This window comes from Streptomyces sp. NPDC046557 (assembly GCF_040645975.1).
Classification (GTDB): Bacteria; Actinomycetota; Actinomycetes; order Streptomycetales; family Streptomycetaceae; genus Streptomyces.
In genome coordinates this window covers 1-54575 of record NZ_JBEYZH010000012.1, presented here as the reverse complement: position 1 = coordinate 54575, position 54575 = coordinate 1, and the positions used below count along the sequence as shown (strand labels likewise).

The window sequence follows — 54575 nt, the reverse complement described above, 5'->3', positions numbered from 1 at the left end:
GCGCACGCGGGCGACGGCAACACCCACCCGGTGGTCTGCTTCGACCCGGCCGACGAGGACGAGACGCGCCGGGCCCGCGCGTCCTTCGACGCGATCATGGCGCTCGGGCTGTCGCTGGGCGGCACGATCACCGGTGAGCACGGGGTCGGCGTCCTGAAGAAGGACTGGCTCGCCCGCGAGCTGGGACCGGTGGGGCTGGAGGTGCAGCGCAATGTGAAGCGCGCCTTCGACCCGCTGGGCCTGCTGAACCCCGGCAAGCTGTTCTGACCCCGGTCGCCAAGACCCTCGCGGCCCCGACCCCGGCTGTTCCGGTCCTCACGAGTCCCCGTCCGGGGACTCGTCCGAGGGCCACGGGTCCCGCAGCCACAGGTCGTCCGCCGGGGTCGGGGTGAGCAGCTCCGCCAGCGCGGCGTCCAGGCCCAGTCGCTCCGCCTCCGTCCCCGGCGGCACCGCGCGCAGGGTCCGCTCCAGCCACGCCGACACACAGGCGGACGGGGCCTCCAGCAGGGCGTCGCCGTCGGGAGAGCTGAGGGCCATGGACAGCACCGACCTGTTGTCGATCTTCGTGGGCCAGATCCGGACGTCTCCGTGACCGCACGGGCGGAACACCCCCTCCACCAGCAGCTCGCGCGCGAACGTCCAGTGCACGGGGGCGCTGGAACCGGTGTGGAAGGTGATGTGCACGGCGTACGGGTCGTCCGTCAGGTAGAGCAGCCTGGCGGGTACGGGGATGCTGCGCTCGGGGGACATGACCAGCTTGAGTTCCAGCTCGCGCTCGATGACGGGGTGGTGCATGACGGCCTCGCTTCGTTGCGGATCTCGCGTCCGGTGCGCGGGGCCGGGATCGAGCCCCACGCCCGGGGAGAGCGCCGATGTGCCGGGGTATGACGCGACTTCGCGCGGCGAAAGGGAGATTGGCCGAAATCTGTCGGATGACCGAAACCGGGCGGCTGCGGAAAGGGTTCGCTCGAAGGCTTGGATTCTCCCGTTACCGGACCCGCCGGAGGGAGGTTCTTCGCTATGGTCCTGCCCTTCACAGCCTCAAGCCACGATCGGAGTTGGGGACATTGACGGCCTCCCCTGGTGACGGCGAGCACGCGGCCCGCGAGGGCTACTACCCCGATCCCTCCATCCCTGGGTACGTGCGGTACTGGAACGGCTCGGCCTGGGTCCCGGGTACGAGCCGACCCGCCACGCCCGCGGACGAGACGGGTCCGGTCTTCCTGGACGAGACGTCGGTGACCGAGGCGTTGCCCGACCCCGACCCCGACCCCGACCCCGACCCCGACCCCGACCCCGACCCCGACCCCGAGCCGCTGTCGGACCCCCGGCCGGAACCCGGGCGCGACCGCGAGCCGGTGGTGGCCGCCGCCGTGGCCGAGCCGGTCGCCTGGCAGGCGGACCCCGCGCACCAGGCGGGCTTCGGCGGCCCGCGCGACGTCCGGGTGTCCTGGGGGCACCCCGAGGAGCCCGCCGTGCCGCGGCCGGCCCGTGCGGCCCTCGCCACGCCGCCCGGGGACCGGTACCCCGTGCAGGCGCCGGCGGAGGCCGTGGGCATCCTGTCGGCCCGGTCACCGGTGGCCGCCGCGGTCCCGGCCGCCCCCGCACCCTCCCTCCCCACCCCCGTCCCCGCCCCGGCTCCCGCGTGGCCCGCGGCTCCCGGGGGCGGCGGCGCTGGCGCGCCGTCCGGGGTCACCTCCTCCTGGCCCGAGGCGACTTCCCCCCGGCCCGCCCCGGCCCGGCCCCGCGCGGCGGTGTCGGCGCCCCGCCTCGCCCCCGAACCGGCGCGACCCGCGCCCGCCGCCGAGCGCACCCCGCCGTCCCCTCCGAAGGCCCCCGCCCGAGAGGCCGCCCCCGCCGCCCCGCTCCCGGCCGCCGCCCCGCCCGCCGCCGGCCCCCTCCCCGCAGCGCACGCCGTCTTCGAGCGCATGGCCGAGCGCGCCGTCCGCCCCGCCGGTCTGTTCCGGCGAGGGGTGGCCCGCCTCCTGGACTCCCTCGTCCTGGCGGCCGTCGTGACCGCGGCCGCCCGGCCCCTCGTGCCCCGGGTGACGGCGCACGTCCAGGCGAAGGTGGACGCCGCCCGGGTGATCGGCCGGCACACCACCGTCTGGCTGCTCGACGCCACCGTCGCCGGCTACCTGGGCCTCGTACTCGCCGCCGTCCTGCTCTTCGGAGTCCTCTACGAGGTGCTGCCCACCGCCCGCTGGGGCCGCACCCCGGGAAAGAGGCTGCTCGACGTCCGCGTCCTGGCCGTCGCCACCCGCCGGCCGCCCACCTTCGGCGCGGCCCTGCGCCGCTGGCTGGTCTTCGCGACCCTGGGCATCCCGGGCAGCCTCTGGTGCCTCGTCGACCGCCCCCGTCGCCAGGGCTGGCACGACAAGGCGGCGAAGACGTACGTGGCCCGCTGACGCCTCTTCAGGGACGGCCACCCCCCGGACGGACGCCGTCCCGTTGCGGTGTCCGCGCGCGCGGGGTCGACTCGGGCCATGAGCACCGATCAGCCGCCGCCGGACCAGCCCCCCGAGGACGACCCGTTCCGCAAGAGGCCCCAGGAGCCGACGCCCCCGTCGGGCGGTTCGCCGTACGGTTCACCGCCGCCCGGCGGCGGCGGGTATCCCCCGCCCGGTGGAACCGGGGGACCCGGGGGACCCGGCGGCGGCTATCCGCCCCCGCCGCCCCCGTACAACGGCAGCGGCGGCGGACACCCGTACGGAATGCCGGACCCCCTCGCCGGCATGCCCCCGCTCGCGGATTTCGGCAAGCGGCTCGGCGCCCGGATCATCGACCTGATCATCGTCGCGGTGCCGCTGTTCCTCATCCAGTTGCCGTTCGGCAACCGGCGGTACGTCGTCGACACGAACAAGGGCGAGGACGTCACCGAGGTCATCACCAAGTCGTACAACGGCACCGGTCTGCTCTGGACGCTGATTTCGATCGTCGCGTACGTCGGCTACGACTGGTGGTTCACCAAGAAGAACGGCCAGACCGTCGGCAAGCGGCTGCTGGGCCTGCGCGTCGCGATGCTCAACGACGGCAGCGTGCCGCCCTCGGGTCCCGCGCTCAGCCGTGGCGCGGTGCTGTGGGTGCCGACCCTGATCTGCTGCTTCTGCCTGTGGCCGCTCGCGCTGATCGTGTCGATCCTGGTCGACAAGCCGTACAAGCAGGGGCTGCACGACAAGGTGGCCAAGACCGTCGTGGTCCGCTCGACCTGAGCCCGGCCGACCCGAGCCAACCCGTCCTGGGCGCGCGGCTCGCCACGGCGTCCGGTGCGGGCGGCCGTCCCCCAGGGGACAGGCCGCCCGCACCGCCGTGTGTGCCCTGTGCCCTCGGCTCAGTGGTGCACGGAGTGTTCGGAGGCGGCCCTCGGTTCGGGCACCCGCACGTCCGCCGGCACGTCGACGGGGAACCCGGTCGCCGCCACCGGCGCCGCGGCGGGCCGCCCGGCGGCGTGCCGGCCTCGTCGGCGCGGGATCGGCACGGTGAGCGCGACGAGGAGCCCGAGGGCCAGCGCGGCGGCGGAGATGACCGCGATGCCGATCCCCGTGCTCGTCTGCGACAGCAGCAGCATGGCGATCGTCGACACGATGACGGTGGCGGAGCCGTAGGCGAGCTGTGCGGCAGTCGGACGCGGCATGGCGGTATCCGTCCTCAAGGAGGTGAGGGAGAGTCGGCTCAACTCGTCGCGCGTCGAGAGACTCTACGACGGGGCATGCCCGAGAGGAACCGTCAGTAAGCGTGCCCTTACCGCAGGACGGGTCCGCGCGGGAGCACAGGGGGCGCACGGCGTCATTCCCCGTGCATCCTCCGGTGGTTCTCCGGCTTCCCTCCGGTGGTTCCCCGGCCGTCCTCCGGTATGACTGCAGGGACGGCGACGAGGTCGGGAAGCGCCCCTTCGCCCCGACTGGCGGCGGAACGTCCGAATAGCGGAACTCGTTGCCCGCATAGTGCAGTTGTAAGGAACAAGTCAAGGTCTGTCTTTTCTTGCGTCTCTCCGGTCAAATGTCGTCACTTGAGACGCGCGCCGCGCGGAACCCCCCACTCCTTTGGAGACGTTCCGACCAACGCTGCGGCCGCGGGAGGGGAACGACATCAAGTGACCGGCAACTCCAAGAGAAGGCGTACGCTGCGCGGCGCGGCCATCGCCGTGACGGTGGCCGCGACCGCGGCCGCGGGCGCCTTCTTCACCACGGCACAGGCCGACACGAGTTGGGGTGGCGCGCCCTCATCGGACCGCCAAGACCCGACCGCTGCGGCGAAGGAGCAGGTCGAGCACGACCTGCCCGGCCCGTTCAGCAAGCAGCAGGCGCAGGCCCGCGAGGCTGCCCTCGACCAGGTGCTGAGCGGCAAGAAGACGGTCGAACAGCGCGGCGCCTCCAAGGTCGTCAAGCTGGACGACAAGAAGTACGTCGAGCTGGGCCGCGAGAAGACCGACAAGATCTTCACGATCCTCGTCGAGTTCGGCGACCAGGTCGACAACACGACCATGTTCGACCCGGACGGTCCGAACGGCCCGAAGCCCCCGGTCCAGAAGTACGGCGGCACCCCGGGCCCGGCGCACAACACGATCGCGCAGCCCGACCGCGCGACGAACAACAGCACGGCCTGGCGCAAGGACTTCAGCCGGGACTACTTCCAGGACCTGTACTTCGGTACCGGCCAGGGCAAGAACTCGCTGAAGACGTACTACGAGAAGACCTCCTCGGGTCGCTACTCGGTCGACGGCCAGGTCGCCGACTGGGTCAAGATCCCGTACAACGAGGCCCGTTACGGCTCGAACTACTGCGGCCAGACGAACTGCTCCAACGTCTGGGACACCGTCAAGGACGGCGTCAACGCGTGGGTCGACGCGCAGAAGAAGGCCGGCAAGAGCGACGCCGAGATCAAGTCGACCCTGGCGCAGTACGACCAGTGGGACCGCAACGACTACGACGGCGACGGCAACTTCAACGAGCCCGACGGCTACATCGACCACTTCCAGATCGTCCACGCCGGTGAGGACGAGTCGGCCGGCGGCGGCGTGCAGGGCACCAACGCCCTGTGGGCGCACCGCTGGTACGCCTACGGCACCGACGTCGGCAAGACCGGCCCGGCGAACAACAAGGCCGGCGGCACGCAGATCGGCGACACCGGCATCTGGGTCGGCGACTACACGATGCAGCCGGAGAACGGCGGCCTCGGCGTCTTCGCGCACGAGTACGGCCACGACCTGGGCCTGCCCGACCTGTACGACACCTCCGGTGGCGGCGACAACAGCGTCGGCTTCTGGTCCCTGATGTCGGCGGGCTCCTGGCTCGGTGACGGCAAGGACTCCATAGGCAACCTCCCGGGCGACATGGACGCCTGGAGCAAGCTGCAGCTCGGCTGGCTGAACTACGACAAGGCCAAGGCCGCGACGAAGTCCACCCACAAGCTGGGCGTCGCGGAGTACAACACCAAGGACAAGCAGGGTCTGCTCGTCGAGCTGCCGAAGAAGCAGGTCAAGACGGACATCGTCGCTCCCGCCGAGGGCTCCTCGCAGTGGTGGAGCAACATGGGTGACGACCTCAAGAACACCCTGACCCGCTCGGTCGACCTGACCGGGAAGTCCTCCGCCGCCCTGTCCCTCAAGGGTTGGTGGGACATCGAGCAGGGCTACGACTTCCTCTACACCGAGGCGTCCACGGACGGCGGCGCCACCTGGACCGCCCTCGCCGGCACCGCCGACGGCACGGCCCTTCCGGCCGACGCCTCCGGCGCCCCCTCGCTGACCGGTACCTCCGGCGCCTGGAAGCAGCTGAACTTCCCGCTCGACGCCTACGCGGGCAAGAAGGTCGACCTCCGCTTCCGCTACCAGACGGACGGCGGAGCGGGCGGCAAGGGCTTCACCGCCGACGCCATCAACATCACCGCGGACGGCTCCACCCTGTTCAGCGACGGCGCCGAGAACGGCGACAACGGCTGGACCGGCAAGGGCTTCTCGCGGGTCGGCGCCGGCTTCACCAAGGAGTACCCGCAGTACTACCTGGCGGAGAACCGTCGCTACGTCTCGTACGACTCGACCCTGAAGGTCGGCCCGTACAACTTCGGCTTCGCCAACACCAAGCCGAACTGGGTGGAGCACTACCCGTACCAGGACGGTCTGCTGGTCTGGCTCTGGGACACCTCCCAGAAGGACAACAACACGAGCCAGCACCCGGGCTCGGGTCTGATCCTGCCGATCGACGCCAACGCCAAGCCGATGAAGTGGGCGGACGGCACCCTGCTGCGGAACAAGATCCAGCCGTATGACGCGACCTTCAGCGCGTACTCGACGGACGCCTTCACCCTGCACAAGAACGGTGAGGCGCTGTTCCTCAAGCCGAAGCCCGCGAACCTCGTCTTCGACGACCACAAGGGCAAGTACTTCTACGACGAGAACCCGACCGGTTCGGTGAAGACCACTGACACCAACACCAGGATCAAGATCGTCAAGGAGCCGTACGACGGTCTCCAGATGACGGTCGAGGTCGGTCCCGCCGCCAAGTAGTCCGGCAAAACCGCAGGTCAAAGCATGATCGGCCGTCGCCCTCTAGCGGGCGGCGGCCGATCGCGTTTAGATGCGGGTCGGAAGTTGTCTTATTGACGGGGGAGCTGAAGATCATGCCCGGTGGAGGATTCGTCAGACTGCCAGGCGGCAGCGTGGTGGTCGCGCTGATGCTGCCGAGGCCGTCCGGCGAGGGCGGGAACGTCCGGGTGCTGGTCCACGCCGCGAACCGGGCCCGCGCCCTGACCAGGCTGCGGAACCTCGGCATGCGAGCCGTCTACCTCCGCGGCAACGCCCACCCGCCGACCCCCGATGAGGTCACCGCCGTCCTCCACCACCCGGACGGCCTCCTGTGGCGCTGCACCCCCGACCGCGCCCAGGAACTGTGGCACCCGATCCGCGCCCTGCTGCGGGGCGCCTGAGCCCGGCCACGGCCCCGCGGCGGCCCTCGTCGGCCCCGGGGTGCCCCTGGGGTGGCCGTGCGGCCCGGCTACGCGCCTCCGAGCACCGGGGCGCCCGTGAGGTGCACGCCGGCCGCCTTGAGCTCCTCCAGGGCGCGCGCCGTGGTGTGCGGGGCCACGCCGGCCGTGAGGTCGAGCAGGACGTGCGTGCGGAACCCCTCGCGCGCCGCGTCCAGGGCGGTGGCCCGTACGCAGTGGTCGGTGGCGATGCCCACCACGTCGACCTCGGTCACGTTGCGCTCCCGCAGCCATTCGGCGAGGCCCGAGCCGTTCTCGTCCCGGCCCTCGAACCCGCTGTAGGCGGCCTCGTACGCGCCCTTGTCGAAGACGGCGGCGACGGCGCCCGAGGCGACGGCGGGGGCGAAGTTCGGGTGGAACCCGACGCCCTCGGTCCCGGCGACGCAGTGCACCGGCCAGGACGTCTCGTAGTCGGGCTCGGCCGGTGGGCGCGCGAAGTGCGCACCGGGGTCGATGTGGTGGTCACGGGTGGCGACGACGTGTCGGTAGCCCGCCGTGGCCTGCCCGATCAGCTCGGTGACGGCGGCGGCGACGTCCGCCCCGCCGGGGACCGCGAGGCTGCCGCCTTCGCAGAAGTCGTTCTGTACGTCGACGACGATCAGTGCGCGGTGCATGTCGCGTGCCCTTCGCTGTGATGTGTGGTGGGTCGGGACCCCCGCGGGGCTCTTCCCCACCGTGCCGGTGCCCTGCCCGCGGACCCCCGCGCCTCAAACGCCGCCGAGGTCGCGGTCGCCCCGCGCGTGCCGGCGGGACGGGCCCGCGGGCACTCCGTCGGGGCTATACGTATTCCGTGGGGATCACGGCCTCGCCGCGCGAGAGCTGCGTCGCGGACAGCGGCAGGCCGGCGCGCGCCGCGAGGTGGCGGTCGCGGGCCGCCTCCAGGGGCTCGCGGGCCACGACCTCGCCGCCCTTGACCAGCTGGACCAGGAGCTGCCGGTCCGCGAGGACGGTCGGCACGGGGCCCACGCCCACGACCTCGGCCTCCGCCACGCCCTCGGCGTCCGGTCGGCGGGCCGCCCACTTGCGGCCCCCCAGCGAGGTCTTGCCGCCCGAGGACTTCTTCGCCACCGGCAGCAGCGGCGCCTTCGGGTCCGCCGACGCGGCCCGCGCCACCAGCTTGTAGACCATCGAGCACGTCGGGTGCCCGCTGCCGGTCACGAGCTGGGTGCCGACCCCGTACGCGTCCACGGGCGCCGCCGCCAGGGAGGCGATCGCGTACTCGTCGAGGTCGGAGGTGACCACGATCCGCGTGGCCGTCGCGCCCAGCTCGTCCAACTGCTGACGCACCCGGTGCGCGACCAGCAGCAGGTCCCCGGAGTCGATGCGCACGGCACCCAGCCCCGTCCCGGCGACCTCCACGGCCGTGCGCACCGCCTCGGCGACGTCGTAGGTGTCCACCAGCAGGGTGGTGCCGCTGCCCAGCGAGGCCACCTGCGCGGTGAAGGCGTCGCGCTCGCTGTCGTGCACCAGGGTGAAGGCGTGCGCGCTCGTGCCGACCGTGGGGATGCCGTAGCGGAACCCGGCCGCCAGGTCCGAGGTGGAGGTGAAGCCGCCGACGTACGCGGCGCGGGAGGCGGCCACGGCCGCCAGCTCGTGCGTGCGCCGGGCGCCCATCTCGATCAGCGGCCGGCCGCCGGCCGCCGAAGCCATCCGGGAGGCGGCCGCGGCGATCGCCGAGTCGTGGTTGAGGATCGACAGGACGACGGTCTCCAGCAGCACGCACTCGGCGAAGCTGCCCTCGACGCGCAGGACGGGCGAGCCGGGGAAGTAGACCTCGCCCTCCGGGTAACCCCAGATGTCGCCCGAGAAGCGGTACGTGGACAGCCAGTCCAGGGTCCGCGCGTCGATGACGGCCCGCTCCCGCAGGAACTCCAGGACCGCGCCGTCGAAGCGGAAGTTCTCGACCGCGTCCAGCACCCGCCCGGTGCCCGCCACCACGCCGTAACGCCGGCCCTCGGGCAGCCGTCGGGTGAAGACCTCGAAGACCGAGCGCCGGTCGGCGGTGCCGTTGGCCAGCGCGGCCTGGAGCATCGTGAGCTCGTAATGGTCCGTGAAGAGCGCTGTCGACGGCACGTCCACCGGCAGGCCCAGGTCCGCAGGGTTCATGTCCCGGATGCTAGCGCACATCTCGTCAAAGTGACGAGATGTAGGGCCGGTTTGTGCGACGGGCCCGTCACAGTGGCAGCATGGGACGAGTGAGTGTTGCTCCCATTGAGATCGAACGCACCGAATCGGCCGAAGAGACCTCCGCGGTCCCCGAACCCGACGTCCCGTGGGTGACCCTGGTGCACAACGACCCGGTCAACCTCATGAGCTACGTGACGTACGTGTTCCAGGCGTACTTCGGCTACTCCAAGGACAAGGCGAACCGGCTGATGCTCGACGTCCACCACAAGGGCCGGGCGGTCGTGTCCAGCGGCAGCCGCGAGGAGATGGAACGGGACGTGCAGGCCATGCACGGCTACGGGCTCTGGGCGACGCTGTCGCAGGACCGCGGCTGATGGGCACCTTCGAGTCCCGCGAGGGCGGCGGCGCGGCGATCGCGCTCGACGACATCGAGATCTCCATCCTGCGCTCCCTGGCCGTGCAGCTGCTGGAGCTCATCGGCCCGGGCGAGCCGGAACCCGCGGCGGACGCCGACCCGCTCGCCGTGCTCTTCGCCTCCGACGGCCCGACCGAACCCCCGTCCGACCCGGCGCTCGCCCGCCTCTTCCCCGAGGCGTACGGGGCCGGCCCCGACGCCCGGGAGGGCATGCCGGGCGCGGAGGAGCGGGAGCTGCGGGCCCGCTCGGCCGAGTTCCGCCGCTTCACCGAGAACGACCTGCGCACCCGTAAGCGCGAGGACGCCCTGGCGGTCGTCCACAGCCTGAACGGGCTCACCCCGGACGGCGACGGGGCGGCCGTCCTGGAGCTCACCGGGGAGCTGCCGCTGCGCTGGCTCGGCGCGCTCAACGACCTGCGCCTCACCATCGCGGCGCGGCTGGAGATCACCGAGGACGACGAGAGCGCGGCGCTGTTCCGGCTGCCCGACGACGATCCGCGCAAGCCGATGGTCATGGCGTACCTGTGGCTCGGCGGTCTCCAGGAGAGCCTCATCGAGACCCTCTGAGCCGGCCGCCCGGCGGCCCTCGCGGACTGTTCGCTCAGCGAACGCTCAAATCCGGATAACGATCAGATCACCGCGATGCGGTGATCTGATCAGCTTTGAGCCGGATGTCCCGGTTTATCTGTGCCGTGGGCCACATTCCGGCCTCTCGATCACCCGTAAGCACGTGATAAATCTTCACGACTGCCGCCGGGACGCCACCCATGTCCCCCGGCTCGCTTGAACCGGCTGATCGCCGGCGTGCAACTCCATCCGTATCCGGGGGGATCGAGGACCCGATCCGCAGCCATCGAAGGCGCGGGTCGGCGTGGAGAAAGGCGCACCAGACATGACCTCTGTGCAGGTCGAGCAGCACGACAAGAAGCCCGGCGAGGCCGCCGGGCCCGAGGGTGGCGGCGAGGGGTACCACCGCGCACTCGGAGCCCGCCAGATCCAGATGATCGCGATCGGCGGCGCCATCGGCACCGGCCTGTTCCTCGGCGCGGGCAAGGCCATCTCCAAGGCCGGCCCCAGCCTGATCCTGGCCTACGCCATCGCGGGCCTGGTCATCTTCTTCATCATGCGGGCCCTGGGCGAGCTGCTCATGTACCGCCCGGTCTCCGGCTCCTTCTCGGACTACGCCCGCGAGTTCCTGGGTCCCTTCTGGGGCTACGTGACCGGCTGGACGTACTGGCTGTTCTGGGTGGTCACCGGCATCACCGAGGTCACCGCCGCCGCGCAGTACATGTCGTACTGGACCCACGACAGCTTCCCGCAGTGGGCGTACGCGCTGATCTTCACCGTCGTCCTCTACGCCGCCAACCTGATCTCCGTGAAGCTCTTCGGCGAGCTGGAGTTCTGGTTCTCCATGGTCAAGGTCACCGCCATCGTCGGCATGATCCTGATCTGCGCCGGCATCCTCACCATCGGCTTCTCCGACGCCGCCGACACCGCGACCGTCACCAACCTGTGGAACGACGGCGGCTTCTTCCCCAAGGGCATCGGCGGCACGCTGATGACCCTCCAGATCGTCATGTTCGCCTTCCTCGCGGTCGAGCTGGTCGGCGTCACCGCCGGCGAGTCCAAGGACCCCGAGAAGACCCTCCCCAAGGCCATCAACACCGTGCCGTGGCGGATCGCCGTCTTCTACGTCGGCGCGCTGATCATGATCCTGTCGGTCGTCCCCTGGCACGAATTCCAGCCGGGCGTCAGCCCCTTCGTCGCCGCCTTCGAGAAGATGGGCCTCGGCGTCGGCGCCGCCATCGTCAACTTCGTGGTGCTCACCGCCGCCCTGTCCTCCTGCAACTCCGGCATGTACTCCACCGGCCGCATGCTGCGCGACCTCGCGCTCAACGGCCAGGGCCCCAAGGTCTTCACCAAGCTGACCAGGAGCGGCACCCCGCTCGTCGGCACGACCTTCTCCGCCGCGCTGATGCTCGTCGGCGTCTGGATCAACTACGTCGCCCCGGGCAAGGCGTTCGACTACGTCGTCTCCTTCGCCACCATCTCCGGCATGTGGGCCTGGATCATGATCCTGGTCTGCCAGATCCGCTACCGGGCCGCCTCCGACCGCGGAGACGTGCCGAAGTCCGCGTTCCGGGCGCCCGGAGCCCCGTACACCAGCTGGTTCGCGCTCCTGTTCATCGGCATGGTCATCGTGATGATGGGCATCGACAAGGACGCCCGCGTCTCGCTGTACTGCGCCCCCCTGTGGGGCGTCATCCTGGGCGTCTCCTACCTGGTCATGAAGAACCGCAACCCCCGCGGCGCGGCCTTTACCAAGGCCCTGTAGCACCCCGCGGACCGCGGGTCCCGGCCGTCCGCCGCAGCCGGGAAACGCGCCGTCCGTCCAGCATGCGGGCCCTCCCGTACCACTCCTCGGTACGGGAGGGCCCGTCTGTTTATCCTGTCGCTCATGCTGACCCTCACCCAGGCCCTGTACGACCAGATCGTGGAACACGCCCGCAAGGACCATCCCGACGAGGCGTGCGGCGTCGTCGCCGGACCGGCCGGCAGCGACCGCCCCGAGCGCTTCGTCCCGATGCTGAACGCGGCCCGCTCGCCCACGTTCTACGAGTTCGACTCCAAGGACCTGCTCGCGCTCTACCGCGAGCTCGACGACCGGGACGAGGAACCCGTGATCGTCTACCACTCGCACACCGCGACCGAGGCGTACCCCTCGCGCACCGACGTGACCTACGCGAACGAGCCCGGAGCGCACTACGTACTCGTCTCCACCGCCGACCACGACGGCCTAGGCGAGTTCCAGTTCCGCTCCTACCGCATCGTCGACGGAGTGATCACCGAGGAAGAAGTGCAGGTCGTCGAGGGTTACTGACCAGTATGTGAGCGGCAGCGGTCCACGATGCGGGATCACACTCCAAACGGGGTGCCGGGAATCGTTAACATGACCGCATGGTTTCCCACGACGTGAGCAACGAGACGCCCGGCAGGCCGCTGCTGCTGGTGGCGCGGCTGCACGTCGACCTGTGCCGCCTCGCAAGCGCCATCTGTCCCGCTGCCTGAGCACTGCCCGAGCACCACGGCCCCGCCCCGCGGGGGCACCACGCGCGCGCTCGACCCCTGCACGCCCCTTCACGCTTTGACGATTTGACGACACTGGAGCCCGCCATGGCCATCGAGGTCCGCATCCCCACCATCCTCCGCACCTACACCGACGGCGAGAAGGCCGTCACCGGCGAAGGCAGCACCCTGGCCGGCCTGTTCGCGGACCTGGAAACCCGGCACAAGGGCATCGAGGAGCGCATTGTCGACGGCGGCCAGCTGCGCCGCTTCGTCAACGTCTACCTCAACGACGAGGACGTCCGCTTCCTGGACGGCATCTCCACCGCGCTCAAGGACGGCGACAGCGTCACCATCCTCCCGGCCGTGGCCGGCGGATCGAAGTAATGCGCTACGACTCCCCCCTCGCGGCGGTCGGCAACACGCCGCTCGTCAGGCTGCCCCGCCTCTCGCCCTCCGACGACGTACGGATCTGGGCGAAGCTGGAGGACCGCAACCCCACCGGCTCGATCAAGGACCGCCCCGCGCTCCACATGGTCGAGCAGGCGGAGAAGGACGGCCGCCTGTTCCCCGGCTGCACCATCCTGGAGCCCACCTCCGGCAACACGGGCATCTCGCTCGCGATGGCCGCGAAGCTCAAGGGCTACCGGATCGTGTGCGTCATGCCGGAGAACACCAGTCAGGAGCGCCGCGACCTCCTGACGATGTGGGGAGCCGAGATCATCCCGTCCCCGGCGGCGGGCGGCTCGAACACCGCCGTCCGAATGGCCAAGGAACTCGCGGCCGAACACCCCGACTGGGTCATGCTCTACCAGTACGGCAACCCCGACAACGCGGGCGCGCACTACGCCACGACCGGCCCCGAGATCCTGCGCGACCTGCCGTCCGTCACCCACTTCGTGGCCGGCCTGGGCACCACGGGCACGCTGATGGGCGTCGGCCGCTACCTGCGCGAACACGTACCCGGCGTCAAGATCGTCGCGGCCGAACCGCGCTACGACGACCTCGTCTACGGCCTGCGCAACCTGGACGAGGGCTTCGTCCCGGAGCTGTACGACGCCTCGGTGCTCACCACCCGCTTCTCGGTGGGCTCGGCGGACGCGGTCACCCGTACCCGGGAACTGCTGCGCGAGGAGGGCATCTTCGCGGGCGTCTCCACGGGCGCGGCCCTGCACGCGGCGATCGGCGTCGGCCGCAAGGCGGTGGCGGCGGGCGAAGCGGCCGACATCGTGTTCGTCGTGGCCGACGGCGGTTGGAAGTACCTCTCGACGGGCGTCTACACGGCGGCGACGACGGAAGAGGCCATCGAGGTCCTCCAGGGCCAACTCTGGGCGTGAGCCCAGCCGGGGGAGGGTCCGGGCGGAGTCCGGTTTCGGGAAGGGGCGGGGCGGGGGAGAGGCCCCGCGCAGCGGCATCCCGCCCCGGCCCGCCGGTCCCGCCCCGGCTCACCGGGACAAGACGTCCGCCAGCACCGCCGCGTGGCTGCCCTCCGGGTCCTTGACCGCCGTCAGCAGCGTCACCGGTCCCGACGCGGCCAACCCCCGCAGTCGCCCCAACTCCGCCACCGCCTCCGGCGCCGCCAGCTCCGCCTCGTACCGCGCCCGGAACTCGTGCGCCGTCCCCCCACCCCCGTGGAACCACCGCCGCAGTTCCGCCGACGGGGCCACCGCCTTCGGCCACTCGTCCACCGCCGCCCGCTCCTTCGCCAGCCCGCGCGGCCAGAGCCGGTCCACGAGGACCCGTACGCCGTCGCCGTCCGCCCCCGGCTCCGGGGGATCGTAGACCCGCCGCACCCTGATCACCGCTCGCTCACCCGAAACCTCCGCCCAGCCCTCTGACCTCGTCCCACACGGTCGGGTCCAGCATCCCCAGCCGCCTGTCGAACTCGGCCGACGACACCTCCGCGGGCCGGTCCGCCTCCAGATAGCCGGTCCGCCCCGGCCGCCCCCCGACCCCCGGCGGCAACGGGATCACCCCCGCGCGCCGGTCGTCGTACTTCCCCGTGACCCACGCGACCCGGGCCCGCCCCCGTGTCCCCACCGCCAGCACCAGACACGACCGCCCGTCCACCAGGCACCACAGCTCACCCGGCCGCACCCGCGTCGGCGCCCCCGGCCGGCGCGGCCGCACCGCACCCCGCCCCGCCGGGCGGGGCAGCAGCACCAGCACCACGACGGCGACCACCGCCACCGCGGCGGGCCACCAGGACGTGTCCATAACCCGACGTTAGCCGCGGCCCCCGCCCCCGGCACGGCAACGCCCGTACCCCCTGTCGCTCCCCCGGGTGACAGCACAGGTGATTCCCCCCACAACGGCCCGCCGCGGAGGAGCGACCGGAGGTTTCGCGCCTTACGCTCGACGCACGCTCGGCCCGCATTCCGTCCACGGACCGTCCACGGAGGTTCACGCTCCATGAAGCTCACCGTCGTCGGCTGCTCGGGGTCGTTCCCGTCCGCGGAATCGGCATGTTCGAGCTACCTCGTCGAGGCCGACGGCTTCCGGCTGCTCCTCGACATGGGCAACGGCGCCCTCGGCGCCCTCCAGCGCCACATCGGTCTCTACGACCTCGACGCGATCTTCCTGAGCCATCTGCACGCCGACCACTGCATCGACATGTGCGCGTACTTCGTGGCCCGCTACTACCGGCACGAGGGCGGCCGCTGCGGCACCATCCCCGTCTACGGCCCCGAGGGCACCGAGCTGCGGCTGACGACGGCCTACGACGACGTCCCGGACGCACGCTCGATGAGCGAGGTCTTCGACTTCCGCACCCTCAAGTCCGGTGCCTTCGAGATCGGCCCGTTCCAGGTCCGCACCGAGCGGATGTGCCACCCCGTCGAGTCGTACGCCATCCGCGTCGAGCACGGCGGTCGCTCGCTCGCCTACTCCGGGGACACCGGCCTCTGCCCGGAGCTGGCCACGCTGGCCGAGGGCGTCGACCTGTTCCTGTGCGAGGCGTCGTTCACGCACGGCAAGGAGGACATCCCGGACCTCCACCTCAACGGCCGGGAGGCGGGCCGGTACGCGGCCGACGGCGGAGCGGGCAGGCTGGTCCTGACCCACGTACCGCCATGGACGGACGCCGCCCGCAACCTCGCCGACGCCCGCGCCGTCTACGACGGCCGGGTCGACCTGGCCCGACCGGGCGCGGTCTACGAGATCTGACGGCCCGGCCGCCCAACGGCCCGCCGCCGACGGCCGGACGGGCACGCGAACGAGCCCCCGCCCTCCCTTCCGGGAGAGCGGGGGCTCCTTCGTGCGCGAGGGCGCCCGGCCTACTTGGCCTCGGCCTTCTCCAGCTCGGCGATTTCCTCGTCGGACTCGCGGCCCGGGGTGGGGAGGTTGAACTTCGTGATCGCGAACCGGAAGATCACGTAGTAGACGACCGCGAAGCACAGGCCGACCACGGCCAGCCCGAACGGGTTGGTGGCCTTGCCCAGGTTCAGCAGGTAGTCGATGGCGCCGGCGGAGAAGCCGAAGCCGTCCTTCATGCCGAGCGACCAGGTCAGCGCCATCGAGACACCGGTGAGTACCGCGTGGACCGCGTACAGCACCGGGGCGATGAACATGAACGTGAACTCGATCGGCTCGGTGACGCCCGTGACGAACGAGGTCAGCGCGAGGGAGACCATCATGCCGCCGACGACCTTGCGGCGCTCGGGGCGGGCGCAGTGGACGATCGCGAGGCAGGCTGCCGGGAGGGCGAACATCATGATCGGGAAGAAGCCGGTCATGAACTGGCCGGCGCTCGGGTCGCCGGCGAGGAAGCGGGCGATGTCGCCGCTGTTGCCCTTGTAGTCGCCGGCCTGGAACCACGGGAAGGAGTTCAGCAGGTGGTGCATGCCGACCGGGATCAGCGCGCGGTTGAAGACGCCGAAGATGCCCGCGCCGACGGCACCGGAACCGACCAGCCACTCACCGAAGGTGTGCAGACCCGTACCGAGGACGGGCCAGATCACGCCGAAGAGGATGCCGATCAGCAGACCCGCGAAGGCGGAGAGGATCGGGACGAGACGGCGACCGCCGAAGAAGCCCGCCCACTCGGGCAGCTTGGTCCGGTAGAACTTCTGGTAGAGCAGGGCCACGACGATGCCCATGACGACACCGCCGAGCACCTTGGCGTCGACCGGGGCGTCCACGAGCGCGACCTTGTGGTCGACGACCGTCTCGACCTTCGGCAGGTTCGGGTCGGTGAAGGTCGCGAGGACCTTCGCGAAGACGAGGTAGCCGGTGACCGCCGCCAGAGCGGTCGAACCGTCGGACTTCTTGGCGTAGCCGATCGCGATGCCGACGGCGAACAGCAGCGCCATGTTCGTCAGGATCGCGCCGCCGCCGGCGGACATGTACCCGGCGATCTTGGTGAGGAAGCCCGGCAGCGACGGATCGCCGAGCATGTCCTTGTCGCCGAGGCGGACGAGCAGTGCGGCGGCCGGCAGCACGGCGACGGGGAGCATGAGGCTCCGGCCGATGCGCTGCATGACGGCCATCACGCCCGCGCCCTTCTTCTTTTCCGCAGCGGTGGCTGTGGACATGAGCTTCCTCCAGAAGGCAAGGCGCCGCCAGGGGTGGAACCAAGGGGGACGGCGGCGTCTCGAAAAGGGGGCACACGCCGCCCCGGGGAAGCGGTCGTGGTCTACACCAATGCGTGGTGTAGACCAGTTGTAACACGGTCGGGGTTAGATAAGGAACCTTCAATTTTTTGTTGTACGACGCACCCTCCCCGCGAGCAGCGCGAAGCCCCCGGATCCGAGGATCCGAGGGCCTTCCCCGCCGAAGCGGAAGGGAGCGGAGCCGAGGTCGGCGGCCTCAGGCTTTGGTGTTCTCCGCCTGCATCACCGCGATCTCCTCGTCCGACTCCCGCCCCGGCGTCGAGATGTCGAAAGCCGTGATCGCGAAACGGAACACCGCGTAGTAGACCACCGCGAAGCCCAGGCCGATCGGGATGATCAGCCACGGCTTCGTCGCCAACCCCCAGTTGATGACGTAGTCGATCAGACCCGCCGAGAAACTGAACCCGTCGTGGACCCCGAACGCCCACGTCACCGCCATCGACGCACCCGTCAACACCGCGTGGACCGCGTACAACGCCGGCGCGACGAACAGGAACGAATACTCCAGCGGCTCCGTGATCCCGGTGACGAACGACGTCAGCGCCACCGACAGCATCAGGCCCCCCACCTCCTTGCGGCGCTGCGGCTTCGCGGTGTGCGTGATCGCCAGCGCCGCCGCCGGCAGCGCGAACATCATGATCGGGAAGAAACCCGACAGGAACTGACCGGCGTGCGGGTCACCCGCCAGGAACATGTTGATGTCACCGTGCACGACCTGCCCGTCCGGCTTCGTGAAACTCCCGAACTGGAACCACACCGGCACGTTCAGGAACTGGTGCAGACCGATCACCAACAGCGCGCGGTTCGCGACACCGAAGATGCCCGCACCCCACGACCCCAGCCCCACCAGCCAGTCCGAGAACCTCTCCAACGCGTCACCGACGGGCGGCCAGATCCACAGGCACAGCACGGCGAACGCGATCGCCACGAACGACATGATGATCGGCACCAGTCGGCGCCCGTTGAAGAAACCGAGCCAGTCCACCAGCTTCACCCGGTGGAAACGCTGCCAGAACCAGGCCGCCAGCAGCCCCATGATGATGCCGCCGAACACCCCCGGGTTCTGGTACGTGTACCCGGCGAACGTGTCCGCCGACGTCAGACAGCCACCCCCGATGTCCCTGGTATCCGGCGGACAGGGCTTGTGGAAGGCGTGCATCACACCCCGGTAGACGAGGAACCCCGCCACCGCCGCCAACGCGGTCGAACCGTCCGCCTTCTTGGCCATCCCGATCGCGACGCCCACACAGAACAGCAGCGGCAGGCCCAGGTCCGGGTCCAGCAGCGCGCCACCCGCCCCCGCCATCACCTTGGCGACGTCCGTCCAGTTCAACCCGTCCTTGCCGAACACATCGGGCTGACCGAGCCGGTTCAGGATGCCCGCCGCCGGCAGGACCGCGATCGGCAACTGGAGACTGCGCCCCATTTTCTGCAGGCCCTGGAACAAGCCGTTCCACCACTTGGGCCGCGGCCTGGCTGCGGCGCTGCTCGCGCTCATCGGCGTCCTCCCTGACCGGCCCGTTTCGGCAGGCGCGTCACATACGGCACACTGGTGTAGACCACTTCTCGCACGGTCGCACGCACCGACCCACAGGGCGGGTGGATGCTGATCGTTATCATTCGGCAGGTGCCGGACACGCGCTCGCATAGATGGGCCAACCGTGAGCTACCGTGACAAAGCGGAACCCCCGGTGGGCAGACCACGCATCCGGCCGCCGAGACTCGTTCTTCGTCATACGCAGGGAGACACACATGGCCACCAAGGCTGAGAAGATCGTCGCCGGGCTCGGCGGTATCGAAAACATCGAAGAGATCGAGGGCTGCATCACCCGCCTGCGCACCGAGGTCACCAACCCCGACCTGGTCGACGAAGCAGCCCTCAAGGCCGCCGGCGCCCACGGCGTCGTCAAGATGGGCACCGCGATCCAGGTCGTCATCGGCACCGACGCCGACCCCATCGCCGCCGACATCGAAGACATGATGTGAGCTGAGCCCACCCGCTCACCCGCCCGCTCACTCGCGCGCTCTCACGGCAGCACCACAGACCCCGTACCGGAACCCGGACGGGGTCTTCCCGTACCCCCACACCGACTAGGCTCGACACCATGTCTCGCATCGACGGCCGCACGCCCGAACAGCTCCGCCCGGTCACCATCGAACGCGGATGGAGCAAGCACGCCGAGGGCTCCGTCCTCATCTCCTTCGGAGACACCAAGGTCTTCTGCACCGCCTCCTTCAGCGAAGGCGTCCCCCGCTGGCGCAAGGGCAGCGGCGAAGGCTGGGTCACCTCCGAATACTCGATGCTGCCCCGCTCCACCAACACCCGCGGCGACCGCGAATCCGTCCGCGGCAAGATCGGCGGCCGCACCCACGAGATCTCCCGCCTCATCGGCCGCTCCCTGCGCGCCGTCATCGACTACAAGGCCCTCGGCGAGAACACCATCGTCCTGGACTGCGACGTCCTCCAGGCCGACGGCGGCACCCGCACCGCCGCCATCACCGGCGCCTACGTCGCCCTCGCCGACGCCGTCGCATGGGGACAACGCAAGAAGCTGATCAAGGCCGGCCGCAAGCCCCTCACCGGCACCGTCGCCGCCGTCAGCGTCGGCATCGTCGACGGCGAACCCCTCCTCGACCTCTGCTACGAGGAAGACGTCCGCGCCGAGACCGACATGAACGTCGTCTGCACCGGCGACGGCCGCTTCGTCGAAGTCCAGGGCACCGCCGAAGGCGAACCCTTCGACCGCAAGGAACTCAACGCCCTCCTCGACCTCGCCGCCGGCGGCTGCGCCGACCTCCAGGCCCTCCAGCTCAACGCCCTGGACCTCGCCGCACCCCAGTAGGCCCCGCCCAGGGCAACCGCCGCGGCAACCGCCGGGGCCGGCCCGGCGTCTACGCCGTTACGGGCGCACGGTGTCAAAGCCGTGCGCCCGTCCACGTACCCGGGTCCTGACACCCGAGCCCACGCACCGAGCCCTTGGGGGGACCCCGAATGAAGCCCTACCGCAACCACCGCGTCGCGGCCGTCGCCCTGGCAGCCGCCCTGGCCGTCCCGGCACTCTCCTCCTGCGACACGCTCTCCACCGCCATGGACTGCGCCAACACCGCCGTCGCCATAACCAACGGGGCCAACGACCTCCGGCAAGCCGTCTCCCAGGCCGGCAACAGCCCCCAGGACGCCCAGAACGCCCTCAACCAGATCGACACGAGCCTCGAGAAGATCGGCGACCAGACCGACAACGCCGACCTCACCAAGGCCATCGACTCCATGAAGACGGCCGTCACCAACGTCCGCACCTCGATCGACAACGGCAACACCACCCCGGACATCACCCCCGTCGCCAACGCGGCGAAGGAAATCTCCAAGGTCTGCACCCCCGGCTGACACCCACCGGCCCGCACCGACGCACGACCGGCCGGCACCCTGCCCGATACTGGTCGCCATGACCCGCCTGATCCTCGCCACCCGCAACGCGGGCAAAGTCACCGAACTCCGCGCCATCCTGTCCGACGCCGGCCTGCCGCACGAACTGGTCGGCGCGGACGCGTACCCCGAGATCCCGGACGTCAAGGAAACCGGCGTCACCTTCGCCGAGAACGCCCTCCTCAAGGCCCACGCCCTGGCCCGCGCCACCGGCCTGCCCGCCATCGCCGACGACTCCGGCCTCTGCGTCGACGTCCTGAACGGCGCCCCCGGCATCTTCTCCGCCCGCTGGGCCGGCGCCCACGGCGACGACAAGGCCAACCTGGACCTCCTGCTGGCCCAGCTCTCCGACATCGACGACCCCCACCGCGGCGCCCACTTCGCCTGCGCCGCCGCCCTCGCCCTCCCGGACGGCACCGAACGCGTCGTCGAAGGCCGTCTCCGCGGCACCCTGCGCCACACCCCGTCCGGCACCGGCGGCTTCGGCTACGACCCGATCCTCCAGCCGGTCGGCGAAACCCGCACCTGCGCGGAACTCACCCCGGCGGAAAAGAACGCCATCTCCCACCGCGGCCAAGCCTTCCGCGCCCTGGTCCCGTTCATCCGCGCCCTGACGGCCTGACCGGCCCGGACGCGCCGAAGGCCCGGCTCTGAGAGCCGGGCCTTCGATTCTTAGGTCAGTGCGGCCGATGGGATTCGAACCCACATGAGCTTTCGCTCAGAGGCACCTAAAACCTCCGCTTATACCATTCAGCAACGACCGCTCGCCTGCCAATCCTAGCGGGAGACTGCCGTTGTGTGGTCCGGGTTCGGGATCTAACGGCTGCGCTTTCCTCCTCGGCACCATGTTCCGGTGGTCCTATGGCAGTTGGGGCAGAGCAGCCGCAGGTTCTCGCGTCGGTCGTCGCTCCAGTCGCCGTTGATGTGATCGACCTCCAGCGTCATGGGAAGCCCGCGCCACTGTGGGGGTGCGCCGCAGCGTGCACACCGGTGAGGGATCCCGACTTCGCGGAGGGCCCGGCTCAGGAGCCGTGTTGCGGTCCGCCTTTTGCCGCCGTGCTTGACCAGGATGTCATCAGCCGCTTTGCGAGGAGTGGTCCCAGGCTTGCCACGCCGGTGCGACTGCCCCAAAAAGTGCGACGTGTCGTGCCCTTCGTCGGCGATCCAGCGCCGCAGGTGTACGCGCTGGCCGCCGTTGTCGGCCATCCCCAGACGTCGGAGGGTTTCGGCGATACTGGCCGACTCGGCTATCGCTCGCCCGAGTTCGTCACGAGATGGACGATCGAGGCGCCCGCTCATCGACGTGCCTTGCCGCGTCCTCGGTACGTGTCCGTGGTGGAGTGACAATTGGGGCAGAGTAGCCGTAGGTTTTCCGCGCGATTGTCGCGCCAATCGCCGTTGATGTGGTCGACCTCAAGCGGGAGTGGTTCTCCGAGCCAGATGGGCGCGGTGCCGCAGTCTGCACAGCGGTCCTCGACACCCAGATCCAGCATCGCGCGCCGGAGCATCGCGCTCGGGGTGCGCCTCGCATGCGGTGCGCGTTCCTCGCGGAGGATCTCGTCCGCCGAGCGTCGCCGATGGTTCTCCCGCATTCGGTCGGTTCGGGTGGGGCCGCTGAAGTGGGAGGTGTCGATGCCCAGCGCGCGCACCCGTCGGCTGATGTGGGCGTGCTGTCCTCCCACGGCCTCGATGCCCAACCGGCGCAACACCTCGTACATGTTGCCGGAAGCCTTTACGGCTTCCTCCAGTATGGTCCGCGTCCAGCGGTTCCCGTCCCGCTCGAAGTGGGACGTGTCCACCCCCATCCGGCCCAAGCGCTTGCGGATGTACTCACGCGAGCCGCTCTGCGGGTCCACCCCCAGTTTCAGCAGCGCCTCCGTCAGGGTCCGCGCCCCCCTCGCCGCTTCCACCAGGCGTTCTCTCGTGTACGGGCTGATCGGCATCTTCGCCCCCTCCGGTTCCGGCCGCGTGTGCGGCTCCCGTACGGGGTAACGGGTCGACAGTCGGACGGTTACGGGTGGTTTCGTCCGATAAGCGGAGCGGCCCGCACCGGTTGGGTGCGGGCCGCCTGGCGGGGGACGGGCGCGGGGTCAGATGCCGAGGTCCTTGATGATCTTGGCCACGTGGCCGGTCGCCTTGACGTTGTAGAGGGCGCGTTCGACCTTGCCCTCCTCGTCCACGATCACCGTCGAGCGGATGACGCCGGTGACCGTCTTGCCGTACAGCTTCTTCTCACCGAAGGCGCCGTAGGCCGTCAGGACCTCCTTGGAGGGGTCGCCGACCAGGGTCACCTTCAAGTGCTCCTGCTCGCGGAACTTCGCGAGCTTCTCCGGCTTGTCCGGCGACACGCCGATCACGTCGTAACCCGCCTGGGCCAACACGGACAGGTTGTCCGTGAAGTCGCATGCCTGCTTGGTGCAGCCCGGCGTCAGGGCGGCCGGGTAGAAGTACACGATCACCTTGCGGCCCTTGTGGGCGGCGAGCGAGATCTCGTTGCCGTCCGCGTCGGGCAGGGTGAAGGCGGGGGCGATGTCGCCCGGCTCAAGTCGCTCGCTCATGTCAGCAGTCTCCTCGGGAGGGGATCGGTACGGTCCGAGACTAAGCTGACAGACTGTCCATGGTGGTCCGCGTCCCGAGGGCCGACCACGACCGACCAGGATGATCACGACCGACCACGACGACGGAGGCAGCGCGGTGCCGGAAGCCAGGACCCCCGCACAGATCGAGGCGGACATCGTCCGCCGCCGTGAGCAGCTCGCCGAGACGCTCGACGAGATCGGTGTGCGCATGCACCCGAAGACGATCGTCGGGGATGCGAAGGCCAAGGTCGCCTCGAAGGTCGACCAGACCGCCGGGCGGGCCGTCGTGGCCGTGAACCGGCTGGTCACCGATCTGAAGAGCGGGCTGCGTCATGAGGACGGGACGCCGCGCGTCGAGCGGCTCGTGCCGGTCGCGTTGGTCGCGGCGGGGTTGGTGGGGGTGCTCGTGCTTGCGGCGCGCCGCAAGCGCGGATGACGTCGGTGGCCGATGTCGGTGACCCTGCGGGGTGCCGGCCGGGTGTGGGCGGGTAGGTTCGGGTCGTGAGCGAGAACACCACCACCCACGACAAGCTGCCCATCCGGATGCTGCACGACCGTGTGCTCGTACGGTCCGACGTGCCGGAGGGGGAGCGCCGCTCGGGCGGCGGCATCCTGATCCCGGCGACGGCCGCCGTCGGCAAGCGGTTGGCCTGGGCCGAGGTGGTCGCGGTCGGCCAGAACGTGCGGAGCGTCGAGCCGGGGGACCGGGTGCTGTACGACCCGGAGGACCGGGCCGAGGTCGAGGTACGCGGGGCGACGTACGTGCTGATGCGCGAGCGGGACCTGCACGCGGTGGCCGCGGAGCGGCTGGAGGGGTCGAAGGATTCGACCGGGTTGTATCTCTGATTCGTTGCGGAAGGGGCCGGTGACCTCGGTCACCGGCCCTTTTGCATGCCCTTTGCTACGGTGGTGGGGAACCCCCGACGAGACGCGCCGTACCGGGTAGCTGGACGCAAAGACGACGCACCCCCGTTTCCGTTCTCGTCCCGGAGGTGCCTGTCATGGCCTGGGTTCTGCTTCTCGTCGCCGGTCTGCTCGAAGTGGGCTGGTCGATCGGTATGAAGTTCACCGAAGGCTTCACCCGGTTGTGGCCCAGTCTGTTCACGGGCGCCGGCATCGTCGCGAGCATGGTGTTGCTGTCGTACGCGGCGAAGACGTTGCCCATCGGTACGGCGTACGGCGTGTGGGTGGGTATCGGCGCGGCCGGTGCGGCGGTGCTGGGTATGGCGGTGTTGGGGGAGCCGGTGACGGCCGCCCGGATCTTCTTCATCTGTTTGCTGCTGGTCGCGGTGGTGGGGTTGAAGGCCACGTCCGGTCACTGATCCGGCCGGGGTCATTCGAGGTAGCGCGACGGCGGGCGGGGGCGGCCGCCGTCGGGGCCGCCGAGGGCGCCGGCGGTGATGCCCGCGGGTGTTCCCCCCGTGGTGGTGCCGGTGGTGCTTCCGGTGGTCCCGGTGGTCCCGGTGGTGGTTCCCGTGGTGGTGCCGTTGTCGGTGCCCGCGTCGCTCTGGTCACCGGTGGTTTGGCCGCCGTCGGTCTGGCCGCCCGCGTTTCGTCCCCCCGTGGTGTCGCCGCCGTTGGTCTGTCCGTCCTGGTTCTGGCCGCCGGTCGGTGCGTTGGGGCGGTGCGGGCGGCCCGGTCGGCTGGGCGGGACGGGTGGGAGCGGGGTGGTGCCCGGGGGTTGGTCCGGGTTGTTCGGGGTGAAGGGCGGTGGCGAGGGGGCGGCGCCCGGCTGGAGTTCGAGGTCGAAGTCGAGGGGGTCGCTGCCGGCCAGTGCGGCCTTCGTGTACTGGGCCCAGATCCGGGCGGGGTATCCACCGCCGCCGAGGCGGTCCTCGCCGAGGGCCCCGTACAGGGATTCCAGGGTGCCGGTGCCGGGGTCCTGGCCCATCACGGAGATCACCGTGACCAGGTCGGGGGTGTACGCGGCGAACCAGGCGGAGCGGTCGAGTTCCGCGGTACCGGTCTTGCCGGCGGCGGGGCGGCCGGCTGCCAGGGCGGCGGTGCCGGTGCCGTTGTCGACGACGCTGACCAGCATGGAGGTGGTGGTGTCGGCGGCCTCGCGGCTGACGGCCTGGCGTGGGGCGCGGTCGGGCAGTGGGAGGCTCTCGTCGCCCTTGGTGACGTTCTGGACGAGGGTGTAGGGGGTGTAGCGGCCGTGGTCGGCGAGGGTCGCGTACGCCTGGGTCATGTCGAGCACGCTTGCCTGGAGGGTGCCGAGTGCCATGGCGGGGCCGGGGTCGAAGTTGGGGGTGTTCTCGGGGATGCCGAGTGCGACGGCGGTCTTCTTGACCTTGTCGGTGCCGACGTCGACGACCATCTGGGCGAAGACGGTGTTGACGGAGAGGTCGGTGGCGGTGTTGACGGTGATGTCCCCGTACGACTGCTGTCCTTCGTTCTCGGGGGCGTAGGGGATGCGGGTTCCGACGACGCGGCGCTTGTTGTCGCCGTTGTAGAGGGTGTTGGGGGTGATGCGGCGGCCGTCCTGGGTGCGGGAGTCGTTGTCGACGGCGGACGCGAAGACGAACGGTTTGAAGGTGGAGGCCACTTGGTAGTCGTGCCGGGTGGCGTTGTTGACGTACTGCTTGGTGTAGTCGAGGCCGCCGTACATCGCGACGACCTTGCCGGTGGTGGGGTCGATGGAGACGCCGCCGGCCCGGACGACGCGGTCGGCCTTGTGGGCCTGCGGGTCGAGTTTGTCGATCAGTTGTTTGTCGGTGGCGGCGACGAGGGCGTTCTGCCGGCGTTTGTCGATGGTGGTGGTGATGCGGTAGCCGCCTTCGGAGAGGGTCTTGTCGTCGACGATCTTGCGGTCGACGATGTACTCCTTGATGGCTTCGACGAGGTAGCCGCGTTGCCCGGAGAGGCCGGCGGCGGGGCGGATCTTGCCGGGTTCGGGGAAGCGGGCGGCCGCGCGTTCGGCGGCGGTCATCCAGTTCTTCTTGACCATGCCGTCGAGGACGTAGTTCCAGCGGGCGAGCGCGCGGTCGCGGCTCTGGGGGTGGGCGACGACGTCGAAGGTGCTGGGGGAGTTGAGGAGGGTGGCGAGGTAGGCGCCCTCGGTGGTGGTGAGGGCGCCGACGTCCTTTGCGTAGTAGGCGAGGGCGGCGGCCTGGATGCCGTAGGCGTTGCGGCCGAAGTAGCTCGTGTTGAGGTACCCCTCCAGGATGTAGTCCTTCGACTTCTCCCGGCCGAGTTTGATCGAGATGAAGAACTCCTTGGCCTTGCGTTCGACCGTCTGTTCTTGGCCGAGGTAGTAGTTCTTGACGTACTGCTGGGTGATGGTCGAGCCCGATTGGGTGCCCTTGCCGGCGAGCGTGTTCCACGCGGCGCGCAGCATCGCCTTCGGGTCCACCGCACGTTCGGAGTAGAAGTCCCGGTCTTCCGCGGCCAGTACGGTCTCCTGGACGGTTCGGGGGATTTGGGAGAGGGCCACGTTGACTCGGTTGACCTCGCCGTCGCGGGCGAGCTGGGTGCCGTCGGCGTAGAGGTAGAGGTTGGACTGAGCGGTGGCGGTGGCGTTGGCGGGCGGGATGTCGACCAGGAGGTAGCCGGCGATGAGGCCGCCGGCGATCAGGAGGGCGATGAGGAGCAGGCCACCGAGGAGCATGCGCCAGCTGGGGAAGGCCCTGCGCCAACCGGTGCGCTTCCGGTCGCGTGTGGTGGGTTCCCCCGCCTGTGCCTGCGCCTGCGCCTGTGCCCCTGCCTGTGCCTGCTCTCGTGCCGGTGTCTGGTCCTGCGCAGGCGGGTGGGCGCGCGAGTCCGGTCGGGGGGTGTCGGGATCGCGAGGCGTCCAGCCCGGGGGTGGTGACTGGTCGTTCATCTCCGGGCTCCTCGACGGTGTGCGACATATCCGCATCTGCACCAATGGTGTCTACCTGATAGCGGTTGTGTAGGACTCGGACGGGCGTAAATCCGTCGCGTGGCTCGCCCCTCCGCACTAAGCTCGCGCGCTTTGGCCGACGTAGGAACGACCTGGGAAGGGGAGGGATACGGTGCGCCGACAAGTGGGCCCGCGAGCGGCGGCGGGTGAGGACCGGGACGCGGGCGAGGTCGGGGGCACGGGCGGGGGCGCGGAGTGGGACGACCGTCGGAGGGCGGCCGGCCGGGAGGTGACGCACCGCGTACGGCTCTACGCGGCCGTCGCAGCCGGCGGCTTCCGGCGCTACGCCACCTACGGGACGGCGACGGCGGCCGGGGTGTTCACCAACACCGTGTTCGGCTTCGTCCTCGCCTACACCTTCATCGCGCTGTGGGACGAGCGGCCCCACCTCGGCGGCTACGACCAGGGGCAGGCATTGGCCTTCATCTGGGTCAGCCAGTCGCTGCTCGCGGCCGGCGCGCTGCTGGGCGGCGGGTTCCAGGAGGAGCTCCACGAGCGCATCCGTACGGGGGACATCGCCGTCGACCTGTACCGTCCGGCCGACCTCCAGCTGTGGTGGCTCGCGGCCGACCTGGGGCGGGCGGGCTTCCAACTGTTGGGGCGCGGGCTGGTGCCGGTGCTGGCCGGGGTGCTCGCCTTCCCGGTGGCGTTGCCCGTGGACCCGGTGCGCTGGCTGCTGTTCCTGCCGGCCGTGGTGCTCGGCCTGGTGGTGGGTTTCGCGGTGCGTTTCCTGGTGGGGCTGGCGGCGTTCTGGCTGATGGACGGCGCCGGGATCAACATGGTGGCCGGCCTGGTGTCGGTCTTCTTCTCCGGGATGCTGCTGCCGTTGACCGTCTTCCCCGGCGGCTTCGGCGAGGTGGTCCGCCTGCTGCCGTGGGCGGCGATGCTCCAGGTGCCGCTGGACGTCCTGTTGGGCAAGGGCGCGGGGGCCGGCGGTGCGGTACGGGCGTTCGTGTTCCAGGCCGGGTGGGCGCTGGTGCTGCTGGGGGCCGGTCGGTTGATGCAGTCGGCCGCGACGCGGAAGGTGGTGGTCCAGGGTGGCTGAGGTGACGTGGGGGCGGGAGCGGCCGCCGGTCGTGGTGGGGGAGCGGGAGCCGGGGCGCGGGCGTGTGCTGGATGGGTTGCGCGGTTATCGGTTGATCGTCGCCATGTGGGTCCGCTCGACCATGACGTACCGGGCGTCCTTCCTGCTGGCCGTCTTCGGGAACGCGGCGATCACGATCCTGGACTTCGCCGCGATCTTCATCATGTTCACGCATGTGGACGCCCTGGGCGGGTTCTCCCTGCCGGAGATCGGCCTGCTGTACGGGTCCTCCTCGACCTCGCTGGGCCTGGCCAACCTGCTGCTCGGCACCACCGACCGGATCGGTACGCGCATCCGCGACGGCTCGCTCGACACGATGTTGGTGCGTCCGGTGCCGGTGCTCGCGCAGGTCGCGGCGGACCGGTTCGCGTTGCGCCGGTGCGGGCGGATCGGGCAGGGGCTCGGGGTGCTGGTGTGGGCGGTCGTGGTGCTCGACGTGGACTGGACGGTCGGGAAGGCGCTGTGGGTGCCGGTGATGGTGCTGGGGGGTGCGGTGATCTTCGGGGCGGTGATGGTGGCCGGGGCGGCCTTCCAGTTCGCGGCCGGTGACGCGGCGGAGGTGGTCAACTCCTTCACGTACGGGGGCTGCACGATGCTGGAGTACCCGCCCACGGTGTTCGCGAAGGAGCTGTTGCGCGGGGTGACCTTCGTCGTCCCGCTGGCATTCGTCAACTGGTTGCCCGCCCTGCACGTGTTGGGGCGGCCGGATCCGCTGGGGTTGCCGGGCTGGGTCGCGTACCTGAGTCCGCTCGTGGCCTTGGCGGTGTGCGTCCCGGCGTCGCTGGCGTGGCGCGCGGGACTTCGTTCGTACCGGAGCACGGGGAGCTGAGGACAGGCATGGGAGACGTACGGGACGACGACGTGCTGATCGAGTTGGACGGGGTCGAGAAGGTTTTCGCCGTCCGGCGCCGAGTGGGTCTGGTGCGCCGGGAGAAACGGCAGGTCAGGGCCGTGGACGGGATCAGTTTCACGGTCGGTCGGGGCGAGATGGTGGGATACATCGGACCCAACGGGGCGGGGAAGTCCACCACGATCAAGATGCTGACCGGGATCCTCACCCCGAGCGGCGGCCGGTTGCGCGTGGCGGGCATCGACCCGGCGCGGGAGCGGATGCGGCTGGCGCACCGGATGGGTGTGGTCTTCGGGCAGCGCACGACCTTGTGGTGGGACTTGCCGCTGAAGGACTCCTACGGGTTGATGCGGCGGATGTACCGGATCCCGGAGGCGAGGTACCGGGCGAACCTGGAGCGCTGTGTGGACCGGCTGGACCTGGCGGAGCTGCTGGACGTACCGGTGCGGCAGTTGTCGTTGGGGCAGCGGATGCGCGGGGACATCGCGGCGGCGTTGCTGCACGATCCGGAGGTGTTGTACCTGGACGAGCCGACGATCGGGCTCGACGTGGTGAGCAAGGCGAAGGTGCGGGGCTTCCTGCGGCAGTTGAACGCGGAACGCGGGACGACGGTGCTGCTGACTACGCACGACCTCCAGGACATCGAGCAGTTGTGCGAGCGGGTGATGGTCATCGACCACGGACGCCTGATGTACGACGGCCCGCTGGACGGGCTGCACGCGTCCGGGGCGGCGGGGGAGAGCGAGCGGACGCTGGTGGTGGACCTGGAGCGGGAGTTTCCGCCGCTGGAGGTGCCGGGGGCGCGGGTGGTCCGGGTGGAGGGCGTCCGGCAGTGGCTGGCGTTCCCGGCGCAGGCGTCGGCGGCACCGCTGGTGGCGGCCGTGGCGGCGGGGTATCCGCTGTCGGACCTCTCGGTCCGGGAGCCGGACATCGAGGAGGTCATCGCGCGGATGTACGCGGGGCGGGGGTGAGGCGCCGGGGGCAGGGGCGTGAGGTAGGGGGAAATCAGGGTCGGTCCCGGGGTCCGGTGCGGGGGCGATCCCTACAACCGGCCGGGCCCGGTACATAGTCTGGTCCCATGAATGACGAGCGGCCGGAGAAGCCGTTGACGGAGGGGTCGTTGCCGGAGGAGTCGTCGCCGGGGAGGCCGGTGTTCGAGAAGCCGGTGTTCGAGAAGCCGGCGCCCGAGAAGCCGGCGTCCGAGGATCGGCTGCCGCAGCTGAGGGCCTCGGACGCCGACCGGGAGCGGGTGGTGGAGCGTCTGCGGGACGCCGTCGCCGAGGGCCGGCTCGACATGGAGGAGTTCGAGGAGCGGCTGGACGCGGCCTACAGATCCCGGACCTACGCGGAGCTGGAGCCGCTGACCCGCGACCTGCCGGCGGTGGGGGCGGCGGCGCCCCTGGCTTCGGCGCCTTCACAGGGCCCGGTGGCGCGGGCGGGTTCCGGCGCGGCGTGGGCGGACCGGATCGGCGGCGAGGGCACCTGGTCGACGGGGATCGCCGTCATGTCCGGGTTCCAGCGCAAGGGCCGCTGGACAGTACCGGCACGGTTCGACGCGTTCGCGTTCATGGGCGGCGGAGAGCTCGACCTGCGGGAGGCGCACTTCGCCCAGCGCGAGGTGGTGATCAACTGTGTGGCCGTGATGGGCGGCATCGAGATCACCGTGCCGCCGGGCGTGGAGGTCGATGTGCGGGGCATCGGGTTCATGGGGGCGTTCGACCAGCGCGAGAGCCCTGAACCGTCGGAGCCGGGCGCACCGCGCGTGGTGGTGACGGGCCTGGCCCTGATGGGCGGCGTGGAGGTGCGGGTCAAGGAGCCGAAGGGGGCCAAGGGACTCAAGGGTTCCAAGCCGGTGGACGGGCCGTCGCTGCGCAAGGAGCTGTAAGGGGCTCCCGGGGCCCCGCCGGCGCGCCGGGAACTCCTCGGACCGTTCGGGAGTCGGATGCTATGCAGACAAAACCGGCCACCGGGGGAAGGGCAGGAGTACGTGGAAGACGTGGACCATCGCGAGGGTGCGGAGACCAGAGCCGGAGCCGGAGCCGGGACCGGAGTCGGAGCCGGTAGAGGGCCCGGCACGAAGGCCGCCGTGGCGCGGGGTGCCTTCGTGTTCAGCGCGGCGGACGAGGAACGGCGGCGCGGCGTTCGCCGGATGAAGACCACCGCGACCGGCCTGCTGACGCTGGTCGCGCTGGTCTACGTACTCGCCAAGTGGGCGCAGCACACCGGCGCCGGCGGCTGGGCCGGTTACGTCGCGGCCGGCGCCGAGGCGGGCATGGTCGGCGCGCTCGCGGACTGGTTCGCGGTCACGGCCCTGTTCCGGCGGCCCCTGGGGCTGCCCATCCCGCACACCGCGATCATTCCGACGAAGAAGGACCAGCTCGGAGTCTCTCTGGGGGAGTTCGTCGGCGAGAACTTCCTCTCCCCGGAGGTGGTCAGGGCCCGGCTGCACGCCCTCGGCATCGGCGGGCGGCTCGGCTCCTGGCTGGCGCAACCCGCGCACGCCGAGCGGGTCACGGCGGAACTGGCGACCGCCCTGCGCGGAGCCCTGACCGTGCTGCGCGACTCCGACGTCCAAGCCGTCGTGGGCGAGGCGATCACGAGACGGGCCGAGGGCGCCGAGATCGCCCCCGGGATCGGCAAGACCCTGGAGAAGGTCGTCGCCGACGGCGGTCACCACCGCGCCGTCGACCTCGTCTGCGCGAAGGCCCACGACTGGCTCGTCACGCACGGCGACTCGGTCATGGACGCGGTCCAGGGCGGCGCCCCCGGCTGGACCCCGCGCTTCGTGGACCGCAAGGTGGGCGAGCGGGTCTACAAGGAACTGCTGCGCTTCGTGACGGAGATGCGCGACATGCCGGAGCATCCGGCACGGGGCGCGGTGGACCGGTTCCTCACGGACTTCGCCGCCGACCTGCAGTCGGACACGCGGACCCGCGAGCGGGTGGAGCGGCTCAAGTCGGAGATCCTGGCGCGGGGCGAGGTGCAGGACGTCATCGCCTCGGCGTGGGCGGCGGTCCGGTCGATGATCATCGCGGCGGCGGAGGACGAGCGGAGCGAACTGCGGCTGCGCGTGCGGTCCTCGCTGATGTCCCTGGGCGCGCGGCTGGCGACCGACGGGCGGCTGCAGGACAAGGTGGAGGGCTGGATCGAGGGGGCGCTGGTGTACGTCGTCACCACCTACCGGACGGAGATCACCTCGCTGATCACCGACACGGTGGCGGGCTGGGACGCCGAGCACACCTCCCGCAAGATCGAGGCCCACATCGGCCGCGACCTCCAGTTCATCCGCATCAACGGCACGGTCGTGGGCGCGCTGGCGGGCCTCCTGATCTACACGATCTCGAAGGCCCTGGGGGCTTGAACGGCCCGCCGGGGGCGCTTCAGCCTCGCCGGCCAGTATGAGGACGCTCCTCCGCCTTGCGATGCACCGCATCCGACGCCGCGCGCCGATCCACCGGGCTTACGGGACAGCCCCTAGCCGCGCCGGTCGGACACGACCCAGGCCGCACCGGCCACGACCCCCGCCGCGCCGAAGACGGCCGGCCACGCGCCGACCTTCTTGGCCAGCGGGTGCGCTCCCGCGAAACCGGCCAGGTACAGCGCGCCGAGACCGGCCGCCGCCGGGGCGCCGCCGCGCCTGTGCCATTCCCGCCCCGCCGCGATCCCGGCGGCGCCCAGCACGACCCCGCCCAGCGGGCGCTTCCTGCTCCAGCGGGCCACCGCGTACCCGCCCACCAGTCCGGCCGCCGCCACCATCGAGGTCGGTACCCGCTCCATGTCCACTCCGTCCACTCCCTGCGCGCGTCGTATCGGTCCGCTACGAGGCTAACGCGGCCCTCTGACCGCCCGACGCGCGCCCAACCCGCCCAGCACCAGTACCGTCCCGCCGATCAGGCCGTCCGGCACCGCGTCCCGTACGGCGGCCGGCAGCAGCGCCACCACCCCGAGGACGAGGAGGAAGGCGAGGGCGGCCCGTCCGGCCGCCCGAAGCATTCTGTCCACGGCTGCTCAACGCGACCGCCGCGCCCCGCGTCACGGACCGCGCGGAGGCGATTTGTCGCACACTCGCCGGATCCGCCTGATACGTCGCGCGGGGAACCGGGACCGCATAAATTCACTCTCCTCAGACAAACGGGAAAATCCCCGCCAACGCGTCCCAGGAGCCCGGACATCGTGATCTGCTACGGACAGGCCGTCCTCGACCTCGTGGACGAACTGGTCGACGCCTACGCCGACGTCTTCTCCGCCCCGCCGTGGAACGAAGACGAAGAAACCATTCGCCAGTTCGGGTCCCGCCTCCCCGTCGACGCCCGGCGCCGTGGTTTCCGTACCGCCCTGGCGCAATCCCCGACCGGCATCGACGGGTTCGCCACCGGCTGGCTCACCCCGGCCGCCTTCCCCAAGAACCGCGCCTACAGCCAGGTCGCGGCGCAGCTCGGGCCCGGCCGGGTGAAGGAACTCCTCATCGGCGCACTGGAGATAGACGAACTCGCCGTACGCCCCTACGCGCGCGGTCGCGGCACCGGACGCGCCCTGCTCACCGAGATCACGGCCGACGCCCCCGACCGGCGCGCCTGGCTGCTGACCTCCCGGCTGGCCCGGGACACGGTGGCGACGTACCGCCGCCTGGGCTGGCACGAGGTCGCCGCCCTTCCCGGCACCGAGACGGGCGTGATCGTCTTCCTGGCCCCGGAGCACCCGAGCCGCTGACCGGGGGTATTGCGTCCCGGCTCCGGGCATACCCGCGCCATGATCACCACGACGCACCGGCGGCTGGCCCGGCGCCAGCTCAACATGGCCACCCGGCACCAGCTCACCACGGCCGCCGGAGTACCCGACGCCACCATCACCTCCCGCACCCGCCCGGGCGGGCCATGGCAGCGCTTACTGCCCCGGGTCTACCTCCTCCAGACCGGGCCCCCGGACCACCGGCAACGCGCCCTCGCAGCCGTCCTGTACGCCGCCGAGTCGACCGCCGATCCGCTCTCGGGGGAGACGGCCGCCCTGACCGGCGGCGCCGCGCTCGCCCTGCTCGGCATCCGCGAGGCCCCGTACGCCCCGGCCGACGTCCTGGTCCGGGCCCCGCGCCGGGTCACCGCCACCGCCGGGGTCCGCCCGCTCAGCACCTCCCGCTGGCCGCACACCATCACCGTCCGCGGTATCCCGAGCACCCGGCCGGTCCGCGCGGCCGCCGACTACGCCGCCCGCGCCGACGATCCCGACCAGGTCCGTTCGATGCTGGCGCACGTGGTCCAGGCCGGCTGGTGCCACCCGCACGACCTGCACGCGGAACTGCGCGCCTCCCGCCTCCTGGGCCGCCCCGCCATCCGCTCGGCGGCGTCGGAACTCCTGGCCGGGGTCCGCTCGGTCGCCGAGGCGCGGGCCCGTGACGCCCTCACGGCGACCGACCTGCCCGCCCCGCTCTGGAACGCCCGCCTGCACACCCCGGACGGCGCCTTCCTGGCCAGCCCGGACGCCTACTGGCCCGACGAGGGCGTGGCCCTGGAGATCGACTCGGCCGAGTACCACTACACGCGGGACCTCTGGCAGGCCACCCTCCGCCGCAGGCTCCGCCTGGAGGCCCATGGCGTCCTGGTGGTCAGCGCGACCCCTTCCATGATCCGCGACACCCCGACGGAGGTCGTCGCGGCGCTCCGCGCCCTCCTCGCCCTCGCCGCGCGCCGCCCTCTGCCCCCGACCGTCCACGCCCGCGGCCACGTCCGGTTGGAGCTGCCCGTTCCGGGAGAATGACGGGGTGGAACCCCTTGAGAGCACCCCGGCCGTCCGGGCCCGGATGAGTCGGCAGAAGAGCAAGGACACCGGGATCGAGCTCGCCCTGCGGCGGTCGCTGCACGCGGCGGGACTGCGGTACCGGGTGCACCGGCGCCCGGTGAAAGGGGTGCGCAGGGAAGCCGACATCGTCTTCGGTCCGGCGCGGGTCGCGGTGTTCGTGGACGGCTGCTTCTGGCACGGCTGTCCCCTCCACGCGACGTGGCCGCGCAGCAACCCCGAGTTCTGGCGCGCCAAGATCGAGGGGAACCGGGCCCGCGACCGCGACACCGATGCCCGCCTCGCGGAGGCCGGTTGGCTGGCGGTACGGGTGTGGGAGCACGAGTCGGTGGAGGAAGCGGCCCGGCGCGTGGGGGCGGCCGTCCGGGGCCGCCGCCCCCGTACGTCGGGTCCCGGTCAGACGATCGGTGTGTCGCCGCCGTGACACTCCGGGTAGGGCTTGCCCGAGCCGCACCAGCAGGGAGAGGCGGCGGACGGGGGCCACGGGGTGGCCTTGCCGCGGGCGGCGAGGGTGGTGGCGTACTCCGCCAGGAGGCTGGGGGAGGCGGGGGAGGTCTTCTCCGAAGCGGCGAACGCCTCGTAGGAAGGGACGCTGGCCGTGACGATGCCCAGGTTGGTGGTGCCGGAGCCGGCCAGGGCACGCAGGGACGCTTCGATGCTTTCCAGGTGCTGGGCGTGCGAGGGGTACTCGGCGGCGAGGCTCGGGTAGCTCGTCAGGAGCTCGGCCAGTTCGCGCTGCGGCCAGTGGAGGATCGCGACCGGGAAGGGACGGGAGAGCGCGGCGCGGCGGTCACCGAGTTCGGCGCGTAGCCGGGCGATCTCGGCGCGGAGTTCGGCCGGGTCGTCGGAGCCCAGGGCCCAGATCCGCTTGGGGTCGTGGAGCTCGTCCAGCGGGATCGGGCCGATGTGGCGGGTGTCCGCGACCATGTCCCATTCGTCGTGAGGGCGTCCGAGGAGGCGGCGGACGCGGTGCCGGCCCGTGAGGAGGGCGGTGGTCGCCCGGGTGAGGGGGGTGTTCTCCGGGATCAGGAGGGTCGCCGCCTGGGTGAAGCACTCCTCCGAGGCGGTCAACTCGTCGTGGTTCTCCAGGGCTTCCGCGATGACTTCCCAGGGGGCCGGATCGGTGGGGGCCGCCGCGCGGATGCCCTGGATCAGGGCGCGGGCCTCGGCCTCGTGGCCGTACTCCCACAGGTTCGAGGCCTGGAGCGCCTTGATCAGGTGCGGGTCGTCGGGGTCGGAGGCGAGGAGTCGGTCGTAGAGCGCGCTTGCCCGTTCCCGTTCGTCGGCCAGTTCGAGGTGGGCCGCGGCCTGGAGGAGCAAGGGCTCCTGGTCCTCGGGGTAGCGGGTCGCCGTGCGGATGAGGCGCTCGGCTTCGGCGATGTGCTCGGCAGGCGTGTCGGGGCGCATGGTTCACACCGTACTGCCGCTGGTCAGTTGAGGGGGGAGGTCTTAAGGTGCCGCCCGTGCGGGATCACATACCTGTGGTGGTGCGGGGGCGCGGTCGACGGGGGCGCCGGGCCGGTCTCGCGGGGGTGCTGTGGACGGCCGCCGAACTGACCGTCACGGTGGGGGTGGTGTTGTTGTTGCTGGTGGTGCACCAGGTGTGGTGGACCAACCGGCAGGCGCTGGCGGGCGCGCGGCAGGAGGTTCGGGCGTTGGAGCGGGCATGGGCGGGCCCCGGGGCGACGCCCGGTCCGGAGCCCGAGGGGGATGCGCGGGAGGAGTCCGGGGCGCGGGAGGAGGTGGTGTCGTCGGCTCCGGCCGGGGCGCAGCCGTCGTCCTCCTCGTCGGCGGACGCCGGGCCCTCCGCCGGCTCGCCGACCCGGGCGGCCGGGCCGGTCGCGGAGCCCGGGCGGGACCGGTCGTACGCCGTGCTGCGCATCCCGCGCCTCGGGCTGGAGGTGCCCGTCGCGCAAGGGGTCGACAAGAAGGCCGTCCTGGACAAGGGGTACGTCGGGCACTACCCCGGGACCGCTCAGCCGGGCGCGGAGGGCAACTTCGCACTGGCCGGGCACCGCAACACGCACGGGGAGCCGTTCCGGTACCTGAACCGGCTCGGGGTGGGGGACGAGGTGACGGTCGACGTGCGGGGGCGGAGGTACACGTACGTGGTGGGCCGCGTACTGCCCGAGACGACGGCGCGGGACACGGGCGTGATCGCTCCGGTGCCGCGCAGCGTGGTGAGGCCGGAGTACGGATACAGCGCACCCGGCGCGTACATCACGCTGACCACCTGCACGCCGGAGTACACGTCCACGTACCGGCTGGTGGTGTGGGGGACGTTGAAACGGTGACGGGCGGTCAGGAACCTGGGAACTCGGGAACCCGGGAACCCGGGAAGCCGGTAACTCGGGAACCGCGGCGTGAGCCGGGGCGTTGTCAGTGGTACGGGAGTTCGTGCGGGAATTCTTACGGGTGGGTCGGCAGTGGAAGGGGGTGGGCGGCATGGTCGGGCGGTTCGTCGAGCTGTGCGTCACCCTGCTGCTCGGAGGCTTCCTGGGGCTGCTGCTCGGGGAGAGCGGGCCGGCCGCCGTGGTGGTGGTCCTCGCGGCGGTCGTCGCGGTCGGCGCCGCCGCCCTGGCGGCGGGCCGTGTCCGGCTCGTGCCGCCGCACCGAATACGGACCGCGATCCGTGATCGCGAGCAGCGCACGGCGTTCCTGCCGCAGCGTGATCCCGACGCATCCGGCCGGTCGCGGCCCAGGGCACCCGGCCGCCTCGTCCCGACGGCCGCGTAGGGGCGCGCAGAACAGGACCGGGCCGGTCGGCCCGGGCCGGTGGCGCTTGCTTTCCGCTCACTGATCATCTGTCGTCGCCCCTCGCGGGTCGTCACGCCGAAACGCATCACTTTCGACGTTTGACGAGACCCCTCGGAGGGCCCGCGTGTCCGTTTTCACCCACCTTGTTGCCCAGCTGGGCCGGCTGTTGGAGCCGGTGCTGGCCGAGTCCGCGACCGCTGTGGCGATCGTGCTGTTCACCGTGCTCGTACGCCTCACGCTGCACCCGCTGAGTCGGGCGGCCGCGCGCGGCGCGACACCGATGGCCGGCTGCTTGCCCGCGCTGCTGCAGCTGCCGGTGTTCTACGTCATGTACCGCGCCTTCTCCTCCTCGGACATCGGCGGCGCGGCCAACGAACTGCTGGCGCACCGGCTGCTCGCCGCACCCCTGGGGGACCGGTGGGCAGACGCACTGGGCGAGGGCGGGGTGTTCGGGGCGCCGGGGTTGGTGTTCCTCGGCCTGTTCGCGGCGATCGCGGCCGTGGCGGCCTGGAGCGCGGTCCGCGGACGTCGGGCGGCACTGGCCTCCGACGCCGGGGTCGGGACCGGTGGTGGGGGCGGGGCCGGTGGTGGGGGCGGGGCCGGCGCGAAGGCCGCGGTCGTGGGCCGGGGGCTGCCGGGCGGCGGCGCGGCGGCGTTGACCACCGAGCAGCAGGCGGCGATGCGGAAGCTGGGCGGCGTATTGCCCCTGCTGTCGTTCGGGACGCTGATCACCGCCGCCGTGGTACCGCTCGCCGCCGGGCTCTACCTGCTGACCACCACCGCCTGGTCGGTCGCCGAGCGGGCCTGGCTGCAACGGCGCCCGGCGCCGGAGCGCGGCTGAGGGAGCGGGTGACGGGTGACGGTGGGCGGGTGACGCTGGGCGGTGGCGCGGGGCTGATGGGAGGGTGGCGTTCCAGTCCGTGAACAGGGTCTTGCGGATTGGCCGGACATCTTGGAGGATCGGCCAATCCTCCGATGGCCGCAACCCATCGTCCGGCCCGGGGCATGCCCATGGGCCGACCACCCTCGACCACGGGAGAATGCCCATGAAGCTGCTGCGTGTAGGACCCGTCGGGTCGGAGCGCCCCGCGCTGCTCGACCAGGACGGAACCCTTCGGGACCTGTCCGGGCTGATCACGGATGTGGACGGCGCGCTCCTCGCCGACGACTCCGCGCTGTCCCGGGTGCGGGACGCGGCGGCGGCGCCCGGGGGACTCCCCGCGCTCGACGCGGAAGGGCTGCGCGTGGGGTCGCCGATCGGCCGCATCGGCAAGGTCGTGGGCATCGGACTGAACTACTTCGGGCACGCCGCCGAGATCGGCGCCGAGCCGCCGGCGGAACCGATCCTGTTCCTCAAGGCGCCGGACACGGTCGTCGGCCCGGACGACACCGTCCTGATCCCGCGCGGCAGCGTGAAGACGGACTGGGAGGCCGAACTGGGCGTCGTCATCGGCGCCACCGCCCGCTACCTCGCCTCCGCCGAGGAGGGACTGGCGCACGTGGGCGGGTACACGCTCGTCAACGACGTGTCGGAGCGCGAGTTCCAGACGGAGCGCGGCGGTACCTGGGACAAGGGCAAGAACTGCGAGACGTTCACCCCGCTCGGCCCCTGGCTGGTGACCGCCGACGAGGTCCCCGACCCGCAGGTGCTCGGCGTCCGGCTCTGGGTCAACGGCGAGCTCAGGCAGGACGGCAACACCTCGGACCAGATCTTCCCGGTCGGCGAGGTCGTCCGGTACCTGAGCCAGTTCATGACCCTCTACCCCGGTGACGTCATCGTCACGGGCACCCCGGCGGGCGTGGCCATGGGGCAGCCGGAGCCCAAGCCGTACCTCCGCGCCGGTGACGTCGTGGAGGTCGAGATCGACGGCCTCGGGCGGCAGCGCCAGGAGTTCAAGGGCGCGTAACCCGAACCGGCGGCCCGGTCGGCGGCGCGGGAGGGGCGGACCTCCGGGGGGCGGCCCGCCCCTCCCGCCTGCCGGCCCGGGCCGTTGTCCGAGGCCGCCCGGCCCACGCCGACGGCTCTCGTCCCGGCAGTCCCGCGCCGAGAGTCCTTACGCCTGCCGCTCAGCCGCTCCTGCGCCGACCGCTCGGCCGTTCCCGGGCCGGGTCGGCGGGCGCGAGCGACACCGTGACACCCTCGCGCGAGGACCGGCGGGCCGCCTCCAGCACCGCCAGGCAGTGCGCCGCCTCACGCGCCGTCACCGGGGCCGGTCCGCCCTCTCGCAGGGCGGCGGCCACCGCCGCGTAGTACGCCGGATAGTCGCCCGGCGCGGTCGGCACCGGGGCTCCGCCGCCGGTCAGCGGCGATTCCCCCGCTCCCAGTCGGCCCCACAGGTGCTCGGGCTCCACGCCCCACGCCTTGTCGTCGCCCGCACCCGGCCGCAGTCCCTCGCGCAGCGCGGCCTCCTGCGGGTCCAGGCCGTACTTGACGTAGCCGGCGCGCGAGCCGAGCACGCGAAAGCGCGGACCGAGTTGGGCGGTGGTCGCGCTGACGTACAGGTGCGAGCGGACGCCGCCCGCGTGTGTGATCGCGATGAAGGTGTCGTCGTCCGCCTCCGCGCCCGCACGGCGCACGTCGGTCTCCGCGTAGACCCGTACGGCCGGACCGAAGAGGACCAGCGCCTGGTCGACCACATGGCTGCCGAGGTCGTAGAGCAGCCCGCCGATCTCCTCCGGCGCCCCCGATTCCCGCCAGCCGCCCTTGAGCTGCGGCCGCCAGCGCTCGAAGCGTGACTCGAAACGCTGGACGTCGCCGAGCTCGCCGTCGGCGAGGAGCCGGCGCAGGGTGAGGAAGTCGTTGTCCCAGCGGCGGTTCTGGAAGACGGACAGGAAGGTGTCGGTCCGCTCGGCGAGCGCGGCGAGTTCCTCCGCCTCGGCGGCGGTGGCGGCCGGCGGCTTGTCGACGACGACGGGTACCCCGGCGGTGAGGGCGGCCCGGGCCAGCGGGACGTGCGTCTTGTTGGGGGAGGCGATGACGACGAGGTCGACGGGGTCGGCTCCGGCCCCGCCTTCCCAGAGTTCGGCCGCGGAGTCGGCGATCCGGATGTCGGGGTACGCCTCGCGCGCTCGGGCCCGGCGGTCGGGGTCGGAGGTCACGACCGCGTCGAGAACCAGCCCTTCGGTGGCGGTGACGAGGGGGGCGTGGAAGACGGAACCGGCCAGTCCGTAGCCGACGAGTCCGACACGGAGGGGGGAGGTGACGTTGAGGGGCATGGGTCATACTTTGGCAACAGTGTTGTGTAAGTGCAAGGAGAGGCGGCGGGGTGAACCGGGGCAATCGGGACGGCGAGGGCCGGGGCGAATGCCCGGGCGGGGGCCGGGGCGGGGTGAACCTGCCGGCGGTGCGCGGGCACAACGAGGCGCTGCTCCTCGGTCTGTTGCGCGGTGCGGGATCTGGCGGACTGGGCCGCGCCGACCTCGCCGACCGTACGGGGCTCACCCCGCAGGCCGTCAGCAAGATCACGGCGCGGCTGGCGGGGGAGGGGCTGGTGACCGAGGCCGGCCGGGGCGCGTCCACGGGAGGCAAGCCGCGGACCCTGCTGCGGCTGGTGCCGGACGCCCGGCACGCGGTCGGCGTACACCTGGACCGCGACGAGCTGACCGCCGTACGGGTCGACCTGACGGGAGGCGTCGTCGCACGCCGGCGCGGCCCGCTGGACTTCGCGGCGGGGCCGGACGCGGCGGTGGCGGCGGTGCTGCGGGCGGTCGTACGGGTCTCCGACCCGGGCGGGGCGGGGGCGCCGCTGCTCGGGGTGGGCGTGGCGGCGCCCGGTCCGCTGGACTGGCGGGACGGGGTGCCGGGGAGGGTGACCGGGTTCCCGGAGTGGGAGGGGTTCCCGCTGCGGGAGGCGCTGGCGGCGGCCCTGCCGGGGGCGGTGGCGGGGGCGGGGACGTTGGCGGTGGTGGTGGACAAGGACACGAACGCGGGGGTCGCCGCGGCGGCCGGGCACGAGGCGGGCAACTGTGTGTACCTGCACCTCGGGACCGGTCTGGGGGCGGGGCTGCGGCTGGACGGCGCGGTGTTCCGGGGACCCCGCTCGCTGGCGGGGGAGTTCGGCCACCAGGTGCTGGAGCTGGACGGACCGCCGTGCCGGTGCGGGGGGCGGGGCTGCGCCGAGGCGCTGTGCCTCGCGGCGCTGGAGCGGGGGGACCTGGCGGGAGCCGCGCGGGTGCTGGGGGAGGGGGCGGCGAACGTGGTCGCGCTGCTGGACGTGGACCGGGTGCTGCTGGGCGGGCGGGTGGTGGAGGCGGAGCCGGAGGCGTTCGTGGAAGGGGTCCGGGCCGTGCTGGCGCGGCGGCGGACGGGGGGCGCACCGGTGGTGGGCGTGGCGCGGGCCGGGGTGGCGGAGGGGGCGGCGGAGCTGGTTCTGGGGCCGATGTTCGGGCGGCGGCTTTGAGGGGGCGCCCCGCGCGGCCCCGGCTGCGCCGGTCTTCCTGCGGCTCCGCCCCAGACCCCGCGCCTCAAACGCCGGCGGGGCCGGCTTGGCGTCCGATCAGGCGTAAAGGGGAGGCTTCGCGCGTGCCTCCCGGCAGCGTCGGGGTGGGGGCGTGGGAGAGTGCCGGGCGGGGCGGGGTGATTGTCGCCTCGTCCGATGATCAACGTTTCCGTCCGGCGAGCTGCGAAGGTCCTCCATGCGACTGCGCGAAGCCCTTGCCCCTCCCGCCCTGCTGGCCGCCGTGGTCCTCTGCCTGCTCGCACCCGGGCCCGCGGCCGCCGACATCGGCAACGGCGGCGGCGCCCGCCCGGTCCCCGCTCCCGCGCTGCCCTCGCGCGCGAAGGCCACCTGCGGGGACGCCAAGAGCAGCGCCTTCCCCATCGGTGCCCGCATCCGCGGCGGCCCGGCCGTCTACCGCGCCGGCGGCGGACCCCAGACGTGGTTCCTGGACCTGACCAACACCACCGCCGGCGCATGCACCGCCATCCACCCCGTCGTCGTCTTCACCGACAAGGCGCGCACCCTGCGGCCCGCCCACCTCCGGATGGACTTCGACACCCCCGACGGCCCCCACGCCGTCACCCTGGAGCGCAGCGACCGCGACGAGATCATCGCCGTGTTCGACGGCGGCGCGGCGTTCCCCGGGTTCACCATCGGCGCCGGCGGCTCCCGTACCGTCCGGGTCTCGCTCGCCTTCGCCCCCGACGCCCCCCAGGGCGAGGTCCTCGCCGACGCCGCCGTCGTCCGGCGCAAGGGCGACGACGGGGAGTGGGTCGGCGAGGCGGGCGGCTACCGGTTCTCCGTCGAGGGGCCGGAGGACGAGGCCGTCGGGGAGGCGGGCTCGCTCGCCCACACCGGCCCCCGCCCCTGGGTTTCCGCCGCGGCCGCCGTCGCCACCCTCGCCACCGGTGGCACGCTGTTGTTCGGCGCCCGCAGGCTCCGGTCCCGCGCGCAATCCCGCGCCGAAGGCTGACGTACACCCGGCCCACGTACAGTCCCAGGGTGGAACATCAGGGCGGGCCCTGCGCGAGAAGACCAACACCCAGGCGGACGTCCTCGTCACCCTGCCGTCCTTCATCCAACAGGCCGACGGCAAGGGCCTGCTCCAGCCGTACAAGCCGCAGGGCTCCGACGAGGTCAACGGCGGCGACAAGGCCACCGACGGCACGTGGACCCCGGTGGTGAACAACTACTTCGGCTTCGTCTACGACAAGAAGGAGCTGAGGGGCGCCCCCAAGACCTGGGAGGAACTGCTCGACGCCACATACAAGGGCAAGCTCCAGTACTCCACCCCAGGCGTCGCGGGCGACGGCACCGCAGTGCTCGTCAAGGCGATGCACGACTTCGGCGGCAAGGAGCCGGCGATGGAGTACCTGAAGAAGCTCCAGGCCAACAACGTCGGCCCGTCGTCCTCGACCAGCAAGCTCGCGCCCAAGACCGACAAGGGCGAGTTGCTCGTCGCCAACGGCGACGTGCAGATGAACTTCGCGCAGTCCAAGTCGATGCCGAACCTCGGCATCTGGTTCCCGGCCAAGGACGGCGGCAAGCCGACCACCTTCGCCCTCCCGTACGCGGCCGGTCTGGTCGACAAGGCCCCGCACAGCGAAAACGGCAAGAAGCTCCTCGACGACCTGCTGAGCGAGGATGCCCAGAAGCTGGTCAGCGGGGTCGGCGGCGGCTTTCCGGCTCGCACCGACGTCAAGCCCACCGACGCCAACGCCGTCGACCTCGCCGCGATCATGACGGGTGTCGAGATCTTCGAGCCGGACTGGGCGGACATCGACAGGAACCTCGCGGGCTACGTCGACGCGTGGAAGTCGGCCACCGGCGGCTGAGCGGTCGCCTCCCGGCGCCGCGTCCGCTTCCGCTACAGCGGCACCGACAACTGGTATCTCCCCGTCCCTGTCCGGGCCGTGGACGCGCCCCGCGCCCACGGCCCGTCCCCGTTAGGGTGGTACAGACCGGAGGCCCCCGAGGTCAGAGGCACCGCAGAGCGGAGAACAGTCCCGTGGCAGAGCGCAAGCCGATCGAATCCTGGCTCACCGACATGGACGGAGTCCTCATCCACGAGGGCACCCCGATCCCCGGCGCCGATGCCTTCATCAAGCGGCTGCGCGACTCCGGCAAGCCCTTCCTGGTGCTGACCAACAACTCCATCTACACCCCGCGCGACCTGCACGCCCGCCTCAACCGGATGGGCCTGCACGTCCCCGTCGAGAACATCTGGACCTCGGCGCTCGCCACCGCCAAGTTCCTCGACGACCAGCGCCCGGGCGGCACGGCCTACGTCATCGGCGAGGCCGGCCTCACCACCGCCCTGCACGACATCGGTTACATCCTGACCGACCACGAGCCCGACTACGTGGTCCTCGGCGAGACCCGCACCTACAGCTTCGAGGCGATGACCAAGGCCGTCCGCCTCATCAACGGCGGCGCCCGCTTCATCTGCACCAACCCCGACGAGACCGGCCCCTCCATCGAGGGCCCGCTGCCCGCCACCGGCGCCGTCGCCGCGCTGATCACCAAGGCGACCGGCAAGCAGCCGTACTTCGCGGGCAAGCCCAACCCGCTGATGATGCGGACCGGTCTGAACGCCATCGGCGCGCACTCCGAGACCAGCGCCATGATCGGCGACCGGATGGACACCGACGTACTCGCCGGCCTGGAGGCGGGCATGCAGACCTTCCTCGTCCTGACCGGCCTGACCACGATCGAGGACACCGAGAAGTTTCCCTACCGCCCCACCAAGACGGTCGACTCCATCGCCGACCTCGTCGATCTCGTCTAGGCGCCCGGAGGAGGGCACCGCTCGGCGCGTACGGCTGACTCGTACGGCTGACACGTACGGTCCAAGGGCGCGCCGCTCCGGATGCGGAGCGGCGCGCCGCGCGTGAATCTCCTTGTTGAGGAGGTTCACCATGCGCAGTGCTCTGATCGCTCTCCGTGTCACCGGGGTGGCCGTCGCCCTGACGGCCCTCACGGCGGTGACCACGCCCGCGGCCGTCGCCGAGGACTGGGGTCGCGGCGGCGTCTCGGTCCGGCCCGACCCCGCCGAGCCGGGCGACCTGGTCAAGCTGGAGGTGCGGGGCTGCGACGGCGGCTGGGCGTCGGCCAGATCCTCCGTCTTCGTCTCCGAGGTCCACCTGTCCTCCGGACACGACGACCGCCACGCCCTGTGGGGCGACGCGCTCATCGCCTCACACGCCCAGCCCGGCTCGCACGAGATCCGCGTCAAGTGCGACGGCCGCGACGACCGGGTCAGCGGCTCCCTCCGCATCCGCGAGCGGCACCACCCGGACCCGCACCACTCGCCTGTCTGGCCGGTCCACGCGGGCGGTGGCGCGATGGCCGCCGAGGTCGCCAAGACGACCGAGTTGGCCGCCGCGCCCGCGAAGAAGAACCACGGCGGCGACGGCCCGGGGCTGCCCCAGACGGTGATCGGCGCCGTCCTCGCCGCCGTCGCCACCCTCGCTGTCGCGGGCAGGGCGCTGGCGCTGCGCCGCCGTCGCAGCGGCGAGTGAGGGCCCGCCGGTGAGCGAGGAGCCCCGCGGCTCCGGCGGCCCCCGCCTGCTGACGTTCGCCGCGTGGACGGTGCTGGTGCTCGGGCTGTGGCTGTGGGGGCGGGAGATCACCGGAGTTCCCGCACCGCCCGCGGGGCAGGCCGGGGGCGGCGGGGCGGCGGCTCCCGGCCTGCCCGTGGCGCACGCCCCGCTTGCGGCGGCCCCGCCTGCGCGGCTCGACGTACCGTCCCTGGGCATCCAGGCGCCGGTGATCACGCGCGGCCTCGACCGCGAGGGGGCGATCGAGCCGCCCCCGTACGAGAACCCGGGTACGGTCGGCTGGTGGAGCGGCGGCCCCCAGCCCGGCAAGGCCGGGACCGCCCTGCTGGTGGGCCACGTGGACACGCGGGCGAAGCCGGCGGTGTTCTACGGATTGAGCACGGTGCGGCGGGGGGACAAGGTCGGCGTGGTCCGGGCGGACGGCTCGGTGGCCGAGTTCACGGTCGAGGACGTACGGGTCCACGAGCGGGCCGGATTCGACCCGCAGAAGGCGTACGGCCCGAAGGTGCCGGGACGCGCCGAGCTGCGGCTGGTGACCTGCGGCGGGACGTACGACAAGACGGCCAAGGAATACTCGGCGAACGTGGTCGTCTCCGCCTACCTGACGGGCGTGCGGACCAGACCCGGTACGGCGGTGTGAGGGACGCGAACGAAGAAGCCCCCGCAGCTTTCGCTGCGGGGGCTTCTTCCGTCTGTGCGCCGCCAGGGACTCGAACCCCGGACCCGCTGATTAAGAGTCAGCTGCTCTAACCAACTGAGCTAGCGGCGCTTGCTGACAGGGAAAACTCTACCCCACCTGTGGGAGTGCTCAGGACCAGCCGCGCCCGCGCTGTCCGATTAACCCATGTTTGAGGGGTTTGTCGTGCACGATATGTCTGGGCCGAGCCGAAGCCGAATCTGATGCCCCGCCAGACGCGTGCCCGGCCGGACGAGTGGACGAGCAAGGGGAGTGGACGGAACGCATGACGACGCAGCCTCCGGTGCATGTGCAGATGGCGCCATCGATGCCGATGCCGATGCCGATGCCGGTCTTCGAGGAGTATGAGCCCGCGGGCGACTGTGTCTGCGTGGGCTGCGTACAGCGCCGGCGCGCCCTCGCCCGCGGGCGGGCCATACCGCTCCGGGACGGCGGACACCCCGCCGTGCGCGGCGCCCGCCGCGCGCTGGTCCTGGCCACGGCGGCCGGTGTGGTGCTGAGCGGTGGCGGCGCGACCGCCCTGGCGACGGCGCGCCCGGTGCCCGGCCCGGGGCCGGTGAAGCCGACGCCGCCGGGACACGCGAAGCCGGGTGGGACGGTACACACGAAGCCGGACGGTCCGGGTCACGGGAAGCCCGACCGTCCGGGACACGCGAAGCCGGTCGGGTCCGGGGCCGGGACGGCGGACGGTCCGGGATCCCCGCAGGGCGGACGGGCCCCGCTGCACGGGCCGAAGGGGTCCCCCGCCAAGCCGCCGGGCCTGCCGGGCGCACCCACGGCGGTGCGGCGGATCGACCGGACGACGATCATCAACCGGGCGAAGGTGTGGGTGGAGGAGCAGGTCCCGTACAGCATGTCCGACTACTGGTCGGACGGGTACCGACAGGACTGTTCGGGCTTCGTCTCGATGGCTTGGAACCTCGGCTCCAACGAATGGACCGGCAGCCTCGACAAGTTCGCCAAGAAGATCACCAAGGAGCAGTTGCTGCCCGGCGACATGCTCCTCTTCCACAACCCCTCCGACCCCAACAACGGCTCGCACGTCACCCTCTTCGGCGGCTGGGTCGACGAGACGCGCACGCACTACATCGCCTACGAGCAGACGCGCCCGACGACCCGCACGCTGGCCACCCCGTACGGGTACTGGAACAACGCGACGAAGTACCTCCCGTACCGCTTCACCGGCGTGACCGGCGGGCTCCTGCCGGACGGGCCGGGGACCGACCCCAAGCCGACGGCCCCCTCCACCTTCCCCGGAGCGGGGATGTTCGGGCCGGGGGCGAACAACGAGTACGTGGCCCGCCTGGGCCGGATGCTGATCGACCGGGGCGGGCGCCGCTTCTACCCCAAGGGCCCGAGCACGAAGTGGAGCGAGTCCGACCGGCTGGCAACCCGGGCCTTCCAGACGGCCCAGGGCTGGACGGGTGCCGAAGCCGACGGCATCCCCGGCGCCCACACCTGGCGGCTGCTGGTGGAGAAGCAGGGCAACGACATCGTGCCCCTTCCCGACGCCGCGCCGGGCCCCGGCGGCCACCCCGCCTACCCGGGACCGGCGGCCTTCCGGCCGGGGCAGTCCGGCCCGGGTGTCGCGGCCCTCGGCCGCCGGTTGGTGGAGAAGGGGTTCGGCAAGCACTACACGTCCGGCCCGGGCCCCGTCTGGAGCGAGGCCGACCGCCGCAACGTCGAGGCGTTCCAGCGCGCGCAGGGCTGGCGCGGCGCCTTGGCCAACGGCTATCCGGGCCCGGAAACCTGGCGCCGGCTGTTCGCATGACGGAGGCAACGATGTACCCCACGCGCACCACGACCACGACGGGCACCTTCCCCGTCCCCCCGTTGCCGACGGCGACCGCGACGCCGCCGCCGGCCGACCCGCGCCGGAGCCCGCGCCCGGGGCGCTGGACCACCCGGCACCGCCCGGCCCCTGCCCCGGCCACCCCGCCCGCCCCTGCCCGGACGGCGCCACCACCCGCCGCCCCGGCCTGGCCCTCACCCCCGGCCGACCCTCCGACGGCGGTACCGCAGGCGGCTTCGACGTCGGAGCCGACGGCGGCTCCACCCCCGGCCCCGAGCCCTCGCCCGATCCCGGCGGCGGGTGCGTTCCCGAGCCGGAGCCACGGCCCGGCTGCGGAGCCGGGCCGGGCGGCGGTGCCGCAGGCGGCTTCGGTGTCCGAGCGGGTCGCGCCCCTTTCCGCCGCCCGGTCGGGCGTTTCGGCGGTGGTTCGGCCGCAGGTGTCGGTCGGTAAGCCGGTGTCGGTGGGGGTGCCGCAGGCGGCTTCGGTGTCCGAGCGGGTCGCGCCCCTTTCCGCCGCCCGGTCGGCGGCCACAGCCCCGGCCTACTCCCCGGCGCCGGCCCGGAGCCAGAGCCCGGCTCCGGCCTCGGTTACGCCCCAGGCCCAGGCCCAGGCCCAGGCCCAGGCCCCGACTCCGGCGGCGACGCCGCCTTCCGGACCGGCTGCCGAGGCGGTCGCACCCCCGGCGGCCTCGGCCCCGCGCCCGACTCCCGGGGGCACCGTCTCGCCCCCGGTCCGGGCGGTGCCGCCGGTCCCGACGCCTGCCACCGGCCCGGCCGCGCAGCCGAGCCGGCCCTCCGTCCGGCCTCCGGCTCCCCACCCGACCCCCGCCGCGACCCCGACCCCCGTCCCGACTCCTGCGGCCCCCGCCCCGGTCCCGCAGCCGACTGCCGCTGCGGCCCCGGACGCCCAGCCGGCCCCCGCCCACGCCCGGACGGCGGCCCCGACCCCCGTCCCGACTCCTGGGGCCCCCGCCCAGACCTCGGGCCCGCACCCGACCCCCGTCCCGACACCGCACCCGACTCCTGCGGCCCCCGCCCCCGCCCCGGCCCCGGCCCCGGTCCCGCAGCCGACTCCCGCTGCGGCCCCGGACGCCCAACCGGCCCCCGCCCACGCCCGGACGGCGGCCCCGACCTCCGCCCAGACCCCGGGCCCGAACCCGACACCGCACCCGACTCCTGGGGCCCCGGCCCCCGCCCCGGTCCCGCAGCCGACTCCCGCTGCGGCCCCGGACGCCCAGCCGGCCCCCGCCCACGCCCGGACGGCGGCCCCGGCCCCGCACCCGGCGGCCGCCCCGGCGGCTTCGGGGTCGGCCCCGTGTGCCGAGGCCGGCGGCGGTCGGGTGGCCGTGCCGGGCGTCGTCGAGCCGCACGACCGGTCGGAGGGCGACGGGGTGCTCGCCGCGCTCCGCGAGGCCGAGCGCCCGCACCCGGACGGCATCCCCGCCGCCCGCGCCCAGGGCGAGTCCGGCTCGTACATCCCCCACCCCCAGGCCCCGCACAAGTCCGGCATCGTCGCCGACCTCGTCGGCCGGGCCGTCGCCCGCGTCCTCGACCCCGGAACCGAGGAGGACCGCGTCGAACCCGTGCGCGGGACCGCCGTCACCGAGGTACCCGTACACCTTCCGTTCCTCGGGCGGGTCCGGCCGCCCGCCCCGGCTCCCGCCCGTCGGCCGCAACCCCCCGCGCCCCCCGCCACGCCGCAACCCGCCGGCCGCCGCGTGCCCCGGGCCGACGACGGCCTCCGCGAGCACCGCGGCCCCGTCCTGCCGGGGTGGTTCGCCGTCGGTATCGGCGGACTCGCCCTCACCGGCTGTGCGGCGGTGCTCTGGCGGGCCGGCGCCGTGCCGGACGTCCTCGCCGTCGCCTTCGGGGCGACCCCCCGCGCCTATCACGGGTTGCCCGCCACCTCCTGGCCGCCGCTCGCCTTCCTCGGCGTCGTCACCCTGCTCGCCCTCGGCGGCCTCGGCCGCGCCAAGGCCGGCCACGCCTGGGTGCTCACCCTCTTCGGCCGCTACCGCGGCACCGTCCGGCGGACCGGGCTCACCTGGGTCAGCCCGCTCCTGCTGCGCCGCCGGGTGGACGTACGGCTGCGCCACTGGCGCAGCGAACCGATGCCCGCCGTCGACGCCGGAGGTCTCGCCCTCCAGGTCGTCGTCCAAGTGGTCTGGCAGGTCAAGGACACGGCCCGAGCCACCTTCGCGGTGGCCGACCACACCGAGTACCTCGCCGAACAGGTGGAATCGGCCATGGCCCGGGTCCTTTCCCGGCTGCCCGCCGACGCGTTCCACGAGGACGCCCCCACGCTGCGCGACGCCGAGGCCGTCGGCGACGCGTTGACCCGGATGGTCGCGGCCGAGACGGAGGCCGTCGGGATCGAGGTGTTCTCCGCCCAGCCCACCCGCATCGAGTACGCCCCCGATGTCGCCGAGGCGATGCGCCGCCGCCGCGTCGCGGCCATCGACGCGAAGCACCGGGACACCGTTCTGACCTCGGTCATCGACGCCGTCGACGACACCGTGCACCGGCTCACCTCACGCGGGATCGTCGAGCTGGACGACTACGAGCGCAAGGCCCTGGTGAAGGACCTGACCGTCGCCTTCTACACCGGACGCGCGGACCAGTAGCCGTCCGGCGAGGGCGGAAGGAAAACGAGGAACGGGTGGCCGGTCACGACCGGACCACCCGTTTCCCCTTTGGTATGGACATGGCCAACTCCCGTCAATAACCTGGAACTTGGTCTAGACCTGAACCTCATCCCCACCCCACCCCACCGCACCGCGCCCCACCGCACCGCGCCCCACCCACCGCGTGCGCACGCTCTCCCGCCTGACTCCCCCCACGTCCAAGGAGCATCATGCGTCTCCTCCGCATGCCCAAACGGTCCGCCGTCGCGCTCGGCCTCGGCATCCTGGCCACCGTCACCTTCGCCGGCGCCCCCACCGCCAGCGGCCACGGCTACACCGACACCCCGATCAGCCGCCAGAAGCTCTGCGCCAACAAGGCCGTCCCCGACTGCGGTCCCATCCAATGGGAGCCGCAGAGCGTCGAGGGCTACAAGGGCTTCCCGGCCGCCGGCCCCGCCGACGGCCAGATCTGCTCCGGCGGCCACAGCGAGTTCGCCCAGCTCGACGACCCGCGCGGCGGCACCTGGCCCGCCACCAACGTGACCGCCGGCCAGAGTTACTCCTTCCGGTGGCAGTTCACCGCCAACCACTCCACCACCGACTTCAAGTACTACGTCACCAAGAACGGCTGGGACCCGAAGAAGCCCCTCACCCGGGCCTCCCTCGACCCCCAGCCCTTCCTCACGGTCGCCTACAACGGTGCCCGCCCCGCCATGACCACCGTCCACCAGGGCACCATGCCCAGCGGGAAGACCGGCCGCCACATGATCCTCGCGGTCTGGACCGTGAACGACACCGCGATGGCCTTCTACGCCTGCTCGGACGTTCAATTCTGACGCCACGTCAGCTAATCTCCGGCGGCATGCGGACGACACCCGAAACCGTCGCGGAGCTCATAGCGCGCCAATGGGGCGACCACCGGCCCGGGCTGAAGTACGAGCACACCGTCCTCACCCACCACCAGTGCGCCCAGCGGGCCGCCGCGCGCGCCGCGCTGCTCGTCGACCTCCTGCCGCCGGGGGCCGAACCGCACATCGGGGTGCTGCTCGACAACACCCCCGAGTTCCCCTTCTGGCTCGGCGCGGCGGCCCTCGCGGGGGCCGCCGTCGCCGGGATCAACCCCACCCGGCGCGGCCCCGAGCTGGCCCGCGACATCCTGCACACCGACTGCCGCCTCCTGGTCACCGAACCCGCGCAGCTGCCGCTGCTGCGCGGCCTCGACCTGCCCGGCGTGCGCGTCCTGGTGACCGGTGGGGAGGAGTACGCCGACCTGCTCGCCCCCTACGCCGCCGCCACCCCCGGCGAGGCGCGTCTCGGCGGCGGCCCGGGTCCCGGCTCCCGCCTCCTCCTCTACTTCACCTCCGGCTCCACCGGCGCCCCGAAGGCGGCCGTGTGCGGCCAGGGCCGGCTGGCCGCCGCAGGCGCCTCCCTGGCCCGCACCTTCCGCGTCACCCCGGACGACGTCCACTACGTCTGCATGCCCCTCTTCCACGGCAACGCCGTCATCGCCGACTGGCTGCCCGCCCTCGCGGGAGGCGCCTCGGTCGCGCTGCGCCGTCGCTTTTCGGCCACCGCCTTCCTGGACGACGTACGGGCCTACGGGGCGACGTACTTCACCTACGTCGGCCGGGCGGTCCAGTACCTCCTGGCCACCGAGCCGCGCCCCGACGACCGCGACCACACCCTGCGCCTGGGCTTCGGCACCGAGGCCGGCGCGGTGGACGCCGCCCGCTTCGCCGAGCGGTTCGGGGTCCACCTCGTGGAGGGCTACGGGGCGACGGAGGGCGGCGCCTCGGTCCAGCGGACCCCCGACACCCCGACCGCCGCCCTGGGCCGGGCCGCACCCGGGGACGACCTCGCCGTCGTGGACCCGGAGACGGGCAAGGAGTGCCCGCCGGCCCGACTGGACGGCCGGGGCCGCCTGCTCAACGGGGAGGAGGCCATAGGCGAACTCGTCAACCGGGGACGCAGCCTCTTCGAGGGGTACTGGCGCAACCCCGACGCGGAGGCGGCCCGCACCCGCGAGGGCTGGTACTGGACCGGGGACCTCTTCTTCCGCGACCCCGAGGGCTTCCTCTACTTCGCGGGCCGCACCGACGACCGGCTGCGGGTCGACAGCGAGAACCTGGCCGCGGCGGTGATCGAGACCATCCTGTCCCGCTGGTCCGACGCCTCGGCGGTCGCCGTGTACGCGGTCCCCGACGAGGTCGCGGGGGACCAGGTGATGGCCGCCCTCGCCCTCCGCGAGGGCGCGGCCTTCGACCCGGACGCCTTCTCGGCCTTCCTCGCGGCCCAGCCCGACCTCGGTACGAAGATGGCCCCCCGTTACGTCCGTGTCCTCGATGCCCTGCCGGTCACGGCGACCAACAAGATCCACCGGGTCGCCCTGCGCCGGGCCGGCTTCCTCGTCCCCGAACCGGTCTGGTGGCGCGCGCCGGGCTCCGACGACTACCGCCCCCTGGACGGCGAGGCCCTGCGCGCGCTGCTGTCGACGTACGAGGCCCAGGGCCGCCGGGACCTCCTGGCCGGCTGAGGCAACCGGCCGGGGCGGTCGACCGTCTCACAACGGGGGGTGTGCCATGAACGGGAAGACGACGGCGACCGTCGGCCGGTCGGTGGTGGTCGGGGCGCTGTGCGCGCTGCTGGCCGCATGCGGGACGCACGTCGCGGGCCGATCGGCCGCCCCACCGCGCGGCGTCCCGGCCCCGCCGACCTGCGCGCCCAACCTCCCCACCGAGGAGGAGACGGGTGGTGCCCCGAACCTCCCCACGGAGGAGGAGACGGGCGGTGCCCCGAACCTCCCCACGGAGGAGGAGACGGGCGGTGCCCCGAACGTCCCCACCGAGGAGGACACGGGTCCGCCGAACCCGCCGACCGACCAGGACGACGGGGCCTCCGAGCCGCCCACCGACAGCGAGCGGCCCTGCCAGGTGGTCGACGGCTGGTACGACATGACCCGCGACTTCAACGACTACTACGCGCACCACCGCACGGACGAGGACACCTTCATGCCGGCGGGCAGCGTCACGCGGGTGCGCATCCGCAAGACGGCCGGCACCAATGAGGCGTGGATCACGTTCTCCACCAGGGCGGTCGGCAAGGGCGAGGGGGAGGATGCCCGCCGGGTGGCCAGGGTCTTCGGCGCCTGGCGGCAGGAGGTCTTCGGCGACCGGGGCACGGTCGGGGTGCGCACGGAGCAGGACGTGAAGGTGACCACATCCTGGTGATTCCCGGCCGTTGCCGGCGCTCCCGGTATTGGTTTTGAGCACCCTCGGGGACCAGGTAGTATTTTCTCTGTCAGGCGCCGCTAGCTCAGTTGGTTAGAGCAGCTGACTCTTAATCAGCGGGTCCGGGGTTCGAGTCCCTGGCGGCGCACCTGTACTTCGGGCGGTCACCGGTTCACCGGTGACCGCCCGAAGTGTTTTCCGGCCTCGATCTCGTAATCCCCTGGCCCACCGTTTTCACAGCGTGAGCGACAGCAGCAGCGGCGCGGCCTTCCGGTTCAGCGCGTCCGCCGCGGCCCGCAGTCGGTGGGCGTGCTCGACGGGCATCGACAGGGCCAGGCAGCCGACGGAGGCCCCGGCGGTGATCGGGACGGCCGCGCAGACCGTTCCGACGGCGTACTCCTGGAGGTCGAGCACCGGGACGGTGGCCGGCTGGCTGTCGAGCTTCGAGAACAGGATCCGCTCGTTCACGATGGTCTTCGAGGTGAGCCGGGCGATCTTGTGCCGGGCCAGGTGGTCGCGGCGCCCGTTCTGGTCGAGCTGGGTGAGCAGGCACTTGCCGACCGCGCTGGCGTGCGCGGCGGAGCGGAAGTCGACCCACTCGTGCACCTTGGGAGTGCGCGGGCTGTCCGCGAACTGTGTGATGCGGACCTCACCGTCCACGTACCGGCTG

Annotated in this window: 60 protein-coding genes, 3 tRNA genes and 1 riboswitch (1 of these 64 running past the window's edge); of the genes, 44 read left to right on the top strand and 19 right to left on the bottom strand. The window is 72.1% G+C overall.

Annotated features, from left to right (window positions below):
• Positions 1-267, top strand: partial view of an FAD-linked oxidase C-terminal domain-containing protein gene (locus ABZ934_RS21170; RefSeq protein WP_361315355.1) — the final stretch only. Its footprint begins 1203 nt before the window's first position; 267 of the gene's 1470 nt are visible here — the last part of the coding sequence; its start codon lies off the left edge, out of view; its stop codon occupies positions 265-267.
• A 48-nt stretch (positions 268-315) separates the two neighbouring features.
• Here the strand turns inward: ABZ934_RS21170 and ABZ934_RS21165 are convergent, their stop codons facing one another.
• Positions 316-795 carry an SsgA family sporulation/cell division regulator gene (locus ABZ934_RS21165; protein WP_361315352.1) on the bottom strand — a complete coding sequence of 160 codons (480 nt, stop codon included), beginning with the start codon at positions 793-795 and terminating at the stop codon, positions 316-318.
• Positions 796-1067: 272 nt separating this feature from the next.
• On the opposite strand from ABZ934_RS21165, the gene ABZ934_RS21160 reads away from it, so the two are divergent.
• Both ABZ934_RS21160 and ABZ934_RS21155 read left to right on the top strand, forming a co-directional pair.
• Positions 1068-2408, top strand: a complete 1341-nt coding sequence (locus tag ABZ934_RS21160; protein ID WP_361315350.1) for an RDD family protein — start codon at positions 1068-1070, stop codon at positions 2406-2408.
• A 78-nt stretch (positions 2409-2486) separates the two neighbouring features.
• On the top strand, positions 2487-3212 hold the full coding sequence (locus ABZ934_RS21155; protein WP_361315347.1) for an RDD family protein: 726 nt from the start codon (positions 2487-2489) through the stop codon (positions 3210-3212).
• Positions 3213-3331: 119 nt separating this feature from the next.
• Here ABZ934_RS21155 and ABZ934_RS21150 read toward each other — a convergent pair whose 3' ends face one another.
• A complete protein-coding gene (locus ABZ934_RS21150; protein ID WP_361315345.1) occupies positions 3332-3634 on the bottom strand; it encodes a hypothetical protein in 303 nt (100 codons plus the stop codon).
• A gap of 459 nt (positions 3635-4093) precedes the next feature.
• Here ABZ934_RS21150 and ABZ934_RS21145 point away from each other — a divergent pair, with 459 nt between their 5' ends.
• Together ABZ934_RS21145 and ABZ934_RS21140 are read left to right on the top strand one after the other, a co-directional pair.
• Positions 4094-6505, top strand: coding sequence for an immune inhibitor A domain-containing protein (locus ABZ934_RS21145; RefSeq protein WP_361315343.1), 2412 nt, complete (start codon positions 4094-4096; stop codon positions 6503-6505).
• A gap of 113 nt (positions 6506-6618) precedes the next feature.
• The gene (locus ABZ934_RS21140; RefSeq protein ID WP_361315340.1) at positions 6619-6924 is read left to right on the top strand and encodes a hypothetical protein; all 306 of its coding nucleotides are present in this window, start codon (positions 6619-6621) and stop codon (positions 6922-6924) included.
• A gap of 68 nt (positions 6925-6992) precedes the next feature.
• On the opposite strand, the gene ABZ934_RS21135 is transcribed toward ABZ934_RS21140, so the two are convergent.
• Entirely contained in the window at positions 6993-7595 is a 603-nt protein-coding gene (locus tag ABZ934_RS21135) for a nicotinamidase (protein WP_361315337.1), read from the bottom strand.
• Positions 7596-7758: 163 nt separating this feature from the next.
• Complete coding sequence (locus tag ABZ934_RS21130; RefSeq protein ID WP_361315334.1) at positions 7759-9087, bottom strand: nicotinate phosphoribosyltransferase; 1329 nt, start codon at positions 9085-9087, stop codon at positions 7759-7761.
• Positions 9088-9167: 80 nt separating this feature from the next.
• On the opposite strand from ABZ934_RS21130, the gene clpS reads away from it, so the two are divergent.
• From clpS to ABZ934_RS21095, 7 genes are all read left to right on the top strand, one after another.
• Entirely contained in the window at positions 9168-9482 is a 315-nt protein-coding gene (clpS, locus tag ABZ934_RS21125) for an ATP-dependent Clp protease adapter ClpS (RefSeq protein WP_361315331.1), read from the top strand.
• Positions 9479-10090: a DUF2017 domain-containing protein gene (locus ABZ934_RS21120; protein ID WP_361315532.1), complete on the top strand. Its 612-nt coding sequence runs from the start codon at positions 9479-9481 to the stop codon at positions 10088-10090. Before clpS ends, ABZ934_RS21120 begins: the two co-directional genes overlap by 4 nt.
• A gap of 325 nt (positions 10091-10415) precedes the next feature.
• Positions 10416-11858 (top strand): amino acid permease, encoded by a 1443-nt coding sequence (locus ABZ934_RS21115; RefSeq protein ID WP_361315328.1) that lies wholly within the window; start codon positions 10416-10418, stop codon positions 11856-11858.
• A gap of 123 nt (positions 11859-11981) precedes the next feature.
• Positions 11982-12404: a M67 family metallopeptidase gene (locus tag ABZ934_RS21110; protein ID WP_361315325.1), complete on the top strand. Its 423-nt coding sequence runs from the start codon at positions 11982-11984 to the stop codon at positions 12402-12404.
• A 77-nt stretch (positions 12405-12481) separates the two neighbouring features.
• Positions 12482-12592, top strand: a complete 111-nt coding sequence (locus ABZ934_RS21105; RefSeq protein ID WP_329195557.1) for a putative leader peptide — start codon at positions 12482-12484, stop codon at positions 12590-12592.
• A 105-nt stretch (positions 12593-12697) separates the two neighbouring features.
• The gene (locus ABZ934_RS21100) at positions 12698-12976 is read left to right on the top strand and encodes a MoaD/ThiS family protein (RefSeq protein ID WP_361315529.1); all 279 of its coding nucleotides are present in this window, start codon (positions 12698-12700) and stop codon (positions 12974-12976) included.
• Positions 12976-13926: a cysteine synthase gene (locus ABZ934_RS21095; protein ID WP_361315322.1), complete on the top strand. Its 951-nt coding sequence runs from the start codon at positions 12976-12978 to the stop codon at positions 13924-13926. Before ABZ934_RS21100 ends, ABZ934_RS21095 begins: the two co-directional genes overlap by 1 nt.
• 108 nt (positions 13927-14034) lie before the next feature.
• Here the strand turns inward: ABZ934_RS21095 and ABZ934_RS21090 are convergent, their stop codons facing one another.
• Together ABZ934_RS21090 and ABZ934_RS21085 are read right to left on the bottom strand one after the other, a co-directional pair.
• Entirely contained in the window at positions 14035-14391 is a 357-nt protein-coding gene (locus tag ABZ934_RS21090) for a DUF488 family protein (protein ID WP_361315320.1), read from the bottom strand.
• A 7-nt stretch (positions 14392-14398) separates the two neighbouring features.
• Complete coding sequence (locus ABZ934_RS21085) at positions 14399-14806, bottom strand: hypothetical protein (protein ID WP_361315317.1); 408 nt, start codon at positions 14804-14806, stop codon at positions 14399-14401.
• Between the two features lie 195 nt (positions 14807-15001).
• On the opposite strand from ABZ934_RS21085, the gene ABZ934_RS21080 reads away from it, so the two are divergent.
• Positions 15002-15754, top strand: a complete 753-nt coding sequence (locus ABZ934_RS21080) for an MBL fold metallo-hydrolase (RefSeq protein WP_361315314.1) — start codon at positions 15002-15004, stop codon at positions 15752-15754.
• A gap of 110 nt (positions 15755-15864) precedes the next feature.
• On the opposite strand, the gene ABZ934_RS21075 is transcribed toward ABZ934_RS21080, so the two are convergent.
• The gene (locus tag ABZ934_RS21075; RefSeq protein ID WP_361315312.1) at positions 15865-17121 is read right to left on the bottom strand and encodes a PTS transporter subunit EIIC; all 1257 of its coding nucleotides are present in this window, start codon (positions 17119-17121) and stop codon (positions 15865-15867) included.
• 274 nt (positions 17122-17395) lie between these two features.
• On the bottom strand, positions 17396-18697 hold the full coding sequence (locus ABZ934_RS21070) for a PTS transporter subunit EIIC (protein WP_361315310.1): 1302 nt from the start codon (positions 18695-18697) through the stop codon (positions 17396-17398).
• 254 nt (positions 18698-18951) lie between these two features.
• Here ABZ934_RS21070 and ABZ934_RS21065 point away from each other — a divergent pair, with 254 nt between their 5' ends.
• The 4 genes from ABZ934_RS21065 to rdgB all read left to right on the top strand — a co-directional run bounded on the left by ABZ934_RS21065 (position 18952) and on the right by rdgB (position 21245).
• The gene (locus ABZ934_RS21065) at positions 18952-19185 is read left to right on the top strand and encodes a PTS glucose/sucrose transporter subunit IIB (protein ID WP_361315307.1); all 234 of its coding nucleotides are present in this window, start codon (positions 18952-18954) and stop codon (positions 19183-19185) included.
• A gap of 119 nt (positions 19186-19304) precedes the next feature.
• A complete protein-coding gene (gene rph / locus ABZ934_RS21060) occupies positions 19305-20042 on the top strand; it encodes a ribonuclease PH (protein ID WP_361315305.1) in 738 nt (245 codons plus the stop codon).
• 149 nt (positions 20043-20191) lie between these two features.
• Positions 20192-20584 (top strand): hypothetical protein, encoded by a 393-nt coding sequence (locus ABZ934_RS21055; RefSeq protein ID WP_361315302.1) that lies wholly within the window; start codon positions 20192-20194, stop codon positions 20582-20584.
• Between the two features lie 58 nt (positions 20585-20642).
• On the top strand, positions 20643-21245 hold the full coding sequence (gene rdgB / locus ABZ934_RS21050) for an RdgB/HAM1 family non-canonical purine NTP pyrophosphatase (protein ID WP_361315299.1): 603 nt from the start codon (positions 20643-20645) through the stop codon (positions 21243-21245).
• Between the two features lie 59 nt (positions 21246-21304).
• Here the strand turns inward: rdgB and ABZ934_RS21045 are convergent.
• The 4 genes from ABZ934_RS21045 to bcp form a co-directional block, all read right to left on the bottom strand.
• Positions 21305-21387: transfer RNA gene (locus tag ABZ934_RS21045), tRNA-Leu, on the bottom strand.
• Positions 21388-21439: 52 nt separating this feature from the next.
• A complete protein-coding gene (locus tag ABZ934_RS21040; RefSeq protein ID WP_361315527.1) occupies positions 21440-21829 on the bottom strand; it encodes an HNH endonuclease in 390 nt (129 codons plus the stop codon).
• An 89-nt stretch (positions 21830-21918) separates the two neighbouring features.
• On the bottom strand, positions 21919-22566 hold the full coding sequence (locus ABZ934_RS21035) for an HNH endonuclease signature motif containing protein (RefSeq protein ID WP_361315297.1): 648 nt from the start codon (positions 22564-22566) through the stop codon (positions 21919-21921).
• Positions 22567-22713: 147 nt separating this feature from the next.
• A complete protein-coding gene (bcp, locus tag ABZ934_RS21030; protein ID WP_361315294.1) occupies positions 22714-23181 on the bottom strand; it encodes a thioredoxin-dependent thiol peroxidase in 468 nt (155 codons plus the stop codon).
• A gap of 136 nt (positions 23182-23317) precedes the next feature.
• On the opposite strand from bcp, the gene ABZ934_RS21025 reads away from it, so the two are divergent.
• From ABZ934_RS21025 to ABZ934_RS21015, 3 genes are all read left to right on the top strand, one after another.
• Positions 23318-23638 carry a DUF3618 domain-containing protein gene (locus ABZ934_RS21025; RefSeq protein ID WP_361315524.1) on the top strand — a complete coding sequence of 107 codons (321 nt, stop codon included), beginning with the start codon at positions 23318-23320 and terminating at the stop codon, positions 23636-23638.
• 65 nt (positions 23639-23703) lie between these two features.
• Complete coding sequence (locus ABZ934_RS21020; RefSeq protein ID WP_361315292.1) at positions 23704-24048, top strand: co-chaperone GroES; 345 nt, start codon at positions 23704-23706, stop codon at positions 24046-24048.
• Between the two features lie 43 nt (positions 24049-24091).
• Positions 24092-24170: riboswitch (guanidine-III (ykkC-III) riboswitch) on the top strand.
• Positions 24171-24203: 33 nt separating this feature from the next.
• On the top strand, positions 24204-24524 hold the full coding sequence (locus ABZ934_RS21015) for a multidrug efflux SMR transporter (protein ID WP_361315290.1): 321 nt from the start codon (positions 24204-24206) through the stop codon (positions 24522-24524).
• Between the two features lie 11 nt (positions 24525-24535).
• Here the strand turns inward: ABZ934_RS21015 and ABZ934_RS21010 are convergent, their stop codons facing one another.
• Positions 24536-26812, bottom strand: coding sequence for a transglycosylase domain-containing protein (locus tag ABZ934_RS21010; protein WP_361315521.1), 2277 nt, complete (start codon positions 26810-26812; stop codon positions 24536-24538).
• Positions 26813-27314: 502 nt separating this feature from the next.
• On the opposite strand from ABZ934_RS21010, the gene ABZ934_RS21005 reads away from it, so the two are divergent.
• From ABZ934_RS21005 to ABZ934_RS20985, 5 genes are all read left to right on the top strand, one after another.
• Complete coding sequence (locus tag ABZ934_RS21005) at positions 27315-28130, top strand: ABC-2 family transporter protein (protein WP_361315518.1); 816 nt, start codon at positions 27315-27317, stop codon at positions 28128-28130.
• A 103-nt stretch (positions 28131-28233) separates the two neighbouring features.
• Entirely contained in the window at positions 28234-28998 is a 765-nt protein-coding gene (locus ABZ934_RS21000) for an ABC transporter permease (protein WP_361315516.1), read from the top strand.
• A gap of 8 nt (positions 28999-29006) precedes the next feature.
• Complete coding sequence (locus ABZ934_RS20995) at positions 29007-29990, top strand: ATP-binding cassette domain-containing protein (protein WP_361315287.1); 984 nt, start codon at positions 29007-29009, stop codon at positions 29988-29990.
• Between the two features lie 107 nt (positions 29991-30097).
• Positions 30098-30904 carry a DUF1707 domain-containing protein gene (locus ABZ934_RS20990; RefSeq protein WP_361315284.1) on the top strand — a complete coding sequence of 269 codons (807 nt, stop codon included), beginning with the start codon at positions 30098-30100 and terminating at the stop codon, positions 30902-30904.
• A 57-nt stretch (positions 30905-30961) separates the two neighbouring features.
• Positions 30962-32380 carry a DUF445 domain-containing protein gene (locus ABZ934_RS20985; protein ID WP_361315282.1) on the top strand — a complete coding sequence of 473 codons (1419 nt, stop codon included), beginning with the start codon at positions 30962-30964 and terminating at the stop codon, positions 32378-32380.
• A gap of 113 nt (positions 32381-32493) precedes the next feature.
• Here the strand turns inward: ABZ934_RS20985 and ABZ934_RS20980 are convergent, their stop codons facing one another.
• Complete coding sequence (locus ABZ934_RS20980) at positions 32494-32796, bottom strand: hypothetical protein (RefSeq protein ID WP_361315280.1); 303 nt, start codon at positions 32794-32796, stop codon at positions 32494-32496.
• Positions 32797-32844: 48 nt separating this feature from the next.
• On the bottom strand, positions 32845-33021 hold the full coding sequence (locus tag ABZ934_RS20975) for a hypothetical protein (RefSeq protein ID WP_361315278.1): 177 nt from the start codon (positions 33019-33021) through the stop codon (positions 32845-32847).
• 171 nt (positions 33022-33192) lie between these two features.
• On the opposite strand from ABZ934_RS20975, the gene ABZ934_RS20970 reads away from it, so the two are divergent.
• The 3 genes from ABZ934_RS20970 to ABZ934_RS20960 are packed head-to-tail and all read left to right on the top strand — an operon-like array spanning position 33193 to position 35233.
• Entirely contained in the window at positions 33193-33729 is a 537-nt protein-coding gene (locus ABZ934_RS20970; RefSeq protein ID WP_361315275.1) for a GNAT family N-acetyltransferase, read from the top strand.
• Between the two features lie 39 nt (positions 33730-33768).
• Complete coding sequence (locus tag ABZ934_RS20965; RefSeq protein ID WP_361315273.1) at positions 33769-34770, top strand: hypothetical protein; 1002 nt, start codon at positions 33769-33771, stop codon at positions 34768-34770.
• A 4-nt stretch (positions 34771-34774) separates the two neighbouring features.
• Positions 34775-35233: a very short patch repair endonuclease gene (locus ABZ934_RS20960; RefSeq protein ID WP_361315270.1), complete on the top strand. Its 459-nt coding sequence runs from the start codon at positions 34775-34777 to the stop codon at positions 35231-35233.
• Here the strand turns inward: ABZ934_RS20960 and ABZ934_RS20955 are convergent.
• Entirely contained in the window at positions 35206-36216 is a 1011-nt protein-coding gene (locus ABZ934_RS20955) for a hypothetical protein (protein ID WP_361315267.1), read from the bottom strand. The two genes, ABZ934_RS20960 and ABZ934_RS20955, sit on opposite strands and share 28 nt — an antisense overlap.
• Positions 36217-36272: 56 nt before the next feature.
• Here ABZ934_RS20955 and ABZ934_RS20950 point away from each other — a divergent pair, with 56 nt between their 5' ends.
• The 4 genes from ABZ934_RS20950 to ABZ934_RS20935 all read left to right on the top strand — a co-directional run bounded on the left by ABZ934_RS20950 (position 36273) and on the right by ABZ934_RS20935 (position 39473).
• Positions 36273-37103 carry a class E sortase gene (locus ABZ934_RS20950; protein ID WP_361315265.1) on the top strand — a complete coding sequence of 277 codons (831 nt, stop codon included), beginning with the start codon at positions 36273-36275 and terminating at the stop codon, positions 37101-37103.
• A 151-nt stretch (positions 37104-37254) separates the two neighbouring features.
• On the top strand, positions 37255-37545 hold the full coding sequence (locus ABZ934_RS20945) for a DUF6412 domain-containing protein (RefSeq protein ID WP_361315513.1): 291 nt from the start codon (positions 37255-37257) through the stop codon (positions 37543-37545).
• A 145-nt stretch (positions 37546-37690) separates the two neighbouring features.
• Positions 37691-38407, top strand: coding sequence for a YidC/Oxa1 family membrane protein insertase (locus ABZ934_RS20940; protein WP_361315263.1), 717 nt, complete (start codon positions 37691-37693; stop codon positions 38405-38407).
• Positions 38408-38612: 205 nt separating this feature from the next.
• Complete coding sequence (locus tag ABZ934_RS20935; protein ID WP_361315260.1) at positions 38613-39473, top strand: fumarylacetoacetate hydrolase family protein; 861 nt, start codon at positions 38613-38615, stop codon at positions 39471-39473.
• A 160-nt stretch (positions 39474-39633) separates the two neighbouring features.
• Here ABZ934_RS20935 and ABZ934_RS20930 read toward each other — a convergent pair whose 3' ends face one another.
• Positions 39634-40782: a Gfo/Idh/MocA family oxidoreductase gene (locus ABZ934_RS20930; RefSeq protein WP_361315257.1), complete on the bottom strand. Its 1149-nt coding sequence runs from the start codon at positions 40780-40782 to the stop codon at positions 39634-39636.
• A 50-nt stretch (positions 40783-40832) separates the two neighbouring features.
• Between ABZ934_RS20930 and ABZ934_RS20925 the strand changes: the two genes are divergently transcribed.
• The 6 genes from ABZ934_RS20925 to ABZ934_RS20900 all read left to right on the top strand — a co-directional run bounded on the left by ABZ934_RS20925 (position 40833) and on the right by ABZ934_RS20900 (position 46205).
• Positions 40833-41966, top strand: a complete 1134-nt coding sequence (locus ABZ934_RS20925) for an ROK family transcriptional regulator (protein WP_361315254.1) — start codon at positions 40833-40835, stop codon at positions 41964-41966.
• Between the two features lie 235 nt (positions 41967-42201).
• On the top strand, positions 42202-42978 hold the full coding sequence (locus ABZ934_RS20920; RefSeq protein ID WP_361315252.1) for a hypothetical protein: 777 nt from the start codon (positions 42202-42204) through the stop codon (positions 42976-42978).
• Positions 42914-43840 (top strand): 2-aminoethylphosphonate ABC transporter substrate-binding protein, encoded by a 927-nt coding sequence (locus tag ABZ934_RS20915; RefSeq protein ID WP_361315249.1) that lies wholly within the window; start codon positions 42914-42916, stop codon positions 43838-43840. The genes ABZ934_RS20920 and ABZ934_RS20915 overlap by 65 nt, the downstream gene beginning before the upstream one ends.
• A 173-nt stretch (positions 43841-44013) precedes the next feature.
• On the top strand, positions 44014-44793 hold the full coding sequence (locus ABZ934_RS20910) for an HAD-IIA family hydrolase (RefSeq protein WP_361315247.1): 780 nt from the start codon (positions 44014-44016) through the stop codon (positions 44791-44793).
• Between the two features lie 130 nt (positions 44794-44923).
• Positions 44924-45526, top strand: coding sequence for a hypothetical protein (locus ABZ934_RS20905; RefSeq protein WP_361315245.1), 603 nt, complete (start codon positions 44924-44926; stop codon positions 45524-45526).
• Between the two features lie 10 nt (positions 45527-45536).
• A complete protein-coding gene (locus ABZ934_RS20900) occupies positions 45537-46205 on the top strand; it encodes a class F sortase (RefSeq protein WP_361315242.1) in 669 nt (222 codons plus the stop codon).
• A gap of 55 nt (positions 46206-46260) precedes the next feature.
• On the opposite strand, the gene ABZ934_RS20895 is transcribed toward ABZ934_RS20900, so the two are convergent.
• Positions 46261-46334 (bottom strand) — tRNA-Lys (locus ABZ934_RS20895).
• 247 nt (positions 46335-46581) lie between these two features.
• Here ABZ934_RS20895 and ABZ934_RS20890 point away from each other — a divergent pair.
• The 6 genes from ABZ934_RS20890 to ABZ934_RS20865 all read left to right on the top strand — a co-directional run bounded on the left by ABZ934_RS20890 (position 46582) and on the right by ABZ934_RS20865 (position 54053).
• A complete protein-coding gene (locus ABZ934_RS20890) occupies positions 46582-48033 on the top strand; it encodes a peptidoglycan-binding protein (protein WP_361315510.1) in 1452 nt (483 codons plus the stop codon).
• A gap of 1361 nt (positions 48034-49394) precedes the next feature.
• A complete protein-coding gene (locus ABZ934_RS20885) occupies positions 49395-50678 on the top strand; it encodes an SPFH domain-containing protein (RefSeq protein ID WP_361315239.1) in 1284 nt (427 codons plus the stop codon).
• Positions 50679-50908: 230 nt separating this feature from the next.
• On the top strand, positions 50909-51514 hold the full coding sequence (locus ABZ934_RS20880) for a lytic polysaccharide monooxygenase auxiliary activity family 9 protein (RefSeq protein WP_361315237.1): 606 nt from the start codon (positions 50909-50911) through the stop codon (positions 51512-51514).
• Positions 51515-51540: 26 nt separating this feature from the next.
• Positions 51541-53211 carry an AMP-binding protein gene (locus ABZ934_RS20875; RefSeq protein ID WP_361315235.1) on the top strand — a complete coding sequence of 557 codons (1671 nt, stop codon included), beginning with the start codon at positions 51541-51543 and terminating at the stop codon, positions 53209-53211.
• 46 nt (positions 53212-53257) lie between these two features.
• The gene (locus ABZ934_RS20870; protein WP_361315233.1) at positions 53258-53905 is read left to right on the top strand and encodes a hypothetical protein; all 648 of its coding nucleotides are present in this window, start codon (positions 53258-53260) and stop codon (positions 53903-53905) included.
• A 74-nt stretch (positions 53906-53979) separates the two neighbouring features.
• A tRNA-Lys gene (locus tag ABZ934_RS20865) sits at positions 53980-54053 on the top strand.
• A gap of 86 nt (positions 54054-54139) precedes the next feature.
• Here the strand turns inward: ABZ934_RS20865 and ABZ934_RS20860 are convergent.
• Positions 54140-54575 (bottom strand): IclR family transcriptional regulator C-terminal domain-containing protein (locus ABZ934_RS20860; RefSeq protein WP_361315231.1); only part of this gene is annotated, 436 nt, incomplete at its 5' end.

Excerpts from the sequence above, each read along its gene's own strand:
- ABZ934_RS20990 (WP_361315284.1), top strand. The coding sequence starts at position 30,098 with ATGAATGACGAGCGGCCGGAGAAGCCGTTGACGGAGGGGTCGTTGCCG.
- ABZ934_RS21155 (WP_361315347.1), top strand. The coding sequence starts at position 2,487 with ATGAGCACCGATCAGCCGCCGCCGGACCAGCCCCCCGAGGACGACCCG.
- ABZ934_RS21105 (WP_329195557.1), top strand. The coding sequence starts at position 12,482 with ATGGTTTCCCACGACGTGAGCAACGAGACGCCCGGCAGGCCGCTGCTG.
- ABZ934_RS20985 (WP_361315282.1), top strand. The coding sequence starts at position 30,962 with ATGCTATGCAGACAAAACCGGCCACCGGGGGAAGGGCAGGAGTACGTG.
- ABZ934_RS21130 (WP_361315334.1), bottom strand. The coding sequence starts at position 9,087 with ATGAACCCTGCGGACCTGGGCCTGCCGGTGGACGTGCCGTCGACAGCG.
- ABZ934_RS21040 (WP_361315527.1), bottom strand. The coding sequence starts at position 21,829 with ATGGCCGACAACGGCGGCCAGCGCGTACACCTGCGGCGCTGGATCGCC.
- ABZ934_RS21085 (WP_361315317.1), bottom strand. The coding sequence starts at position 14,806 with ATGGACACGTCCTGGTGGCCCGCCGCGGTGGCGGTGGTCGCCGTCGTG.
- ABZ934_RS21010 (WP_361315521.1), bottom strand. The coding sequence starts at position 26,812 with ATGCTCCTCGGTGGCCTGCTCCTCATCGCCCTCCTGATCGCCGGCGGC.
- ABZ934_RS21140 (WP_361315340.1), top strand. The coding sequence starts at position 6,619 with ATGCCCGGTGGAGGATTCGTCAGACTGCCAGGCGGCAGCGTGGTGGTC.
- ABZ934_RS20870 (WP_361315233.1), top strand. The coding sequence starts at position 53,258 with ATGAACGGGAAGACGACGGCGACCGTCGGCCGGTCGGTGGTGGTCGGG.
- rdgB (WP_361315299.1), top strand. The coding sequence starts at position 20,643 with ATGACCCGCCTGATCCTCGCCACCCGCAACGCGGGCAAAGTCACCGAA.
- bcp (WP_361315294.1), bottom strand. The coding sequence starts at position 23,181 with ATGAGCGAGCGACTTGAGCCGGGCGACATCGCCCCCGCCTTCACCCTG.
- ABZ934_RS20965 (WP_361315273.1), top strand. The coding sequence starts at position 33,769 with ATGATCACCACGACGCACCGGCGGCTGGCCCGGCGCCAGCTCAACATG.
- ABZ934_RS20955 (WP_361315267.1), bottom strand. The coding sequence starts at position 36,216 with ATGCGCCCCGACACGCCTGCCGAGCACATCGCCGAAGCCGAGCGCCTC.
- ABZ934_RS21135 (WP_361315337.1), bottom strand. The coding sequence starts at position 7,595 with ATGCACCGCGCACTGATCGTCGTCGACGTACAGAACGACTTCTGCGAA.
- ABZ934_RS20930 (WP_361315257.1), bottom strand. The coding sequence starts at position 40,782 with ATGCCCCTCAACGTCACCTCCCCCCTCCGTGTCGGACTCGTCGGCTAC.
- ABZ934_RS21065 (WP_361315307.1), top strand. The coding sequence starts at position 18,952 with ATGGCCACCAAGGCTGAGAAGATCGTCGCCGGGCTCGGCGGTATCGAA.
- ABZ934_RS21095 (WP_361315322.1), top strand. The coding sequence starts at position 12,976 with ATGCGCTACGACTCCCCCCTCGCGGCGGTCGGCAACACGCCGCTCGTC.
- ABZ934_RS20945 (WP_361315513.1), top strand. The coding sequence starts at position 37,255 with ATGGTCGGGCGGTTCGTCGAGCTGTGCGTCACCCTGCTGCTCGGAGGC.
- ABZ934_RS21035 (WP_361315297.1), bottom strand. The coding sequence starts at position 22,566 with ATGCCGATCAGCCCGTACACGAGAGAACGCCTGGTGGAAGCGGCGAGG.
- ABZ934_RS20995 (WP_361315287.1), top strand. The coding sequence starts at position 29,007 with ATGGGAGACGTACGGGACGACGACGTGCTGATCGAGTTGGACGGGGTC.
- ABZ934_RS20905 (WP_361315245.1), top strand. The coding sequence starts at position 44,924 with ATGCGCAGTGCTCTGATCGCTCTCCGTGTCACCGGGGTGGCCGTCGCC.
- ABZ934_RS21165 (WP_361315352.1), bottom strand. The coding sequence starts at position 795 with ATGCACCACCCCGTCATCGAGCGCGAGCTGGAACTCAAGCTGGTCATG.
- ABZ934_RS21015 (WP_361315290.1), top strand. The coding sequence starts at position 24,204 with ATGGCCTGGGTTCTGCTTCTCGTCGCCGGTCTGCTCGAAGTGGGCTGG.
- ABZ934_RS20890 (WP_361315510.1), top strand. The coding sequence starts at position 46,582 with ATGCCGATGCCGGTCTTCGAGGAGTATGAGCCCGCGGGCGACTGTGTC.
- ABZ934_RS20875 (WP_361315235.1), top strand. The coding sequence starts at position 51,541 with ATGCGGACGACACCCGAAACCGTCGCGGAGCTCATAGCGCGCCAATGG.
- ABZ934_RS21080 (WP_361315314.1), top strand. The coding sequence starts at position 15,002 with ATGAAGCTCACCGTCGTCGGCTGCTCGGGGTCGTTCCCGTCCGCGGAA.
- ABZ934_RS21000 (WP_361315516.1), top strand. The coding sequence starts at position 28,234 with ATGTGGGTCCGCTCGACCATGACGTACCGGGCGTCCTTCCTGCTGGCC.
- ABZ934_RS21075 (WP_361315312.1), bottom strand. The coding sequence starts at position 17,121 with ATGTCCACAGCCACCGCTGCGGAAAAGAAGAAGGGCGCGGGCGTGATG.
- ABZ934_RS21150 (WP_361315345.1), bottom strand. The coding sequence starts at position 3,634 with ATGCCGCGTCCGACTGCCGCACAGCTCGCCTACGGCTCCGCCACCGTC.
- ABZ934_RS20920 (WP_361315252.1), top strand. The coding sequence starts at position 42,202 with ATGCGACTGCGCGAAGCCCTTGCCCCTCCCGCCCTGCTGGCCGCCGTG.
- ABZ934_RS21100 (WP_361315529.1), top strand. The coding sequence starts at position 12,698 with ATGGCCATCGAGGTCCGCATCCCCACCATCCTCCGCACCTACACCGAC.
- clpS (WP_361315331.1), top strand. The coding sequence starts at position 9,168 with ATGGGACGAGTGAGTGTTGCTCCCATTGAGATCGAACGCACCGAATCG.
- ABZ934_RS20935 (WP_361315260.1), top strand. The coding sequence starts at position 38,613 with ATGAAGCTGCTGCGTGTAGGACCCGTCGGGTCGGAGCGCCCCGCGCTG.
- ABZ934_RS20880 (WP_361315237.1), top strand. The coding sequence starts at position 50,909 with ATGCGTCTCCTCCGCATGCCCAAACGGTCCGCCGTCGCGCTCGGCCTC.
- ABZ934_RS21070 (WP_361315310.1), bottom strand. The coding sequence starts at position 18,697 with ATGAGCGCGAGCAGCGCCGCAGCCAGGCCGCGGCCCAAGTGGTGGAAC.
- ABZ934_RS21110 (WP_361315325.1), top strand. The coding sequence starts at position 11,982 with ATGCTGACCCTCACCCAGGCCCTGTACGACCAGATCGTGGAACACGCC.
- ABZ934_RS21055 (WP_361315302.1), top strand. The coding sequence starts at position 20,192 with ATGAAGCCCTACCGCAACCACCGCGTCGCGGCCGTCGCCCTGGCAGCC.
- ABZ934_RS21115 (WP_361315328.1), top strand. The coding sequence starts at position 10,416 with ATGACCTCTGTGCAGGTCGAGCAGCACGACAAGAAGCCCGGCGAGGCC.
- rph (WP_361315305.1), top strand. The coding sequence starts at position 19,305 with ATGTCTCGCATCGACGGCCGCACGCCCGAACAGCTCCGCCCGGTCACC.
- ABZ934_RS20980 (WP_361315280.1), bottom strand. The coding sequence starts at position 32,796 with ATGGAGCGGGTACCGACCTCGATGGTGGCGGCGGCCGGACTGGTGGGC.